Source organism: Caulobacter sp. FV1ye6ST, from assembly GCF_058681225.1.
Window position 1 is genome coordinate 3257294 of the sequence record NZ_CM178733.1, and the last position, 53397, is coordinate 3310690.

A 53397-nucleotide genomic window follows, 5' to 3' on the forward strand; every position below is an offset into this window, starting at 1 on the left:
CCACGACAGGCCGAAGGCGCGGCCGACATCATGCTGCAGGATGTGCTGCTCGGCGCAATAGGTCGCCACGTCCTGGCCGGCGGCGGTGGCCGCCAGTTCGGCCGGCGTGCCGTGCTCGTCGGTGGCGCAGATGTAGAGCGTCTCGTGCCCCTGGGCGCGCTTGAACCGCGCATAGACGTCCGCCGGCAGCATCGACCCCGCCAGATTCCCCAGGTGCTTGATGCCGTTGATGTACGGCAGGGCAGACGTAATCAGGATGCGAGCCATGCGGGCGCGGCCTTTCGGGGAGTCACGGGAAGCTTAGAAGGCTCCGCATATAGAAGGGTCGGGCCGGAAGGGAAAGCCGTGCGTCCTTCGAGGTTGACCTACGGCGCGCACCTGAGGATGAGGAAGTCGGCACCAGCGTCCTCATCCTGAAGCGTCCGAGCAGCGGGCCTCGAAGGGCGCACAGCTTCGCCGCTTCACGCGGCTCCGCCGCTGAAGTCATGGAAAGGGACGCGGAGCGCCGGGCGACGCCCGGAGTTAAGTGAAGAAATACCGTTTCGACGAAGCCCAACGCTCCGCGCGGTCGTTATCCGGAAGCGTGACGCCGCGATGCTATTTGCACCCCAACGCCGTTGAAGCCTCCGACGGGCGGGCCAGGCCGCGAAGCCTGGTCCCGGTCAGGAGCCTTTCGACTCCCCTGTCGCTCTCCTCGGCCCGCATCCACCGTCGTTTCTGTGTTCCAGGGTCGACTACCTCGGGGATGGTGCAGTTGCGGAGCTTTCCCCGCGCCGACGAGCGCGCCCGCTCGATCGCCCCCCGTCGCCGCAACGGTCGCTGGCCATGCGCCCTTTCCTCGCGACGAGGTGGGTAGACTGTACGGCAGGTTTTTGAGCAGGGGACGGAGAGGCGCGAACGCTCGTCCAATCCCCGTCCCGCAGGCCACTACAGCGGAATATTGTCGTGCTTTTTCCACGGGTTGGACAACGACTTCCCCTTCAGGCTCTTCAAGCCCCGCACGATCCGGCGGCGGGTGCCGTGCGGCATGATCACGTCGTCGATATAGCCGCGGGAAGCCGCCACGAACGGGTTGGCGAAGCGGTCCTTGTACTCGGCCTCGCGGGCGGCCAGGGCTTCGGGATCCTTGGCCTCCTGGCGGAAGATGATCTCCACCGCCCCCTTGGCGCCCATCACCGCGATCTCGGCGGTCGGCCAGGCGTAGTTGAGGTCGCCGCGCAGGTGCTTGGAGCTCATCACGTCATAGGCGCCGCCATAGGCCTTGCGGGTAATGACCGTGATCTTGGGCACCGTGGCCTCGGCATAGGCGAACAGCAGCTTGGCGCCGTGCTTGATCAGGCCGCCGTACTCCTGCTTGGTCCCCGGCATGAAGCCCGGGACGTCCACGAGGGTGATGATCGGGATGTTGAAGGCGTCGCAGAAGCGCACGAACCGCGCGGCCTTGCGGCTGGAGTCGATGTCCAGCACCCCGGCCAGCACCTGCGGCTGGTTGGCGACGACGCCGACGGTCTCGCCGTCCATGCGGGCGAAGCCGACGACGATGTTCTTGGCCCACTCGCTGGAGATCTCGAAGAAGTCGGCTTCGTCGACGATCTTCAGGATCAGTTCCTTCATGTCGTAGGGCTTGGTGGCGTCGGCCGGAACCAGGGTGTCGAGGCTCTTTTCCTCGCGATAAGCCTCGTCGAAGCTCTGGCGCTCGGGCGCGGCCTCGCGGTTGGACGAGGGCAGGAAGTCGACCAGGCGGCGCACCTGGGTCAGGGCTTCCAGGTCGTTTTCGAACGCGCCCTCGGCGACACCCGACTTGGCGGCGTGAACACGGGCCCCGCCCAGTTCCTCGGCGGTGACCACCTCGTTGGTGACGGTCCTGACCACGTCGGGCCCCGTCACGAACATGTAGCTCGTGTCCTTGACCATGAAGATGAAGTCGGTGATCGCGGGCGAATAGACGTCGCCGCCGGCGCAGGGGCCCATGATCACGCTGATCTGCGGGATGACGCCGCTGGCCAGGGTGTTTTCGAGGAAGATGTCGGCATAGCCGGCCAAGCTGTCGACGCCTTCCTGGATGCGCGCCCCGCCCGCGTCGAACAGGCCGATGATCGGCGCGCCGACCTTCATGGCCTGGCGCTGGACCTTGATGATCTTCTGGGCGTGGGCGTTCGACAGGCTGCCGCCGAACACCGTGAAGTCCTTGGAGAACAGATAGACGACCTTGCCGTTGATCGTGCCCCAGCCGGTGACGACGCCGTCGCCGGGGATTTTCTGGTCCTGCATGCCGAAGTCGTGGCTGCGGTGTTCGACGAACATGTCGAACTCCTCGAAGGAGCCCTCGTCCAGCAGCAGGTCGATACGCTCGCGGGCGGTCAGCTTGCCCTTGGCGTGCTGGGCGGCGACACGCGCCTCGCCGCCACCCGCCTTGGCCTGCTCGCGACGGCGGTCGAGTTCCTCGAGAATGTGCTGCACGCGCGTACTCCCTGCCCGGATCTTCATGCTGGTGGTTCGTCCACCTTAGGAAGCCAGCCCTAGCGAGGCCAGGGGTCGCAGGCAAGGCGGACCTTGCGGCAGCGCAGCAGACGGAAAGGTCATGCCCTTAGCGCAGCGCGGCGAACCAGCGGTCGATCATGTCGGCCTCGACCGCCAGGAAGGCGGCGCGGGCGGTGGCCTCGGCGTCCTCTCCCCACTGTTCGGCCTGGAACATCTCCTCGAGGCGCGACAGGTCCAGGGCCTTGCGACCGGTCAGCCGGCCGGCGCGCACGGCCAGGGCCAGCACGGTCGAACCGAACAGGCCCGCGGCGAACGCGACGCCGGCGAGGCTGAAATCGTCCAGGGTCAGGGCCAGCGCCTCGACCGCCGCCAGGGTGGCCGGCGGCTGCGGCTGGTGAATGATCCCGCCGACGGAGATGAAGACCAGGCCGAACTCGGCCTTGGCCCAGTCGAGGATCGCGCCCCACTCGCGGTCCTGGCGCTCGACCAGCGGCGTCGGGTGCTCGGCGCGGTAGCACAGGTGGTCGGACCCGGCGTAGGCCGTGATCTCCTTGGCGACCTCGGCGCGGGTCTCGGAGATGCGATCGATGGCCGTGAAGGCCAGGCGCGTGGCCGGCATCAGGCTGTTGTCGATATATTCGACCTGGGCCTCCCACTCGGCGGCGATCGTGTCGGCCAGGGCTTTGTTCGGCGCGACCAGCGGCTTCCTGGCCGGCGACTTGGGCGTGCGGCCGTCCAGCTGGATCGCGAAGCCGCCCTCCACCGGCGCGGCGGCGGCGGTCTTGTAGAAGCGCTTGGGTTTCAGCAGCAGCTCGGACTTGTCGGACACGGCGAGAACTCTTTTTCGGGCCGCCCGCGACGGAACGGCCAATGACCCGCGTTGAATGAGCAAGATCGCGTGACAGCGCAAGGGAGCACCCCGCTTGAGCTTACCGTCCAAGGACATGATGGCCGCCATCGCCGTCACCCGTTTCGGCCTCGGCGCCCGCCCCGGCGAGATCGACGCCGCCAAGGCCGATCCCCAAGGCTTCCTCATCGGCCAGATCCGCCGCGAGGGCGCCGACATCCCGCAGGATGGCGGCGAGACCTCGGCCCAGCGCTTCGAGCAGATGCGCGACTACCAGCAGCAGCGGAAGATCGAACGCGAGAGGAAGGACGGCGAAGGCGACAAGCCCGCGCCCCAGGCCGCGCAGGCCGCCGACCGCGCCCTGCGCGATAAAGTCGGCGCCGACTTCCTGGCCCGCGCCCGTCTCGGCGCCAACACCCCCGCGGGCTTCCGCGAGCGCTGGGCGCTGTTCTGGGCCAACCATTTCACGGTCTCGTCGACCAAGCAGATCACCTCGGTGCTGATTGGTCCGTTCGAGCGCGAGGCGATCCGACCCTACGTGTTCAACAGCTTCGAGAACCTGCTGGTCGCCTCGTCGACCCATCCGGCCATGCTGACCTATCTGGACCAGGCCCAGTCCATCGGCCCCAACAGCCCAATCGCCATGCGGCGTCGTGGCGGCGGCAAGGTCGGGCTGAACGAGAACCTGGCGCGCGAGATCATGGAGCTGCACACGGTCGGCGTCGACGCCGGCTACACGCAAGGCGACGTGACCGAATTCGCCCGCGCCCTGACCGGTTTCTCGGTTGGTCGCGACAACGAGGACCGCCAGGGCCAGTTCGTGTTCCGCGACCCCGCCCATGAACCCGGCGCGCGCACGATCATGGGACGCCACTACGCGCAAGCCGACATCAAGCAAGGCATGGCCGTCCTCAAGGACCTGGCCGCCGACAAGCGCACAGCCCGCCACGTCTGCGGCAAGATCGCCCGCCACTTCGTCTCCGACACGCCCCCCCCCGCCCTCACCACGCGTCTGGAGAAGCGCTGGATGGCCACCGGCGGCGACCTGGCTCAGGTGGCCAAGGCCCTGGTCGAAAGCCCCGAGTCCTGGGATCCCACGCCCGCCAAGTTCAAGACGCCCTACGAGTACACCCTGTCGACCTGGCGGCTGATCGGGGCCGAGCCCTCGGCGATCGAACGCCTGGCGCCGATCCTCACGGGCCTGGGCCAGAAGCCCTTCTCGGCCCCCTCCCCCAAGGGCTGGCCCGAGGACGCCCAGACCTGGGCTTCCCCCGATGGCCTGGTCAAGCGGATGCAGTGGGCCCAGGGCTTCGCCGCCGTGGTCGCCGACCGCACCGATCCCAACGCCCTGGCCGTTCAGGCCTTGGGCGACCGCCTGACGCCCCCCGTCGCCAAGGCCGTGTCGCGGGCCGAGACCCGCAAGGAAGCCTTCGCCCTTCTCGTGATGAGCCCGGAGTTCCAACGCCGATGACCGCTCAACTGAACCGCCGCTCCCTGCTGAGCCTTGGCGCCAGCCTGGGCATCAGCGTCAACTTCCTCGGGACCCAGGCGTTTGCCGCGTCCGAGGGTGATCTCTCCAAGAAGAAGCTGGTCGTCGTCATCTGCCGCGGCGGCATGGACGGCCTGTCCGTCTCGCCGCCGGTCGGCGACGCGAACTACGCCAACCTTCGCGGTTCGATCGCCATGAAGCCCGACCAGGTGCTGAAGCTGGACGACACCTTCGGCCTGCATCCGGAACTGACGACCGTCCACGCCCTGGCGCTGAAGGGCGAAGCCCGCATCGTCCCGGCGATCGCCAGCCCCGACCGCGCCCGCTCTCACTTCGAGGCGCAGGACGTGCTGGAGACCGGCGCGGCCCATGTCTACGGGACCGAGACCGGCTGGCTCAATCGCACGCTGGAAGCCCTCGCCCCCGTCCGCAAGGTCGAAGGGTTGTCGGTCGGGACCACCGCTCCGCTGATCCTGCGCGGCAAGGTCCAGGCGGCCAGTTGGTCGCCGGGCAAGGGTGTCGATGAGACCGCCCGCCTGCCGACCCTGCTGCAGGATCTCTACAAAGACGACCCGATGCTGGGCCCGGCCTTCGCGCGCGGGCTGGAGACCGAGACCATGGCCCAGCAGGCCATGACCGCCATGGCGCCGACCCCGGCCATGAACGTGGCGGCGGCCGCCACCCCCCCCATGCCCGGCATGCCTGCCCCGATGTCGCGAAACGCCGCCAACGACCGCCAGAACCGCGCCGGCAGCGAAGCGGCGCGCAAGCTGGGCTCAACCCTCGGCGGCTTCATGATCCAGGCGGGCGGCCCGCAGATCGCCGCCATCTCGCTGGACGGGTTCGACACCCACGCCGGCCAGCTAGGCCAGATCGCCACGCGCCTGTCCTACATGGACGCGGTGCTGGACGGCCTGCACGACGGCCTGGGCGCGGAGTGGAAAAACACGGTTGTCATCGCGGTGACCGAGTTCGGCCGCACCGCCCGCGTGAACGGCACAGGCGGCACCGACCACGGCACGGCCTCGACGGGCCTCGTCCTTGGCGGCGCGCTCAAGAAGGGCGGCGGCATCGTCGGCGACTGGCCGGGCCTGGCCGACAACGCCCTGTTCGAGAACCGCGACACCGCCCCGACCGTCGACATGCGCGGCCTGTTCAAGGGCGTGCTGGCCGAGCACATCGGCGTCGACCGCGCGATCCTTGAGAGCAAGGTGTTTCCTGACAGCGCCGCGGCCAAGCCGGTGATGGGACTGGTCTAGCCCCTACCGCCGCTTGGTCTGGCGCCGCGCGAAGGGCTCGGCGTCGGCCTCGTCTTCCGAGAAGCCGAACTTGCGGAAGCCTTCCTTCATCTCGGCGCTCAGGGGCGCCTCGATGTGCAGCATGCCGGCCGACGGGTGCGGCAGCAGGATCGAGCGGGCGTGCAGCTGCAGCTTCAGCCCTTCAGACAACGGCGCGGACTTGTCGTCGCCGTACTTGGGGTCGCCCAGGATCGGGTGACCCATGGCCTTCATGTGCGCGCGCAGCTGGTGGGTGCGGCCGGTGTGCGGACGCAGCGCCATCCAGGTGACGCGCGGACCGGCGCGGCTGATGGTGACAAATTCGGTCTCGGCCGGCTGGGCGTCCGGGTCCTTGGGCTGAGCCGGGACGACCAGTTCGCGGTCGCCGACCCCGCGCTTGGCCAGGTGCAGTTCCATCACGCCCTCGGTCGGGTGCGGATTGCCCGCGACGATGGCCCAATAGGTCTTCTGCGCCTTGCGCTTGGCGAAGGCCCCCGACAGGCGCGCGGCGGCCGACGGCGTCTTGCCCAGCAGCAGCACCCCGGAGGTGTCCCGGTCCAGGCGGTGGACCAGCTTGGGCCGATTGACGCCCTCGCCCCAGGCGCTGAGCAGCTTGTCGACGTGGTGCGTGGTCTTGGTGCCGCCCTGGACGGCTAGGCCGGCCGGCTTGTTCAGCGCCAGCACTTCCTCGTCCTCGTACAGCACCAGTGACCGCGCATAGGCGATGTCGCGCGGCGACAGCTTGGCCTTTTCGCTCGGATCGGGTGCGTCGGGCAGCGGCGGCACGCGGATCTGGCTGCCGGCGGCCAGCTTGGTGTCGGCCTTGGCGCGCGAGCCGTCGACCCGAACCTGGCCCGAGCGGAACAGCTTGTTCAGCTGGATATGGTTCAGATGCGGCCAACGGCGCTTGAACCAGCGATCGAGGCGGACCCCGTCCTCGCCGGAGTCGACGTACAGCGTGCGGACTTCCTTGGTGCTCATGCGAAAACCTTGCGGGCGATCAGAAGACCCGCGAACAGGGCCGCCACGGACAAAAGCACGCTGGCGGCGGCATAGGAGAAAGCTGGGACATAGTCGCGCTTCTGGATCATCAGCGCGGTCTCCAGCGAGAACGAAGAGAACGTCGTGAAGCCGCCCATCACCCCCACGCCCAGCAGCAGGCGCCAGGACTCGCCGGGGGTGTTGCCGCGAAACGCCAGCCAGGAGGCCAGGCAGCCCATCAGGAACCCGCCGACGATGTTGACGGTGAAGGTGCCATACGGCCAACCGGGTCCCATGACCCGCATGGCGCCGACGCCGACCAGATAGCGCGCGACCGAGCCGACGGCTCCGCCAGCGGCCACCAGAAGCAGCTTGTTCATGAACGCCTTATGCGCCGAGCGGGCCAAAACGCCAAGCATCCAACGAAGTTCCCTTGATTTTCCCCGGTTTCTTTCACGGTAAACGCCGTTGGAAACCCTCTTTCCGAACCCCCGGTTAAGCGCGCTTCCCGCAATGTTGGGGCAGATCAACAGCGCCAGACCCATGCCCTTCGACACCCCCCTTCCCTCGGACGCGACCGAACGCGTGGCCCTTCCGGGCCCGGTGGCTCAGCGCCTGTCGGGTTCGGAGCTGGTCGCGCGCGGCTCGGTCAACGTGATCAGCATCAAGGCCATCCGCCAGTGGGCTGGTGACTGGTGGAGCGAGAAACGCGGCGATGTCTGGACCTATGTCGAGCTGAAGCTGAACGAGCACCTGGACCGCAACGACATGCGGGCCCGCATCTCCGACAGCGAATTCCTGATCGCCATGAACAATGACCAGGGCCTGGCCGCTCAGGCGACCAGCGTGCGGATCTTGGAAGACGTTCTGACCCACCTGTTGGGCGCCGCCTCGTCAAAGGACCTGGGCATCCGCTCGGTGATCGGGCTGGAAGGCGGCCAGGCCATCTGCCGGCCGATCGACCCCAGCGTGATCCTGGCCGCCCGCGCCCGCCGCGATTCGGCGCGTTCGCCGGTCCGCATCGAAGTCGATCCGGCCGACGAGGCCCGCCGCACGCCCGTCGCCTTCACCACCGCCGGCGGCGCGGCGCTACGCGTGGACTTCACGCTGGAGCATGTGGTCAGCCTGCGCCGCAACATCACCACCGCCGTGCGCGTCGAGCCGATGGTCACCCACCTGGCCAGCGGCCGTCAGGCCTCGGCCCGCGCCCTGACCAAGCTTTCGGACCGGGATGTCGCCTTCATCGACGAGTCGACGCTGAAATACGCCTCGGTGTTCGCGCGCTCCGCCCAGGGCCACAACACGCCCGAACTGATCCTGCCCGCCTCGTTCCGCACTCTGGGCACCCAACGGGGTCGCGACCTGCTGACCGGCACGGCCGGGCTGTCGCTGAGCCTGCTGCGCGGCGGCGTGATGATCGAACTGGTCGACGTCACCCGCGGCACGCCCGCCGGTCGGTTGCTGGAAGTGGTGGGTCTGCTGCGCGCTCTCACCCGCGGCGTCATCGCCCGCGTGCCGCCGGACAAGGAAGCCCTGCGCGTCCTGCGTGACGCCCGCCTGGCCGGCCTGGCCCTTGACGCCTCGGACCTGTCCGGCGAAGCCGCCAAGATCGCCATGGAGATGATGGCCTTCGGACGCGACGCGCGCGGCCTGGCGCCGATGACCATCCTGCAAGGCCTGCCCCAGGACGGCTATTTCACCGCCGCCGAGACAGCCGGCCTCACCCACGCGGCGCTCCGCGCGAACTATCCGCTGGGCAAGAGAGCGGCGGCCTAACTAGACTCGCTGACGGCCGTAGCCGACGGTCTTGACCACGTCCCGGGCGTCATAGGCGTCGCGATCCTTGGGCGTCGGACCCTTGCCAAACACGACCTCGATCGAACGCGACACGGCCGGCCCAGGGCCGAGGTCGAAGCTCGTCCCCAAACCCACGCCGAAACTGGAACGCCGTCCGAAGCTGGCCGAACCGCCGCCGACCGAGACGCGCGGACCGCGATCGTAGCCGCTGACACTGGTCGAGCGATCAGCGATGCGGAACCAGTCATAGCCGTCGCGCAAGGCCAATTCGGCGGCCCTTAAGAGGGCGTAGTCGGCGACCTGCGCCGCCTTGGCGCCCGGCCCGCCCTGGAAGGTGACGCGGTAGCGCCCCGCCTCCAGGCGATATTCCGAATAGCCGACGTCGTTCGGCGCACCCAGTTGAGCGCGATAGACGGTCGGGGTCGTCGCGCAGGCGGCCAGCAGGAAGCCGGCGAGCGCGGCGGCGATAAGGGGTTTAGTGATCTTCATGGCGCGTGTCCTCGGACCTGATCAACGGCCTCGGAACCTGGCTGTTCCGGAACCGCCAGATCCAGGGCGTGGAGCATCGCTTTGAAATCGGACGGAAGCGGGGCCATGACCTTGCGCTCGCCGCCCAGCGGATGCGGGAAGGTCAGACGCGCGGCGTGCAGCATCAGGCGTGGCACGGCGACTCCGCCCAGCATCAGCGCCCCGCCATAGCGGCTGTCACCCGCCAGCGGCCGACCGAGCGAGCCCATATGGACCCGCAGCTGGTGCATACGGCCAGTGTCCGGCGACAGCTCGACCAACGCCGCGACGCCATTGCTGGCCAGGGTGCGGTAGCGGCTGCGGGCGGTCTCGGCGTCCGGATGATCGGGCTCGCAGACCCGCATATAGGCCTCACGGCCGATCGACTCGCGGCGCAACGGGCTGTCGATCATGCCGCCCTTCGGCTCCGGCGCGCCCGGCGCGACGATGGCTAGGTAGGACTTGCGGAAGCGCTTGGCCATCATGGCTTCGCCCAGGAAGGCCGCGCCCGGCTTGGTCTTGGCGGTGAGGATCACCCCAGAAGTGTCGCGGTCCAGGCGGTGGATCAGGCGCGGCCGCGCCTTTCCCGGCTTGGCGAACGCCCACAGCAGGTCGTCCAGCGTGTGGGCCTTGATCCGACCGCCCTGGCTGGAGAGGCCGGCGGGCTTGTCCAGCACGATGATCGTCTCGTCCTCGTACAGCACCCACGACCTGGCCGTCTCGATCTCCTCGGGCGTGAGGGTGATCGGGCACTCGACGGCCTTGGGCTTGGCGACGCCGGGCGGACGGCGGAATTTCGGACTGCTCATTTGCCGTCCTTACGCACCTTGCCCCAGGCTTCCAAGCGCTCACGCACTTTCGCTTCCGCCCCGACCGGCTTGGGCTCATAGAACCGCCGCCGTTCCATGCCGTCCGGAAAGTAGTTCTGGCCCGAGACGCCGCCCTCGACATCATGGTCGTAGGCATAGCCGTCGCCATAGCCGAGGCTCTTCATCAGCTTGGTGGGCGCGTTGAGGATGTGCGACGGCGGCATCAGGCTGCCGGTCTCCTTGGCGGCGCGGCGGGCGGCCTTGTAGGCATTGTAGACGGCGTTCGACTTGGGGGCCGACGCCATGTGGACCACGGCCTGGGCCAGGGCCAATTCCCCTTCCGGAGAGCCCAGGAAGTCGTAGGCGTCCTTGGCCGCCGTGGTCAGCAGCAGAGAGAGCGGATCGGCCGCGCCGATGTCCTCGGACGCCATGCGCACCAGCCGTCGGGCGATGAACAGCGGGTCCTCGCCGCCCTCCAGCATGCGCGCCAGCCAGTAGAGCGCCGCGTCGGGATCAGAGCCGCGCACCGACTTATGCAGGGCCGAGATGAGGTTGTAGTGCTCCTCGCGGTCCTTGTCGTAGGCCGGGCGGCGCTTCTGCAGGAACTGGCCCAGCTGGGTCGGGTTGAGCGGACTGTCGGTGCCGATCGAAAACAGAGTCTCGGCCAGGGTCAGCAGGTAGCGGCCGTCGCCGTCAGCCATCGCGACCAGGGTCGAACGGGCCTCGGCGTCGATCGGCAGCGGCCGGTTCTCGGCGACCTCGGCGCGTTGCAGCAACTGGTCCAGCGAGTCCTCACCCAGGCGTTTCAGCACGAAGACCTGGCAGCGCGAGAGCAGAGCGCCGTTGAGCTCGAAGGACGGGTTCTCGGTCGTGGCGCCGACCAGAGTGACGATCCCCTCCTCCACGAACGGCAGGAAGCCATCCTGTTGGGCGCGGTTGAAGCGGTGGATCTCGTCGACGAACAACAAGGTGCTTTGCCCCGCCTGGCGGCGGACGCGGGCCTGTTCGAAGGCCTTCTTCAGGTCGGCGACACCGGAGAACACCGCCGAGATCTGTTGGAACTCGTAGCCGCCAGCCTTGGCCAGCAGCCGGGCGATGGTGGTCTTGCCGGTGCCCGGCGGTCCCCAGAGGATCATCGAGGCCAGTCGGTGCGCCGCCGCCATGCGGCCGATGGGGCCTTCGGGGCCCAGGAGGTGCTGCTGGCCCACCACCTCGTCGAGGCTTTGGGGCCGCAGGCGGTCGGCCAGCGGCGCCGGGGCATGGGGCGTCAGGCCGGCGGCCTGGAAGAGATCGGACATGCGACTCTTCTAGCAGGCCGTCAGGCGCAAGTCGTCAGCCCGAGAAGCGGGCCGTGATGCGCTGGCCGTTGCGCTCGATCGTCACCACCCAGTTTCGGGTCGGCAGCTTCGCGGCGGTGTTGAGGTCGGCCACGGTGTTGACCGGGCGGCCATTGACCTCGCGGACGAAGTCGCCCGGCTGCAGGCCGATATTGGCCGCGTAGCCACCGCCGATCTTGGTCACCAGCACGCCCTTGCCGACGAACGGGTCGACGTTGAGGTCCTGGGCGACGGCCGGCGACAGGTTGACCACAGTGGCGCCGTTGAATGGGTTGGAGCCCGACAGGGTCCGCTCGTCGCGGGCCGGGGTCTCCGGCGCGGCCTCGGCGCGGACGGTCAGCGTCTGCTCCTTGTCGTTGCGCTGGATCTGCATCGGAACGCGGTCGCCGACCCTGTGCGTGCCGATGGCGAAGGCGGCGCCGCCCTCGTCGTTAACGGCTCGGCCGTCGATCGACAGGATGACATCGCCTTCCTTCAGGCCGGCGCGGTCGGCCGACGCGCCGGGATAGACCTGGGCCACCAGCACGCCGCGCGGAGCGGACATGCCAAGGCTCTTGGCGATGTCGCCAGTGACCGGCTGGCCCTTCACGCCCAGCCAAGGCCGCACGACGCTGTGGCCGCCGCCCAGCGCCGCGCCCACCACCTGGCGGACCACGGCGGCGGGAATGGCGAAGCCGACGCCCGAGGACGAGCCAGACCGCGAGATGATGAAGGTGTTGATGCCGACTAGGTCGCCGTCCATGTCGACCAGCGGGCCGCCCGAATTGCCGGGATTGATGGCGGCGTCGGTCTGGATGTAGCTGCCGAAGTTGGCCGCCCCGACGTCGGTGCGGGCCAGGGCCGAGACGATGCCGTTGGTCACGGTCTGGCCCACTCCGAACGGGTTGCCCAGGGCCAGGACGAGGTCGCCGACCTCCATCTGGTCCTGATCGTCGATGGCCATGACGGGCAGCTTCTCGCCCTTGGTGTCGATCTTCAGCACGGCGAGGTCGGCGCGCGGGTCGTCCAGCAGCACCACGGCCGGGAACTCGCGGCGGTCGGCGAGCTGGACGGTGATGTCGCTCATCCCGTCGATATTGTGGTGGTTGGTGATGATCACCCCGTCGGCGCGGACGATAGCGCCCGAGCCCAGCGAGCCTTGAACCTGACTGCCGCCCTGGCCGTTGCCGCCCATGAAGAAGTCCCAGAACGGATCGACGCGGCGCTGCACCACACGGCGGCTGGCGACGTTCACCACGGCCGGGGCGGCCTTCTTCACGACCGGCGAGAACGACAGCTTCATCGAGGCCGCGTCGGCCGGCGCGCGACGGGTCGGTCGCGGCATGTCGGGGGCGGGACCGCCCCCGACGGACTGGGCGTTGGACTGCCCGGTCGGGTTCGAACAGGCGGCCAGCAGGACGACGACGGGCAGCAGGGCGCGGATGGTCTTCAAGAAAGGCTCCTAACGTTACCCACGAACTCAGCCGAGCTTTCTGGCGAGTCTATGGCGTTTTGCGCGATGGTAAGGCTTCAGGCCGATTGCGGTTCCGGTATGGGCGACGGCCGGGCCTTGGCGTAGGCCAGGATCGTCGAGGCCAGCATCAGCCCAGCCGCGATCAGCACCGGCAGGCCCGGCATGTGCAAGGTCGCATCGTGGCGGACGGCGAAGGCGAACGGGAACAGGAACAGTGGCGGGCCGATGATCGAGGCGATGCCCATCATCGCCGAATTGGCTCCCTGCAGCTGACCCTGCTCGTTAGGCGCGACGCGGCGGGTCATCAGGCCTTGCAGGCCCGGCTGGATCAGGCCCGACAGCGCGAACAGCGGCAGGCCGCACAGATACAGCATCCCCGTCGGCGCCAAGGCGTAGATCATGAAACCGGCGAAACCCGAGAACAGGCCAATCATCAAGGCGCCGCGCTCGCCCATCGCCTTGACCACCCGGCCGACGACCAGGGCCTGGACGATGATGCTCGAGATACCACTGGCCATCAGGGTCAGGCCGATGGTCGCCGGCGACCAGCCGTAGCGGAAGCCCATATAGAGCACGAACACGCTGGGCAGCACGTTGTGGGCCAGCTGGAACAGGAAGCCGACGCCGGCCAGGCCCAGGAGGCCCGGATGGCGGTTCAGCAGTTGCAGCGAACCGACCGGATTGGCCTTCTTCCAGTCGAAGCGCGGCTGGCGGCGCTCGGGCGGCAGGGATTCCGGCAGGACAAAGAAGCCGTACAGCCAGTTGCACAGCGCCAGGGCCGCGCAGACCAGGAACGGCGCGCGATGGTCGAACTGCCAAAGCCAGCCGCCCAGGGCCGGGCCGAAGGTGAATCCGACGCCAAACGCCGCGCCCATCAGGCCGAAACCCTTGGCGCGGTTCTCCGGCGTGGTGACGTCGGCGACATAGGCCGAGGCGGTCGAGAAGCTGGCCGCCGTCATGCCGTTGAAGATCCGGCCGACGAACAGCCACCACAGGCTGGGCGCGAAGGCCATGAACAGGAAGTCGACGCCCAGCCCGAAGATCGAGGTCAGGATCACCGGCCGGCGGCCGAAGCGGTCGGACATCAGGCCCAGGATCGGCGAGCAGAAGAACTGCATCACGCCCCAGACCGTGGCGAACAGGATGTTCCAGTCGGCCGCCACGGCCGTGTCCCCGCCGCCGAACTGCTTCACCAAGTTGGGCAGGACCGGGATCATCACGCCGAGCGACAGCACGTCCATGATCGCGGTGACGAAGATGAAGCCCAGCGCGGCCTGGCGTTTGGCTCCCGTGATCGGTTGGTTCATGGCTCGCCCTCCCCGGCGTCTCCTAGTTGGACGCTGTTCGCCCGGCTCGCAAGACCCGCCAGCAGCGCCCGCCACCATTCCCCGTGGCGTTGCAGGAAGACGCCGTCCGGAAAGCCGTGCCGCGCCACGTGCGGCGCCGGTACGGTGTCCCAGCCGCGATGCTCGACGGTGACGCGCGTGCCCGTCTCCACCGGCTCGAAACGGACCTCGACCTCGGTGTCCATGCCCGGCGCGAAGGTCGCCTGACGCCAGCCGAACGCCAGACGCCGCCCGCGCTCCCAGACCGTGACCTTGCCAACCTCGAACACCTTGCCGCTGGGCAGGCGTTCGATCAGGCGGCCCTCCTCGAAGGCCATGACGCCTGGCGACCGCGGGGTGAACGAGAACAGGGCGTTAGGTCGCCACCACAGCGCGATGTCGTCGACGAAGGCGTCGAACACCACCTCCGGCGGGGCGGCGATGCGCAGGGCGACCAGGATCTTCGAACTCACTTCGATTTGCCCTCGACGTGCGACTTCAGGGCCGACAGCTGGTCGACCCAGTGATCCTCCGCCGCCTCCAGCCACGCCTTCAGTTGATCCATGGGCTCGGACCGCAGGCGATAGACGCGCACGCGGGCGTCGAACTCCGGATGGCTCTCCTCCACGAGGCCCGACTCGCGCAAGGTGCGCAGATGGCGGCTCATCGCCGGAGGCGTCAAGCCGAGGCTCTCGGCGAGCTCACCGGCCCGGCGGGGCCGTTCGCGCAGCAGATCGACCGTGCGCCGGCGGTTTGGATCGGCAAGGGCCGCCAGGGTGCGATCAAGCGCTTCGCTCAAGTCAGCTTTCCGCGCCCACGGCGATCTTCAGGCCGCTGCGCTTTTCCATCTCGTCGGTCGAGACCATCTCGACATCGGCGGAGACGGTCCAGATATGCCCCTCGGGATCGCGGCAGCGATAGGTGCGCGCGCCATAGAACTGGGTCTCGGGCGGCGCGATGATCTCGGCCCCGGCGCCCCTGGCGCGCTCGCAGTGGGCGTCGACGTCGGCGGCGATGTAGATGTGGACCGACTGGGTGTTCTTTCCGTCCACCGAAGAGGGGCTGGCGTGGTTCTCGCTCCACTCGTTGCCGACCATGATCCGCGTGTCGGCATACTCCATCTGCGAATGGGCGAGATTGCCGTCGGCGTCCTCGATCAGCAGAGTCAGCTCCAAGCCGAACGCCTTTTCCAGAAAGACAATGGCGGCTTTCGGATCGCGATACACGAGCGCCGAGACCAGGCCTGGGCGAGAGTCGGACATGACGGTGCTCCTTGCGGTATGAGATAATATTTAACGCATATCGCAACTATATGAGCAAGGCTCTTCAACCAACGCCTTGCGGCTGTGGCTACCGCAGCGCCTGCCCCACCACCTTCAGCGACCCGTCGCCCTTCTCGGGCTTCACACCCGTCACCCGCGCCAGCAGCGGATAGACGTCGACATTGTCGAACGCGGGCAGCACGACACCCGACTTGAACGACGGGCCGTGAGCCACGAACACCGCGCGCATGGCGGGATCATAGGGGTCGAAGCCGTGCGCGCCGCCGTCCTTGCCGTCCCACTTGCCGGGCTTCTTTCGAGCTTCAAGCGTCGTCGTGTACCAGCCCGTGTCCGACAGGCAGACGATCGCCGGCACGCGCTTGTTGCGGCCGTAGTGGAAGCGGGCCGGGATCTGGCCCTTCTTCCAGCAGGTCATGTGTGGCGGCGCGCCCTTCAGAAACGCAGCCTCGACCGCCCTCGCCTGGCCGGGCAGGGGCGAGAAACTGGTCACCGCGCCCTTGGTGACCAGGTGGATCTTCGACACGTCGATCAGGTCGTCAAGCACCACGCGGTTTGCGGCGGGCAGCGGGGCCATGCCGTGGTCGGCGACGATGACCAGGTCGGTGGTCTCGAACCGGCCCCGCGCCTTCAGCCCCTCGACCAGGCGCCCGATGCAGCGATCCAGCCTGACGAGCGCCGCGGTCAGTTCCGGCGACTCCGGGCCATAGTGGTGCCCTTCGGTGTCGGCGGCGTCGAAATAGAGTGTGGCGAAGGCCAGCGGCGGGCCATCGGCGCTGTCCATCCAGGCCAGCACTTGGTCAACCCTCGCATCATAAGGCAGGTCGTGCTGGTACTTCATCCAGTGGCTGGGGCGGACGCCGTCGATCGCCACCTCCGAGCCCGGCCAGAACATGGCGGCGCTCTTCTTGCCCTGCTGCTCGGCCGAGATCCAGAACGGCTTGGCCTGGTTCCACCAGCGCGGGTCGTTGGCGGTTGGGCCGTTCATCGTGAACTTGGGGCCGCCGATCAAGGCGTCCTCCATCTCATTGCCGACCACGCCGTTGCGGTCGGGACGCTTGCCGGTCACCAGGGTGTAGTGGTTCGGATAGGTCAGGCTGGGAAATGAGGGGCGCATGGACCCGCGCGCGCCGTCGTCGGCCAGGGCCTTGAGATTCGGCGTCACGCCCCGGTCCAGATAATCGGCGCGGAAGCCGTCCATCGACACCAGGACGGTCAGATGCGGCGCCGTCTCGCGCGCCAAGGCCGCCCCCGCGGACGTCAGCGCCAGGCCGACGGCGAAAACCAGGGACAGGACGCGGCGGACCAACATGAACCCACTCTCGAAAACCGAAATCTCGGCTCCTGATCGACGCCGCGGATTGCAGCCATATGACAATCGGCGTTCGCCGACATCATAACCGGCTCTTAACTTGGCGAGGGCGAGCGGCCTCGCCATAGTCCCCTCGCCAGCCGACTCGTTTCGGCGCTCGGAATCAGCCTCATGTCGATCGCCCTCGAGGCCGACCGCCTCACCAAGACCTACGGGGCGGTGCGTGCTCTCGACGACTTCTCGATCGCCATTCCGGCTGGCGGCGTGTTCGGGGTGCTGGGCCCCAACGGCGCGGGAAAGAGCACTCTGTTCCGCATCGCGCTGGGCCTTGTGCGGCCGACCACCGGCTCGGCCCGCCTGTTCGGCGCCGCGCCCGGCGACATCACCGCCCTGCGCAAGGTGGGGGCGATGATCGAGACGCCGCGCTACCCCGCCTATCTCACCGGACGCGACACGCTGAAGATGCTAGCGCTCGAGAGCGGCCAGAAGGGCGCCGACATCGATGGCTGGCTGGAGCGGGTCGGCATCGCCCACGCCGCCGACCGCTCGACCGCCGGCTATTCGGTCGGCATGAAACAGCGCCTGGGCTTGGCGGCCGCCTTCTTCACCAAGCCCGAACTCGTGATCCTGGACGAGCCGACCAGCGGCATGGACCCGGCCGGCATCCAAGAGATACGCGCCCTGATCGTCGACCTCGCCAAGCGCGAGGGCGTAACCGTGATCCTGGCCAGCCACCAGCTGGACGAGGTGCGGCGCGTCTGCGAGCGCGTCGCCATCCTGTCCAAGGGCAAGGTCGTGGCCGAGGGCGGCGTGGCCGAACTGACCGCCGGCGAGGCCCGCCTGCGCATCACCGCCACCTCGCCCATCGCCCAGGTCCTGGGCGTTCTGGGCGCCAAGGGCGTCGCCGAAGGCGCGGACTCGGTCCTGGCCGACATCCGTCGCGAGGACACCCCCGCCCTGATCCGCGCCCTGGTCGAGGCCGGGGTCGAGATCACCGAGGCCCGCTGGCGCGACGCCGACCTGGAAGGCGTCTACCTCCGGACTCTCGAAACGGCCCAGCCTTCGAATGAAGGAGCGCTCTGATGCTCGCCGACGCCATCGCCGCCGAACGCTTCCGCCTGCTGCGCGACCGTTCGGCCCTGTTCTGGGGCTTCTGTTTCGCGCCGATCGTGGGCTTCCTGCTCAGCATCGGTGGCGACCTCTTCCTGCACTACGTGGTCAAGAAACCGATGCCCGGTCTGGGGATCGGCCTGCTGGACCAGATGATCAAGGCGCTGGCCAGCGGGGCCTCGACCTTCGGGGCCCTGTTCCTGATGATCGGCGCGGCCGCCATCCTGGCCGGCGACTATCGCTGGGAGACCTGGCGGCTGCTCACCCCGCGCAACACCCGCCAGAACCTGCTGCTGGCCAAGCTGGTGGTGGTCGGCGAGGCGGTGTTCTGGAGCCTGGCGCTGACCGCCGTGCTGTCGGCCGCCGCGGCGGTGATCGGCGCGGGGATCAACGGCAAGGCCCTGGCCGTCACGCTGTTCGACCGCAACCTGTTCGACGTGCTCGGCGTCCTGGCCATCACCTGGCTGGAGGCCATGACCCTGGCGGCCTTGGCCGCCTGCATCGGGGTGCTGTCGCGCTCTAGCATGGGCGTGGTCGTCGCCTGCCTGGGCGTCCGGTTCGTGCAGACAGTGCTGGCCAGCTCGCTGCGCATGATGGAACAGGGCCAGTCCAGTTGGAAGCTGCTGGCCATCCCGGTCTACGACGCCGACCTGCTGCGCGCGACGCTGTTGGAGCCGACCATGGTGGGGCAGACCACCAGCTCGGCCGGCGCGGCCCTGGCCATGCTGGCGGTCTGGACAGCCGTATTGACGACCGGCGCGGTGCTGCTGTTCCGCCGCCAGGACCTGACCAAGGAGTAGGCGTGAAGACCCAGAAGCAACGCATGCTGGCCGGCGAGCTCTACACCGTCGACGCCGAGCTGCAGGCCGACCAGCGCGTGGCCCAGAGCTGGATGGACCGCTACAACGGCTCAGGCCTCGACGAGCGCCCGATGCTGCTGGCCCAGGGCCTGGGCGCGGTCGGCGAGAACGTGGCGATCCGCGCGCCGTTCTATGTCGACTACGGCTACAACATCCGCCTGGGCGACGGCGTGTTCATGAACTTCGGCTGCGTGATCCTGGACGTGGCCGAGGTGACCATCGGCGCGGCCACGGCCATCGGACCGGGCGTGCAGATCCTGACCGCCGACCACCCCCGTGACCCGGCTGTGCGCCGCACCGGTCAGGAGTCCGGCCAGCCGATCCACATCGGCGCCAATGTCTGGATCGGCGGCGGCGCGATCATCCTGCCCGGCGTGACCATCGGCGATGACGCCGTGATCGGGGCCGGCGCGGTGGTGACGCGCGACGTGCCGGCGGGGGCGACGGTGGTCGGGAACCCGGCGCGGCCGGTGAAGTCGAAGGGTTAGGTGGAACTTCAAAATCCACCTGAGAGCGCAGATTCCGATATCGCATCCCTAGCGGAGTTCATGCCATGGTCGTTGCAAGCTTTGCCATGCCTGGGAGACTCTATGAAGCCGCGCACGCCTCTGCTTGCCCTGGTTAGTCTTCTTCTTCTCGTTGAGCCCGCACAGGCGCGGCTGCAAACGGCGCCAACCACCTCCAACGCCGAGATGACCCGTCTCTATAACGAGGACCAAAGCGATCGAGAGCCTGACGAGATAGATTGGGACAAGGTCACCGCTCGCGACGAACAGCGTCGCGCGGCCACCCGCAAGCTGCTCGCGGACGGTGCGTTACAGACGGCCGAGGATTACGAACACGCCGCCTTCATCTTCCAGCACGGCTCGAAGCCGGGCGACTACCTGCTAGCCCACACCCTGGCGATGGTGGCGGTCGGCAAGGGTGACAAGTCGTCTCTCTGGATCGCTAGCGCCACGCTCGACCGCTACCTGATGATGATCGGCAAACCGCAGGTCTACGGCACCCAGTTCAGGGGCTCGATGGGCCAGGAGCCTTATGACCGTAGCCTGATTTCCGACGCCCTGCGCGGCGAACTCGGCGTCCCCAACCTAGCCCGCCAGGCCGAGCAACTCGAAGCTATGCGCGCGGCCAGGGCGGCGGCCGTCAAGCCGTGAGCCCAGAAACGAAAAAGGCCCCGGATCTCTCCGGGGCCTTCGCGTTCAGCTAGCGCTGAAAGATCTTAGTCTTCGGCGTCGTTGACGTAGACCGGACCCGAGTCCTTGCCCTTTTCCGAGACGTCGCGGTCGACGAACTCGATGACGGCCATGGCGGCGTTGTCGCCGTAGCGGAAGCCGGCCTTCAGCACGCGGATGTAGCCGCCCTGACGGTCCTTGTAGCGCGGGCCGAGCACGGCGAAGAGCTTGCCGACTTGTTCGACGTCGCGAACCGAGCTGATGGCCTGACGACGAGCGTGCAGGTCGCCGCGCTTGGCCAGGGTGACCAGCTTTTCGACGATCGGGCGCAGTTCCTTGGCCTTGGGAAGGGTGGTGACGATCTGCTCGTGCTTGATCAAGCTGGCCGACATGTTGGCGAACATGGCGGTGCGGTGAGCCGAGGTGCGGCCGAGTTTACGGTGGGCGTTACCGTGACGCATTTTCTATCTCCTGGGCGATCAGCCCGAGCGGCGCAAAACGTGTTGAGCGCCTGATTGTCACCAATCCTGGTCCGTCCCGACCGGGTCAGAGCGAAGCGCCGGGGCCCTCCACCGCGGACGCGGCTTCAAAAGGCCCAGGCCGCCTTCCCTCACCGAAGGGAGGAAAGGCGGCCCGGATTTAGCGCGGTAGGCTTCGAGGTTCTTAGATTTGGTCTTCGAACTTCTTGGCCAGGTCTTCGATGTTCTCCGGCGGCCAGTTCGGCACGTCCATGCCGAGGTGCAGGCCCATGCCGGCGAGAACTTCCTTGATCTCGTTCAGCGACTTGCGGCCGAAGTTCGGGGTGCGGAGCATCTCGGCTTCGGTCTTCTGGATCAGGTCGCCGATGTAGACGATGTTGTCGTTCTTCAGGCAGTTGGCCGAACGGACCGACAGTTCCAGCTCGTCGACCTTCTTCAGCAGGGCCGGGTTGAACGGCAGTTCCGGCTTGGACTCGTCGGCCGACTTGGCCTTCGGTTCCTCGAAGGTGATGAAGATCTGCAGTTGGTCTTGCAGGATCCGGGCGGCGTAGGCCACGGCGTCCACCGGAGTGACGGCGCCGTTGGTTTCCACTTCCAGGACCAGCTTGTCATAGTCCAGCGACTGGCCTTGACGGGTCGGCTCGACGCGGTAGGCGACGCGCTTGACCGGCGAGTAGAGCGCGTCGACGGCGATGAGGCCGATGGGCGCGTCTTCCGGACGGTTGCGGTCGGCCGGCACGTAGCCCTTGCCGTTGTTGACCGTGAACTCCATGCGCACCGAAGCGCCGTCGTCCAGCGTGCAGAGCACGTGGTCGGGGTTCAGGATTTCGATGTCAGCCGGGGTTTCGATCTGACCGGCGGTCACCGGGCCGGGGCCCGTGGCGCGCAGGGTCATGCGCTTCGGGCCTTCGGCGTGCATCCGAACGGCCAGTTGCTTGATGTTCAGAACGATATCGACGACGTCTTCGCGGACGCCTTCGAGCGAGGAGAATTCGTGCACCACGCCATCGATCTGGATGGCGGTGACGGCGGCGCCTTGCAGCGACGACAGCAGAACGCGACGCAGGGCGTTGCCGAGCGTCACACCGAAACCGCGCTCGAGGGGCTCGGCGACGATACGGGCCTTGCGGGTCGCATCGGCTCCGGTTTCGATCTGCGGCTTCTCAGGACGGATCAGCTCGTTCCAGTTTCTTTCGATCACGTGGTCGGGTCCCTTGAACGCGGCTCGCCGGCCGCGTTTTGCGCAGCCGGCGAAGAAGATTGGTGTCTAAAAAGTACTAGACGCGACGACGCTTGGGCGGACGGCAGCCGTTGTGCGGGATCGGCGTGACGTCGCGGATGGTCGTGATGGTCATGCCCGCGGCTTGCAGCGCGCGCAGAGCCGATTCACGGCCCGAACCCGGACCCGAAACGTTGACTTCCAGGGTCTTGACGCCGTGTTCGGCGGCCTTCTTGCCCGCGTCTTCCGCAGCCATCTGAGCGGCGTACGGGGTCGACTTGCGCGAACCCTTGAAGCCCATCATGCCGGCCGAGGACCACGAGATCGTGTTGCCCTGAGCGTCAGTGATGGTGATCATGGTGTTGTTGAACGAGGCGTTCACGTGCGCCACGCCCGAGGTGATGTTCTTGCGTTCGCGCTTTTTAACGCGACCCGGTTCCTTGGCCATCGTCAGGCTACCTTATTTCTTCTTGCCGGCGATCGGCTTGGCCGGACCCTTGCGGGTGCGAGCATTCGTGTGGGTGCGCTGACCGCGGACCGGCAGGCCCTTACGGTGACGCAGGCCGCGATAGCAGGCCAGGTCCATCAGACGCTTGATGTTCATCGAGTTCTCACGACGCAGATCGCCCTCGACGGTGTAGTCGCGGTCGATCGTTTCGCGGATCGCCAGGACTTCGGCGTCGGTCAGTTGATTGACGCGACGCGCATCCTCGATGCCCACCTTCGTGATGATTTCACGCGCGGACCGTTGGCCGATGCCGTGAATGTACTGAAGCGCGATCAAAACGCGCTTGTTCGTCGGGATGTTGACGCCTGCGATACGGGCCACGTCTAATGTTCTCCTAGTCACGCACTAAAGACGCGAACGGCGCGCCCGGCTTGATCCAGAGGATCCAAACCGGCGCGCACGGATCGCGCCCTTTCGCGGAAGCGCCCCGTTATAGGGATCGTTTCGCTTCCGTCAACAACTGAATCCACCAGACATCCGGTGAATCAGGGCTTCTTTAAGCGACCACGCTCAGAGCATGGTCGATGGAACTGGCGACGGCTTCGACCGAACCCATTCCGTCCAGTTCCGTGAGCTTCCCCTGCCCTTCATAGTAAGGCAGCAGCGGCGCGGTCTGGGCATTGTACTGAGCCAGGCGAGTCACGAAGACTTCGGGATTGTCGTCCGGCCGCCCCTGTTCTTCGAATCGCTTCTTGATCCGCTCGATCAGGGCTGGCTCGTCTACCTTGAGTCGGAGAACAGAGTCGATCTTCTGTCCACGAGCCGCCAACATCTTGTCCAGAGCTTCAGCCTGAGCGACCGTGCGCGGGAAACCGTCGAAGATCGCGCCGCCGGCCGCCTCGGCCTCGGGCAGGCGGTCCTCGATCAGCGCGATGACGATCTCGTCGGTGACCAGCTCGCCACGGTCCAGCACGCCCTTGACCTTCAGGCCGAGCTCCGAACCCGAGGCGATGGCGGCGCGCAGCATGTCGCCGGTCGAGAGCTGGACCATGCCACGCTCCGTGACCAGACGCTTGGCCTGAGTGCCCTTCCCCGCCGCCGGCGGACCGAACAGGATCAAGTTCATATAAGCCCCTTCGCGCGTCTGCCGAGTCTGCGCCCAGCTGATCTCCCGGTGCAGACCTAGAGCCCCGGGAAAGAAAACGGAAGCCGGTTTTGTGACAAACCGGCTTCCAACGCTTCCAATAAATGTGAAGCCCGGCTTAGCGGTTACGACCGCCGCGCAGCTTCGACTTCTTGATGAGGCCCTCGTACTGGTGAGCCAGCAGGTGCGACTGGATCTGCGCCACGGTGTCCATGGTCACCGTCACGACGATCAGGATCGAGGTGCCGCCCAGGGCGAACTGGTTCGACTTGACCGCCATCATCACCAACTCCGGCGCCACGCAGACGGCGGTGATGTAGCCCGCGCCGATCACGGTCAGACGGGTCAGCACGTAGTCCAGGTACTCAGCGGTGCGCTTCCCCGGACGGATGCCCGGCAGGAAGCCGCCGTACTTGCGCAGGTTCTCCGCCGTCTCCTCGGGGTTGAACACGACCGAGGTGTAGAAAAACGAGAAGAAGATGATCAGCAGGGCGTAAAGCACCAGGAACGCCGGGTGGCCGTGCTGCAGCGCGCCGACCACGCCCGGCAGCCACTGGGCCCAGGACGGCAGGTTGGCCGCGTTGATGAACTGCAAGGCCGTCGTCGGCAGCAGCAGCAGCGACGAGGCGAAGATCGGCGGGATGACGCCCGCGGTGTTGATCTTCAGCGGCATGAACGAGCTCTCGCCGCCGACCATGCGGTTGCCCTGCTGGCGCTTGGGATAGTGGACCAGCAGACGGCGCTGCGAGCGCTCCATGAAGACGATGGCCAGGATGGCGGCCACGGCGCCGATCAGGATCAGGAACAGCGGGGTGTAGTTGCCCGAGGTCTGCGACTGGACCAACAGCTGGCCAAGGCTCATCGGAAGGTGAGCCACGATGCCGGCGAAGATGATCAAGGACACGCCGTTGCCGACGCCGCGGCTGGTGATCTGCTCGCCCAGCCACATCAGGAACAGGGTGCCGCCCGTCAGGGCCACGACCGTCGAAACGACGAAGAACGCCGGGCCGACGCCGCCGGCCACCAGGCCGGGCTGGGCCGAGAGGCCGATGGCGATCGAGGCCGACTGCACCACGGCCAGGACCACGGCCAGGTAGCGGGTGTACTGGTTGAGGGTCTTGCGGCCCGCCTCCCCGCCTTCCTTCTTCAGCTTTTCCCACGGCGGATACACCGTGCCCATTAGCTGCACGATGATCGAGGCGCTGATGTAGGGCATGACGTTCAGCGAGAAGATGGCCATGCGCTGCACGGCGCCGCCCGAGAACGTGTTGAACATGCCGAGGATGCCCTCGGCGTTACCGCTGAACAGGCGCGAGAACGCTGCCGGATCGATGCCGGGGATCGGCACGTAGGTGCCCAGGCGGTAAACGACCAGGGCGATGATCGTGAACCAGATGCGCTTGTGAAGATCGGTCGCCTTTTGGAACGACGCGAAATTCATATTGGCTGCGAGTTGTTCGGCGGCCGAGGCCATTCAGATCCCCACGACTCTGGAGCGTGACGGCCGGACACTATCCGGCGACTCCAACGAAATTTGGCGCGGAGCCTGCTTATCCGTTTCAAACGATTTGAAAAGGGCAGGCCCGGGTAGAGGCCACAAATAGGTGAGGCTCGCCGCGATGTCACGGCGAGCCCCCTATTTCTGTCATCCCGGTCGAAACGAAGTCCCTGAGAGCGCCAGGCGCTTACCGGGATGACATATGGTCTTAGGCTTCGGCTTCCGCCTTGGCCTTCTTGGTCACGGTGACCGAACCACCAGCGGCCTCGACGGCCTTGATGGCGGCTTCCGTGGCCGAGTAGACGGTCAGCTTCAGGGCGGTCTTGATCTCGCCCTTGCCCAGCAGCTTCACGCCGTCGAGTTCACGACGGATGACGCCGGCGGCGACCAGGTCGGCGGGCGCCAGTTCGGCGCCGGCCTTGAACTTGCCAGCGGCGACGGCTTGTTCCAGGCGCCACAGGTTCACTTCGGCGAACTCGAGGCGGAAGGGGTTGTTGAAGCCGCGCTTAGGCATACGCATGTGCAGCGGCATCTGGCCGCCTTCGAAGCCGGCGATGGCGACGCCCGAGCGCGCCTTCTGGCCCTTCACACCGCGACCGGCGGTCTTGCCCTTGCCCGAACCCGGGCCACGGCCGACGCGCATGCGGTTCTTGGTCGAGCCTTCCTGCGGGGCCAGTTCATTCAGCTTGGTCATATGTGCCTCTCCTTGGAGATCTGCGCCCAGCCAGCGGCTGGACTCGGCTTGCAAAAATCAGAGCGCGCTTAAAACCCTAAAACGCCCCAAAACTCAATGGTGAAATGAGTTTGGGCCAAACAGGATTTCAAACGAAAACCACCCCGGCTTTCACCGGGGTGGCGTATTCCGTCATCGCGTAGCGGACTACTCGACGATTTCCAGCAGGTGCGCGACCTTGCGGATCATGCCGCGGACCGACGGGGTGTCTTCCAGCGTGGACGTACGGCCCAGCTTGTTGAGACCCAGACCGGCGAGCGTGGCGCGCTGGTCCTTTTCACGACGGATCGGGCTGCCCGTTTGGCGGACCGTGACTTGCTTAGCTTCAGCCATGACTTAGCCCTCGATGGCTTCCGGCGACGAAGCGCCGTCGGCGCGACGGCCGAGGATGTCGCCAACCTTCTTGCCGCGCTTGGCGGCGATCTGGCGGGGCGACGACTGGACCTTCAGGGCCTCGAACGTGGCGCGAACCATGTTGTACGGGTTCGAGGAACCCGTCGACTTGGCCACGACGTCCTGGACACCCAGGGTTTCGAGAACCGCGCGCATCGGACCGCCGGCGATGACGCCGGTGCCGGGAGGCGCCGCGCGCATCATCACCTTGCCAGCGCCCCAACGGCCAGCGCCGTCGTGGTGCAGGGTGCGGGATTCGCGAAGCGGGACGCGGATCATCGTCTTCTTGGCTTCTTCGGTCGCCTTGCGGATGGCTTCCGGCACTTCACGCGCCTTGCCATGACCGAAGCCGACGCGGCCCTTTTGGTCGCCAACGACCATCAGAGCGGCGAAGCTGAAGCGACGGCCACCCTTCACGGTGGCGGCGACGCGGTTGATGTGGACGAGCTTTTCGACGATGTCGCTGTCGACCCGCTCTTCGGGGGCGTTGCGGTCGCGACGGTCACGGCGTTGACCGCCTTCACCGCGCTGTTGTTCACCACGAGCCATTCTGTTTCCCTTAGAAGTTCAGGCCGGCTTCGCGCGCGGCGTCGGCCAGGGCTTTCACCCGGCCGTGGAAGATGTAACCACCACGATCGAAGACGACGTCCTTGACGCCCTTTTCGATGGCGCGCTCGGCGACGAGCTTGCCGACAGCGGCAGCGGCATCCTTGTCCGCGCCCTTGCCTTCAGCTTCCAGAGTGGAAGCCGACGCCAGGGTCACGCCGCGTTCATCATCGATGACCTGGGCGTAGATGTTCTTCGACGAACGGAAGACCGACAGACGCGGGCGACCGTTGGCGAGGCTCTTGAGGCGGGTGCGAACGCGCTGAGCGCGCTTGGCCGCCGATTCACGAGGAGAGAGCGCCATGGCTTACTTCTTCTTGCCTTCCTTGCGGCGAACCTTCTCGCCAGCATAACGCACGCCCTTGCCCTTGTAGGGCTCCGGCGGACGAATGCGGCGGATCTTCGCGGCAATCTCACCAACCGCCTGCTTGTCGATGCCGGCGATCTTGATTTCGGTCTGCTTCGGCACAGCGAAGGTGACGCCGGCCGGAGCCTCAACGTCCACGTCGTGGCTGAAACCGAGCTGGAGGCTCAGGGCGGTGCCCTTCATGGCCGCGCGGTAACCAACGCCGACCAGTTCGAGGCTTTCCTCGAACCCGGCGGTGACACCATGCACCATGTTGGCGACCAGAGTGCGGGACAGGCCCCACATGCCCTTGGCGCGCTTCGTGTCGACGCGCGGAGTCAGAAGGAGCTCAGCGCCCTCTTGCTTGACTTCGACTTCGTCGGCGATCGTCCACGACAGCTGGCCCTTGGGGCCCTTTACCGTGACCGTCTGACCGTCGAGCGTCAGGGTGACGCCCGAGGGGATTGCGACGGCTTTCTTACCGATACGTGACATGCTCTTTCCCTCCCGCGCCTAGTAGACGCGGCAGAGGACTTCGCCGCCGACGTTAGCGTCGCGTGCAGCGGTGTCCGACATGACGCCCTTCGGCGTCGAAAGGATCGAGATGCCCAGGCCGTTCTTGATCGGCTTCAGGTCCTTGATCGACGAGTAGACGCGGCGACCAGGCTTGGACACGCGGCTGATTTCGGCGATCACGGGCTCACCGTCAAAGTACTTGAGCTCGATCTCGAATTCGGGGAACGCGCCGGGCTTCTCGATCAGCGAGTAGCCACGGATGTAGCCTTCATCGGCCAGCACGTCGAGGACGCGAGCGCGCAGCTTGGAAGCCGGCGTCGAGACCTTGTTGCGCTTGCGCGTGGCGGCGTTCTTGATGCGAGCGATCAGGTCGCTCAGGGGATCGTTCATCGACATCTGATCGTCCTTACCAGCTCGACTTGACGAGGCCGGGGATCTGACCCTGCGAACCCAGTTCGCGGAGCGCGATACGGCTCATCTTCAGCTTGCGGTAGTAGGCGCGCGGACGGCCCGTGACTTCGCAGCGGTTGCGGATGCGGATCGCCGAGCTGCTGCGGGGCAGCTTGGCGAGCTTGAGGCGAGCCTCGAAGCGTTCCTCGAGCGGCAGGCTTTCGTCGTTGGCGGTCGCCTTGAGCGCGGCGCGCTTTTCGGCGAACTTCTTGACGAGGGCCTTGACGGCTTCGTTGCGGTTGACGGCGCTTTTCTTTGCCATGGTGCTTTTCCCTGCCCGCTCTTAATTCGTGAACGGGAACTGGAATTCCTTCAGGAGAGCCTTGGCTTCCTGGTCGGACTTCGCAGTGGTGCAGACGATGATGTCCATGCCCCAGATCTGCTCGATCTGGTCATAGTTGATTTCCGGGAACACCAGGTGCTCCTTCAGGCCCATGGCGTAGTTGCCACGGCCGTCGAAGCTCTTGCCGTTCAGACCACGGAAGTCCTTCACGCGCGGAAGCGCGATCGTGACCAGGCGGTCCAGGAACTCGTACATCCGATCCTTGCGCAGGGTGACCTTACCACCGACCACCATGCCTTCGCGCAGCTTGAAGCCGGCGATGGACTTGCGGGCCTTGGTGGCGACGGGCTTTTGGCCGGCGATCGCCTGCAGGTCCTTCAGAGCGACCTGGGCCTTCTTGGAGTCGGCCACGGCCTCGCCGATACCCATGTTCAGGACGATCTTGTCCAGCTTGGGGATCTGCATCTCGTTGGTGTAACCGAACTGCTCCTTCATCGCGGCGCGGATGCGCTCGCGATAAACGGTCTTCAGCCGGGGCTCATAAGCTTGATCAGCCATTGATCACCTCGCCGGTCGTCTTGGCGACACGCACCTTCTTGTCGCCTTCGATCTTGAAGCCGACGCGGGTGGGCTTGCCGTTGGAGTCCACGATGGCGACGTTCGAGACGTGCAGCGCGGCTTCCTTTTGCTTGATGCCGCCTTGCGGGTCGGCTTGGGTCGCCTTGGTGTGACGCGAAACCATGTTCACGCCTTCCACGACCACGCGGTTGTCCTTCGGCAGGACTTGGGTCACAGCGCCTTGCTTGCCCTTGTCCTTGCCAGCCAGAACGACGACGCGGTCGCCCTTCTTGATCTTAGCGGCCATTACAGCACCTCCGGAGCGAGGGAGATGATCTTCATGTGGTTCTTGGCGCGCAGTTCACGAGGAACCGGGCCGAAGATCCGCGTGCCGACCGGCTCGCTCGACTTGTTCACGATGACCGCGGCGTTCTTATCGAAGCGGATGACCGAGCCATCCTTGCGCTTCAGATTTTGATTAACGCGAACGACGACGGCGCGAAGCACGTCACCCTTCTTCACGCGGCCACGCGGGATGGCTTCTTTCACGGAGACGACGATGACGTCGCCCACGCTGGCGTAGCGACGGCCTGCGCCGCCCAACACCTTGATGCACATGACCCGGCGAGCGCCAGAATTGTCAGCGACTTCCAGGTTAGTTTGCATCTGGATCATGGTCTAAACCTTCCAGATTAAGCCGAAGCCTTGGGAAGCACTTCCCAGGTCTTCAGCTTGGACTTCGGAGCGCACTCGACAATGCGAATAGCTTCGCCGGCCTTGTACGCGTTGGATTCGTCGTGCGCGTGGTACTTTTTGGACTGACGCACGATCTTCTTAAGAACCGGGTGAACGATGGTCCGTTCGACCTTCACCACCACGGTCTTGTCGCCCTTATCGGAGACGACCACCCCTTCGAGGATACGCTTGGGCATATCGTTCTCCTTAAGCCGCGGCCTTGGCGCGCAGCACGGTCTTGATCCGCGCGATATCCTTGCGGATCTCGTTGACGCGGTGGGTCTTCTCGACCTGGCCCGTCGCGGCCTGGAAGCGCAGGTTGAACTGCTCTTTCTTCAGGCTGATCAGGGTGTCGGCCAGCTGGTCGGGGGTCAGGCCCCGGATGTCAGCGATCTTCATGAGCCTCAAGCCTCCTGGGCCACGCCCGCATCGATGCGGGTGACAACACGAGTGCGGATCGGCAGCTTGGCGGCGCCCAGGCGGAGCGCTTCACGCGCGATATCGTCCGGCACGCCGTCGATTTCGAACATGATGCGGCCTGGAGCCACGCGAGCGGCCCAATAATCCACGGCGCCCTTACCCTTACCCATCCGGACTTCGGCCGGCTTGCCGGTGACCGGCACGTCGGGGAAGATACGGATCCAGACGCGGCCTTGACGCTTCATCTGGCGGGTGATGGCGCGACGGGCGGCTTCGATTTGACGGGCCGTGATGCGTTCCGGCTCGACGGCCTTGAGGCCGTACGAACCGAAGTTCAGCATGGTGCCGCCCTTCGAAGTGCCGTGGATGCGGCCCTTGAACTGCTTGCGGAATTTGGTCTTTTTCGGAGACAGCATAGCGATCTAATCCTTAACCGCGATCGCGACGGTTGCGGTCGCCCCGGTCGGGACGATCGCCGCGCTCACGCCCACCACCTTCGCCGGCCGGGCCGGACTCAGTGGCGAGACGCTTGTCGAGCGCCATCGGATCGTGCTCCAGCACCTCGCCCTTGAAGATCCAGGTCTTCACGCCGATGATGCCATAGGTCGTCTTGGCTTGAGCGAAACCGAAGTCGATGTCGGCGCGCAGCGTGTGAAGCGGCACGCGACCTTCGCGATACCATTCCATACGAGCGATTTCCGCACCGCCGAGGCGGCCCGAGACGTTGATCCGGATGCCCTTGGCGCCGAGACGCACGGCCGACTGGATCGAACGCTTCATGGCGCGACGGAAAGCGATACGGCGCTCGAGTTGCTGAGCGATCGACTCGGCCACCAGCTGAGCGTCGGTTTCCGGCTTGCGGATCTCGACGATGTTCAGGTGGACTTCGCCCTCGGTCTGGATCGACAGGTCCTTGCGGAGCTTGTCGATGTCAGCGCCCTTCTTGCCGATGATGACGCCCGGACGGGCGGCATAGATCGTGATGCGGCACTTCTTGTGCGGACGCTCGATGATGATGCGCGAGACACCAGCTTGGTACAGGCGCTTCTTCAGGTTGGCGCGGATCGCGAGGTCCTGGTGCAGCATCTTGCCGTACTGGGCGCCGTCGGCGAACCAACGGCTGTCCCAGGTGCGGTTTACGCCGAGCCGCAGCCCGACCGGATTGACTTTCTGACCCATTAGGCGGCCTCACCCAGTTCGCGGACCACGATCGTGATCTCGGAGAACGGCTTCTCGACGCGCGTCGCGCGACCGCGGGCGCGGGGCGAGAAACGCTTCATGATCAGGTTCTTGCCCACATAGGCCTCGGCGACGACCAGGGAGTCGATGTCGAGGTTGTGGTTGTTCTCGGCGTTCGAAATCGCCGAGTACAGCGCCTTGCGGACGTCCTGAGCGATACGCTTGTGGCTGAACTCGAGCTCGTTGAGAGCGCGCTGGACGTTCAGGCCACGAATGGACTGAGCGACCAGGTTCAGCTTGCGAGCGCTGGTGCGCAAGGTGCGAACCTTACACATCGCTTCGTTGGCCGGCAGGCGGCGAGGTTGTTTAGCTTGGCTCATGGCCTACTTCCTCTTCGCCTTCTTGTCGGCGGCGTGGCCGGGGAAGTTACGGGTCGGAGCGAACTCGCCGAACTTCATGCCGACCATGTCTTCCGACACGGAGACGGGGACGTGCTTCTGGCCGTTGTGCACGCCGAACACCAGGCCGACGAATTGCGGCATGATGGTCGAACGACGCGACCAGGTCTTGATGACGTCCTTGCGGCCCGACGACAGAGCGGCGTCGGCCTTCTTCAGGAGGTACCCGTCGACAAACGGGCCTTTCCAGACGGAGCGGGTCATGGCTTAGCGGCCCTTCTTCGCTTTGTGGCGCGAACGGATGATGAACTTGTCCGTCGCCTTGTTGACGCGGGTCTTGGCGCCCTTGGTCGGCTTACCAGCCGGGGTCACCGGGTGGCGGCCGCCCGAGGTACGACCTTCACCACCACCGTGGGGGTGGTCGACCGGGTTCATGGCGACACCGCGGACGTGCGGGCGACGGCCCATGTGACGAGAACGACCGGCTTTGCCGAGGTTCTGGTTCATGTGGTCGGGGTTCGAAACGGCGCCGACGGTGGCCATGCACGTATCGAGCACCATGCGCAGCTCGCCCGAGTTCAGGCGGATCTGGGCGTAGCCGGCGTCACGGCCGACCAGCTGGGCGTAGGCGCCAGCCGAACGGGCGATCTGGCCACCCTTGGCGGGCTTCAGCTCGATGTTGTGGATGATCGTACCGATCGGCAGCGTGCGCAGCGGCGAGGCGTTGCCCGGCTTCACGTCGACCTTCTCGCCGGTGACGACTTCGTCACCAACCTTCAGGCGTTGCGGGGCCAGGATGTACGACAGCTCGCCATCGGCCTGATACTTGATCAGGGCGATGAAGGCGGTGCGGTTCGGATCGTACTCGAGACGAACGACCGAGGCCGTGCCTTGCTTACGACGCTTGAAGTCGACCAGACGGTACAGGCGCTTTGCGCCGCCGCCGCGGAAACGGACCGCGATACGGCCATTGCCGCCGCGACCGCCCGACTTGGTCAGGCCTTCAACGAGCTTCTTCTCGGGCTTGCCCTTGTGAAGTTCGCTGCGGTCGATCAGCACCAGGCCGCGCTGGCCGGGGCTGGTCGGGTTGAAATGCTTCAAGGCCATCTGATTAGAGCCCCGTCGTGATGTCGATCGACTGGCCGTCGGCCAGGGTCACGATCGCTTTTTTGACGTCGTTGCGACGCCCGACGATGCCGCGGAAGCGCTTGGTCTTGCCCTTGGTGACGATGGTGTTCACCTTCGTGACCTTGACCTTGAACAGCTCTTCGACGGCGGCGGCGATTTCGTCCTTGGTCGCGTCGTTGGCCACCTTGAAGACAACCTTGTTCTGCTCCGAGAGCAGAGTCGTCTTTTCAGTGATCACCGGCGACAGGATCGTGTCGTAGTGGCGAGCGGTGGCGGCCATTAGGCGGCTTCCTTCTCAGCGAAACGCGCCGAGATCGCTTCGACCGCGTCCTTGGTCAGGACGAGGGTCCGGCGACGCAGCACGTCGTAGACGTTCAGGCCGGCGTTCGGCAGGACATCCACGTTCGGGATGTTGCGGGCGGCGAGCTTGAAGTTCGCGTCCACTTCCGGCCCGGCGATGACCAGGGCGTTCTTCAGGCCGATCTTGTCGAAGGTGGCGCGCAGGGCGGCCGTCTTCGCTTCGGTCAGAACAACGCTGTCCAGCACGACCAGCGAACCGGCCTTGGCCTTCGAGGACAGGGCGTGGCGCAGAGCCAGGGCCCGGATCTTCTTCGGCAGGTCGAACGCGTGGCTGCGGACGACAGGGCCGTGGGCCTTGGCGCCGCCGACGAACTGAGCCGCACGACGCGAGCCGTGACGAGCGCCGCCGGTGCCCTTTTGCTTGTACATCTTCTTGCTCGTACGAGAGACCTCGTTACGAACCTGAATCTTGTGGTTACCCGAGCGGCGCTTGGCCAGCTGCCAGGTCACGACGCGCTGAAGGATGTCGCCACGGATTTCGTCGATGCCAAAGATGGCGTCGTCGAGATCCACGGAACCGGCCTTCGCGCCGTCAAGCTTGATGACGTCGAGTTTCATTAGCCTTCGCCCTCTTCGGTCGTTGCCGCGGGGGCCTCTTCAGCGGGGGTTTCAGCGGCCACGGGAGCAGCTTCGCCAGCCTTGCGGAAGGCGCCCGGACGCGGAGCGTCGGCGGGCAGAGCCTTCTTAACGGCGTCGCGAACCTTCACGTAGCTGCCCTCGTGACCCGGGACGGCGCCCTTGATCAGGATCAGGCCGCGCTCGACGTCCACCTTCCAAACGGTGACGTTCAGCGTGGTGACGGTTTCTTGACCGAGGTGACCAGCCATCTTCTTGCCCGGGAACGTACGACCCGGGTCCTGGCGGTTACCGGTCGAACCGTGCGAGCGGTGCGAGACCGAAACACCGTGGGTGGCGCGGAGACCACCGAAGTTCCAGCGCTTCATGGCGCCGGCGAAGCCCTTACCGACGGTCACGCCTTGGATGTCGACCTTCTGGCCGGCGACGAAGTGGTCGGCCGTCAGTTCGGCGCCAACTTCGATCAGGGCGTTCTCTTCGACGCGGAATTCGGCGACGACGCGCTTCGGCTCGACGGCCGCCTTCGCGAAGTGACCGCGCATGGCGTTCGGGGTGTTCTTGGCCTTCTTGGCGCCAGCGCCGAGCTGGAGGGCGGTGTAGCCATCCTTCTCAACGGTGCGCTGAGCGGTGACCTGGCAACCGTCGAGCGACAGGACGGTGACCGGCACATGCTGACCGGCTTCATCGAAGAAGCGAGTCATGCCGAGCTTCTTGGCGAGGATGCCAGTGCGTTGGGTGGGGAGAGTCATGGATCGGCCCTCCTTACAGCTTGATTTCGACGTCAACGCCGGCCGACAGGTCGAGCTTCATCAGCGCGTCCACGGTCTGCGGAGTCGGGTCAACGATGTCGAGAACGCGCTTGTGCGTACGGATCTCGAACTGTTCGCGCGACTTCTTGTCGACGTGCGGCGAACGGTTGACGGTGAATTTCTCGATAAGCGTGGGCAGGGGGATCGGTCCCCGTACCGTCGCACCCGTGCGCTTGGCCGTATTGACGATCTCGCGCGTGGAATGATCCAACACGCGGTGATCGAAGGCCTTGAGCCGGATGCGGATGTTCTGACGATCCATATCGCTCGGTTTCCTAGTGGGCTGCGCCCGCGTCTCGAACCATTTCAAAGACCAACTCGAACTCCCGAGAGAGCTCGTACGCAGCGTCCGCAAAACAAAATACCCCTGCGGTTGCCCGCTGGGGTGGTTGTCCAGATATTGCGCCCCCTCTCGAGAGAAGGATTGCGGCGCTATGTCCGGGCGTCTCGCGAACCGCGTTTGAGCCCTAGAGCTCACAGCCGGTCCAACAGAGGCGCGCTTGTACGTTCCAGAATCGGTTTCGTCAAGCGCTGTGCCCGGCTCATCGCGACTTTGTGGAACGCGACTCGTCGGGCCGGTTCTGAATAGGCGCCCTGCCCCCGCTACGCAAGTCCCTCGAAAACATAACGCCGGTCGGCTTTTAACCTATTCCGCTCAATGACTAGCAAGAACGTGCGCCCGCTTGCGCGTAGACGAAATTCTCTCCCGCGCAAGTGTCACAAATTTGTATAAATCGGCCCCGAAGCGGCGCCGTCGGTCTTGAGGCCCAGGTCGAACCTCCATAGATGCCGCCCCTCACCGACGGACTGGGCGGCCCCTCCCCCCAACAACGACCGTCCAGCCAGTCGGTGAGCCACTCTTGTGTAAGGGGATACCCCACTATGAATACGAAGCTCTTCGCCACCGCCGCCTTGATCGCCGCCGCCGTCTCGGCCCCGGCCTTCGCTCAAAACATCGGTTCGGTCGGCGCCGCCGTGAACTACGCCGACGTCAACACCCGCGCTGGCGGCAACCACGGGACCTCGGCCGTCATCGACGGTTCGGTCGCCATCCCGCTGGCCAGCGCCTGGACCGTGACCGCCAACGGCGACGTTTCGATCTCGGACAACGACCTGTCGGACGAAACCGTCGCCTCGGGCGCCGTCCACCTGACGACCAAGCTGGGCGACACCGTGCGCGTCGGCGGCTTCACCGCCCTGTCGCGTCCGTCGAACGACACCCTGTGGGCCGTCGGCGCCGAAGCCCAGAAGTACCTGGACAACGTCACCCTGACGGGCCTGGTCGCTTACGGACAGTCGAACGACCTGGACGCCGACCTCTACACCGTGCGCGGCGAAGCCCGTTACTTCGTGTCGGACAACTTCCGCCTGAACGCGGGCGCCGGCTGGTCGCGCATCGACACCAACGTCAATGCCGACCTGTGGGACGTGAATGCTGGCGGCGAATACAAGTTCGCCAACACCGGCTGGTCGACCTTCGCCAAGTACACCCACGCCGAGTCGAAGGACCTGGCCAAGCTGAACTCGGACGCCGTCAAGGTCGGCTTCCGCTACACGTTCGGCGGCAGCCTGAAGGACCGCGATCGCGCCGGCGCCGACCTGGCGACCGCCAGCGACCTGTTTGGTTTCGGCGTCCGCTAAACGGCCCCGTCCATCTGGACATGAAGAAGGCCCCGGGAGCGATCCCGGGGCCTTTGCTCTATTATATAGAGTGGGTGACGCGCTTAGCGGCCGCCGATGATCACGTCGCCCGAACCGGCCACGTGCTTCCTGACAGCGCCGTTGACCTTGGCGATGCGGATGTCGCCCGAGCCGGCGACCGAGACGTCGACCTCATCGGCTTCGCCGTTGAAGGCCACGTCGCCCGAACCCATCACATTGACCTCGACCATTCGGCTACGGCCGCCCAGGACGGTGATGTTGCCCGAACCGGCGATGTTGCCTTCCAACTTGCCGGCGATGCTGGCGACCTTGATGTCGCCCGAGCCAGCGATGTTGGCTTCCATGTCGCCGGAGACCGCCTGGGTCGTCACGTCGCCCGAGCCGGCGATGCTGATCTCGACCGAGGAGGCGGTCCCGGCCTTGGTGTCGCCCGAGCCGGCTTGGCTGACATGCAGTTCGCCCCGGGTGTTGGCCACCGTCCAGTCGCCGCAGCCGGCATTGGCCAGGTTGACGCTGTCCGAGCGACCGATATCGCCGAACACCGCGCCGCCGGCCTGGACCTTGACGTTCAACGGCACGCGCACGGCGATCTGCGGGAAGTTGTCATAGGACACCTCGCCGACGCCGCGGACCTTCACCCAGGTCTTGCCGTTACGGCTGTTGCAGCTGTTGATCCGGTTCATGCGCAGGTCGCCGTCGACGATCACCTCGTCGCCGTTCTGGCGCACGCTCAGCGGCAGGCTGGCGTTTGTGGTGATGAACTCGACCTTCACGTCCGAGCGGTTCTCGGGGATGACCACAACGCGGGCGACGGCATCCTTGATCTTCACGGACGGGGCGGCCTGGGCGGCGCCCGCGGCGGTGACGGCGGCGGCCAGAACGGCCAGGGTGGTCAGAGCGCGCATCGATGTTCTCCCCTCGATTGCGTGTAGTTCGATGAGGGGAAGCTAGCGGGGGCTCGACAAGGTTTCGACTTAATTCGAGGTCATGACCGCTATGTCATATAACGCGGGTCGCCTAGTCGACCATCAGGACCGCCAGACCGAGTCCCAAACCCAGCCCCAGACCGACGCCGGCGCCCAACCTGGGGTGGCGGCGCGCCATGGCGGCCATGAAGCCGGTCCCGCCCCGGATCTGTCCAACGAGACCTGGCTCGCAGGCCACGATGCGGTCGAACCGCCGCGCCAGACGCGAGACGCCGAAGCCGCGCATCGACAGGCCGCGTGACGAGACCCGCCGCTCGATCAGACCCTCGAAAACCGCCTCGGCCGGATCGGCGAAGTCGCGCTTGTAGGCGTCGGCGTCGACGCCGAAGTCAACGCGCGTGACGCCGCGCACGGCGGCGGCCTGCAGTGTGTCGAGCGTCATCAGGCTGCCGGGCGAGTACTTGGCGAAGGCCGGTTCGTAGATCGGGAACCACAGATGATGCCGCGCGCCCGAGGTCAGGCCCAGCTCGGCGGCGACGAGCGTCCCCCCGGCCTTCAAGACCGCCAGCCGCAGCCCGAAGTCCGGCGCGTCGATCTCGGCCAGCCGATGCAGCAGCGCCACCGTCCAGCCGCAGGCGAAGATGTCGTACTGGTGCGTGCGCGCCAGCTGAGCGCGCTTGCGGGCGACGAGGTGCTCGACCTCAGCGCGCGTCGGCCGCTCGAAGCTGAACGACAGCGCGCCATGGTCGCGCTCCAGGGCGCGGCGGCGGCGGCGCTTGTCCTTCAGGAAGCGCGCATCGCGGCCGGCCAGATAGGCGTCGAAGCCTCGCGAGAGATCGGCGGCCATGGCGCGGCGAGCCGACAGTCCCGGCCGGTCCGCCTCTCGCGCCCCGATCAGGCCACTGACCCGCGCCCGGCGGACGCCTTCAACGTGCGGCAGCAACGCGCCAATGGAGTGGCCCGGCTCGGCGATCAGGCCGTGGAAGTCGCTGAGCGGCGCGCCCAGCGGCTGCAGCAGACCGCCCCGCTGCTGGAACGGCAAGAAGCCGCGCACCGCCCCGCCCTCGCGAACGACGGCGATGCCGGCGCCCGGCGCGACCTGGCTGGCGGCCTCCACGAAACGCAGGTCGAAATAGGGACTGGCCAGGGCGAGGTCTTGCTCGCGGAAGCGGTTCCAGAGCGCGCGCTCGGCCGCTCCCAGCTCTGAAACCGCCACGGTCTCGACGTCCACGCCCACGCGCCCTCTCCCTTGGGTTGGGCGCATTAAACGGAGCCGCCCCTAACAACCGCTTTAGTTGCGCGCCCCCGCGCCTTGCCATGCGGTCTGGTGAGGACGCAGACGCACGGGGGCGGACTTGTAGGCCGGCGTGCCCGAGCGCTGGTCATGATCATCCAGCGACACCACCACATTGGTCTCGGGATAGTAGGCGGCCAGGCAGCCCGGCGGGATGTCGCGCGCCACCACGGTGAAGGCCCGGACGATCCGCTCCCCGGTCTCGTCGAAAGCCGCGCCAAGATCGACGAGGTCGCCTTGCGCCAAGCCAAGCCGCGCCATGTCGTCGGGATTGGCGAAGATCACGTCGCGGCGGCCAAATACCCCGCGATAGCGGTCGTTCAGTCCATAGATCGTGGTGTTGTACTGATCGTGGCTGCGTAGGGTGGTCAGGATCATCACATCCGGATCGCCCTGGCGCGGGTCGCCGCCCTTGGGATCGAACGGCAGGAAGTTGGCCTTGCCGCTGGCCGTCTTCCAGATCCGCTCCGTCGGCCCGACCGGCAGGCGGAAGCCGCCCGGAACGCGGACCCTGTCATTATAGTCTTCGAAGCCCGGGAAAACCCGCGCGATCAGGTCGCGGACGCCGTCGTAGTCATCCGCCAGACCCAGCCAGTCGACATGCGGATCGTCGCCGAAGGTCGCGTGGGCAATCCCCGACACGATCGCCGGCTCGGACATCAGGTGCTCGGACGCCGGCGGATTGAGGCCGCGCGAGGCGTGGACCATCGACATCGAGTCCTCGACCGTCACCGACTGGCGCACGCCGGCGCGGACGTCCATCTCGGTGCGGCCCAGGCACGGCAGCAGGATCGCGTCCTTGCCGACCAGCAGGTGGGTGCGGTTGGGCTTGGTGGCGATATGGATGGCCATGTCCAGCTTGCGCATGGCCGCGAAGGTCCGCACCGGGTCGGGCGCGGCCACGGCGAAATTGCCGCCCAGGCCCAGAAATACCTTGGACCGGCCAGCTTCCATAGCCTCGATCGTCTCGACCACCGTGTGGCCGTGCTCGCGCGGCGGGTCGAAGCCGAAGACAGTCTGGATCGCATCCGACAGCGCCGTGGACGGCTTTTCCCAGATGCCGACCGTGCGGTTGCCCTGGACGTTGGAGTGCCCCCGCAGCGGGCAGATCCCCGCCCCTGCCCGACCGATATTGCCCTTCAGCAGCAGCAGGTTGACCAGCTGCTGCACCGTGCCGGAGCTGTCTCGGTGCTGGGTCAGGCCCATGCCGTAGCAGAGGATGGTCGCCTTGGCCTTGGCGTAGACAGCCGCCGCCTCTTCGATCCGTTCGCGCGACATGCCGCTGCCGGCCTCGATATCGGCCCAGTCCATGGCCTCGAGCTGGGCGGCCAGGATCTCGAAGCCGGCGGTGTGCTCCTCGATGAAGGCGCGATCCAGGACGCCACCGTCGCGGGCCTCCATGGCCAGAACAGCCTTCATCATGCCCTGCACGAAGGCCGCGTCGCCGCCGATCTTCAGCTGGAAATAGGCCGAGGCGATCGGGGTCGAGCTCAGGGTCGCCATCTCGACCGGATCCTGCGGCGCGGCGAACTTCTCCAGCGCCCGCTCCTTCAGCGGATTGAAGGCCAGGATCGTCGCGCCGCGCCGGCTGGCGTCGCGCAGCGAGGTCATCATCCGCGGGTGGTTGGTGCCCGGATTGTGCCCGAAGCACAGGATCAGGTCGGCGTGGTCGAAGTCCTCCAGGGTCACCGAGCCCTTGCCCAGGCCGATCGAGTCCGGCAGGCCGACGCTGGTCGGCTCGTGGCACATGTTCGAGCAGTCCGGGAAATTGTTGGTCCCGAACCGTCGCCCCAGCAGTTGGTAGAGAAAGGCGGCCTCGTTACTGGCCCGTCCCGACGCGTAGAACTCCGCTTCATCCGGATGAGCCAGCGCCTTCAACGCTCCGCCGGCGCGGGCGAAGGCCTCGTCCCACGGGATTGCTTTATAGTGGTCGTCAGCCGGGTCGTAGGCCATGGGCTGGGTCAGTCGCCCTAGGTCCTCGATGGCGTGATCGGTCCAGGTCAGCAGCTCGCTGACCGTGTGCTGGGCGAAGACCTCCGGCGTGGCGCGCTTGGTCGTCGCCTCCCAGGCCACCGCCTTGGCGCCGTTCTCGCAGAACTCGAACGAGCTGGTGTGCTTGGGGTCGGGCCAGGCGCAGCCGGGGCAGTCGAAGCCCTCCGGCTGGTTGGCCCGCATCAGGGTCTTGCCGCCCTCGACCACCGTCTCCTGGTCGACCAGGGCGCCGGCCACGGCCTTCAGCGCGTCCCAGCCGCCGGCGGGATGGGTGTAGGGGCGAACGCCCTCGACCTTGCTAGGGGCGACTTTATCGTCCGCCATCAGACCGGCTCCAATTCAGACTCTATAAGACGCTCGCCGCCGGCGAACACCGCGTGGCCGTCGGCGCGGGCCAAGGCCACCAGCGTCAGGTTGGCCTCCTGCGCCTTGATCACCGCCAGTTCGGTCGGGGCCGAGACCGCGACCAGGATCGGACAGCCCATCCGCGCGGTCTTCTCGACCATTTCGAACGAGGCCCGGCTGGTGGCGACGACGAAACCGCTCGACATATCGATGCTCTCACGCGCCATGGCTCCGGCCAGCTTGTCGAGAGCGTTATGCCGGCCGACGTCCTCGCGGACCGCGACGAGGCCGCCCTCTCTATTGAAGAAAGCCGCCGCGTGGGTGGCGCGGGTCAGACGACCCAGGGCCTGCTCGGCCTCCAGCGCCGCCAGGGCGCGAGGGATGGCGACGTGTTCGATCCTAACGCCCTCGCCCAGAACCGGCAGCGGCCGAACGGCGTCCGCCAGGCGCTGCACCCCGCAGAGACCGCAGCTGGAGCGGCCTTCCAGGTTGCGCGGCCGGGCTTTCCTGGCCAGAGCGCCGGGCGCGAGGCGGATATCGACCAGTATGCCCAGCGCTTCGTCCTTGCGAACGATGTCCAGCACGTCGGCGGCGCTGGCGATGCCTTCGGTGATCACGAAGCCCAGGGCCAGATCCTCGACGTCCCGCGGCGTCGCCATCAGCACGGTATGCGGACGGCCATCGAACGAGAGGCCCACGGCGGTCTCGCGCGGCAAGGGCCGCTCGAGGGCCTGGACGGGAGTCCCGGCGCGCCATTGCAGGACGGGACGTGGGGTGGCGGACGAACGCGACATGCCTCGACCCTAGGCCCGACGCCAGGGGAAGAAAACCATCCGATGGGATGAGGTGACGGCACGAATGTTCAAATTCGTCATCGTTCGGCGGATGACCGCGGGCCATTCCTGACGCAATCTCTCCCCCATGGCTGGCACGACCTTCGACACCCGACGCGCGCAGATGTTTCCCCGGCTGGAGGCGGCCGAGATCGATCGGCTGCGCCGCTTTGGCCAGGTGATCCACGCGGAGGCCGGGTCGGCCCTGGCCACGGCCGGCGTCGCCTCGCCCGGCCTGATCGTGATCCTGGCCGGCCGGGTGGCGATCAGCCGCCGCGACGCCCACGACGAGCACCAGACGATCGTCGAGCATGACGCCGGCCAGTTCGTCGGCGAGATCGCCCAGCTTTCTGGCCGCCCGTCCCTGGTCGACGTCAAGGCCCTCACCCAGGTCGAGGCCCTGCTGATCGCCCCCGAACGGCTGCGCGCCGTGCTGGTCGCCGAGGCCGAATTGGGCGAACAGATCATGCGCGCCCTGATCCTGCGCCGCGTCAGCCTGATCGAGACCGGGGCCGGCGGCCCGATCATCATCGGCCGCGAAGCCGACGCGGAGGTCATCCGCCTGTCGGGCTTCCTGGCGCGCAACGGCCATCCCTACCAGCACCTCGACCCCGACCAGATGGACTGCGCCAGGGTGCTGATCGAGCGCTTCCAGGTCGACGACAGCGAGCTGCCGATCGTGCTGTGTCCGAACGGCGAGATCCTGCGAAAGCCCACCAATCACCAGTTGGGCCGCTGCATCGGCCTGGTCGGACCGATCGACGCCAACCGCCTCTATGATGTCGCCATCGTCGGAGCGGGCCCGGCCGGCCTGGCCACCGCCGTCTACGCCGCCTCGGAGGGGCTGTCGGTGCTGGTGCTGGACACCCGCGCCTTTGGCGGCCAGGCCGGCGCCTCGGCGCGGATCGAGAACTATCTGGGCTTCCCCACCGGCATCACCGGCATGGCCCTGATGGGCCGCGCCTATGGCCAGGCCCAGAAGTTCGGGGCCGAGCTGGCCATTCCCGACGAGGTCGCCTCGCTGGTCTGCGACGACGACGGCCAGCACCGCTATCGCCTGGCCCTCGCCAGCGGCGAGACCGCGCAAGCCAAGACCGTGGTCATCGCCAGCGGCGCCCGTTATCGCCGGCTGGAGGTCGAGAACCTGGATCGCTTCGAAGGCGCCTGCGTCCACTACTGGGCCTCGCCGCTGGAGGCCAAGCTGTGCGCCGGCCAGGAGGTCGCCCTGGTCGGAGCCGGCAATTCGGCGGGCCAGGCGGCGGTCTACCTGGCCAGCCAGGTCAAGAAGGTCTGGATGATCGTGCGCGGCGAGAGCCTGGCGGCGACCATGTCCCGCTACCTGATCGACCGCATCGAGAGCACGCCCAATATCGAGGTCATCGTCAAAAGCGCAATCGTCGACCTGGAAGGCGAGGACGGCAAGCCCAACCAGCTGTCGGCCGTGCGCTGGCGCGGTCCGGACGGCGTCGAGACCGTCCAGGCGATCAGCCACCTCTTCCTGTTCATCGGCGCCGCGCCCAACACCGCCTGGCTGACCCACTGCCATGTCGAGCTGGACAATCACGGCTTCGTCCGCACCGGGGCCGACCTGGCGCCCGGCCACCCGCTGCTGCAGACCAGCCGCAAGGGCGTGTTCGCGATCGGCGACGTGCGGGCCGGCTCGGTCAAGCGCGTCGGGGCCGCCATCGGCGAAGGCGCCCAGGCCGTCGCCGCCATCCACGCCTATCTCGCCGAAGCCTGAGGAGCCCTTTGATGTCTTGCACGCACGGCGACGCCATCCATCACGTCACGCCCAGCGCCAAGGGCTGCGAGGAGTGCCTGAAGACCGGCGGCTGGTGGGTTCACCTGCGCCTGTGCCGGACCTGCGGCCATGTCGGCTGCTGCGACGACAGCCCCAGCAAGCACGCCACCGCCCACTTCCGCGCGACCAAGCATCCGATCATCGAGGGCTACGACCCGCCCGAGGGCTGGGGCTGGTGCTTCATGGACGAAGAGTTCGTCGAATTGCCGGACCAGACGCCTCAGGTCGGACCGATCCCGCGCTTCGTCGAGGGCTGAGCGCGCGCCGGCGCCCTCCCGCCGGTGGAGCCGGCAGGCTTGGGGAGGCGGCGGAGCGTCCGGGCAGGGCCCGGAGGATGGGGTAGAGAAATACCGTTTCGGCCGAGGCCGGAGCGCTCCGCGTGACCGTTGGTCGTGAGCCTTCGGCGCGCGGGGTCTTAACCCGCTTCCGACAGTGGCCCCCGGCGGGCGGAGGAAGATGCGTTCCCTCCGGACCGCGCGGGCGATTTCAGCCCGCGCCTGCCGCGCCGATCGACCCTCGCCGCTGGATTTTCGTCCCGATGTTTCAGGGAACCCGTCCAGATCCGTCACGAGGGCGGCCCGAAGGCCACGACCAGCGCTTCCCGCTCGATCACCCCCGCCGCGCCTTCGGTCGCCAGCTGAACGCCCTCCCCCGCGACGGGGCAAGGAGAAGTATGGGCGAGGTTTTGAGGGCGATGCGTCGAATTTGAGCGGGCTCGTGGGATGTGGGGGTAAGGTGTTGATCTTGCTTGGATCGTGCGCGTCAGTTCCCGTGCATCGATGGGAATTGCTGCTCACTGTCAATCGACAGCAGACCCAACGAAACTCCGCTTTCGACCCATTGCGGAAGTTGCGCAGAGCCGTTTGTCCACCACGAGTCTGGGCTGTAGGTTGGCGTCGACAAAGGATTTCAGATGCCCGCTGTGAAGACGCGCGTACCCTTCACGATCAAGATCGCGATTTCGATTTGGCTGATATTTATGGTGCTTCAAGCGCTGGCGATCGCGTCCACGCTGGTGAGCGCGCAGATCAACCCGCTTGAGTTGTCCTGGCGGGTCACGGTCTTCTGTGGCCTTGGATACCAAGTCTACGCCGCCAGCCGCCTCAGTCGCTGGAGCGTACTGGTCCACACCCTCGTCTATGGCAGCGTGACTGTCAGGCGCTATCTGCGTGATCCTGATTGGACGCAGCACTATCCTATGCTGGGCGTATTCGTGGATATTATCCCTTGGGCCGCCGTTGCTCTGCTCGTTGCAGTTCATTGGCGGAAATTGAATTGGTCTCCCCTAGGTCTCCCAATCGAAAAAGCTCAAAACGAACCACTTAGCGATGTCGCCGACCCGAGCCGCAGGACGGGGCGCCGCGGGCAAACGCGCTTGAAGCCATAAAGCAGCTCCTCCGGGAGGATTGGGATCCGATTGGTATGATGCCTCATCTGCCGGCTGACGAGTACGACTCCTATGCGACGCAGGTGTTCTCCAAACTCAAAGCAGGCGCGTCGATTGAAGAGGTCGCTAACTATCTAAGCAGCGTCGATATGGGCGGAGAGCCAGATCACGACCGTGATCGCCTAGTCGCTGAGAAGGCCGCCGCGATCATGGCCAACGTAAAGGCGGCTTAGCGCCCGCAACCCACCCATTGCGGAACCGGCCGACTTCGGGTCCATCATCGCCCGATGGAACCTCTTACGCTTGATCTCTCCGACACGCGTTGGAGCGAACTCCAAGGCGCCTTCCGGCGATCGTATGACGCCAGGCCTGCGCTTCGTCGGCTTTCCTCGGGGGATGCGGCCGCTTGGGAGGAATTCTGGGAGGAGTTGCACCATCAGGGCGACGTAGGCGAAGCGTCATACGCCGCGATCCCAGCGATCGTGCGCATCTATGCCAAGCAGCTGCGGCCCGATTGGAACGTGTACGCCCTCGCGGCAACAATTGAAGAAGCCCGGCACGGCGGCGATAACCCCGCGATGCCGGCGTGGTTGGCCGTCGACTACAAGCGGGGATGGGCGGAGCTGGAGGCTCGGGCGCTGGCGGAGCTGCCATCGGCGCGCGACGACGACTTAGTGAGCAGCATCCTGGCCGTGCTCGCCCTCGCGAAGGGGAAGCGGACACTCGCGAGAATGGCCCTGCTCAGCGAAGACGAGCGCCAGGAGATGTTCGACGCCGTTGGATGGGGCTGATGTCGACGTCGGTTTTCCACCCAAGTCAGACATTGGCCCACAGCAAAAGGCCCCGGAGATTGCTCTCCGGGGCCTTCGCTTAGATCAGTTCAGCTGTCGCTGAGATCGGTCGATTACTCGACGATCTTGGCGACGACGCCGGCGCCGACCGTGCGGCCGCCTTCGCGGATGGCGAAGCGCAGGCCTTGGTCCATGGCGATCGGGGTGATCAGCTCGACGTCCAGCTCGGCGTTGTCGCCCGGCATGATCATTTCCACGCCTTCCTTCAGCTTGATGATGCCGGTGACATCGGTCGTGCGGAAGTAGAACTGCGGACGGTAGTTGGTGAAGAACGGGGTGTGACGGCCGCCTTCTTCCTTGTTCAGGATGTAGGCCTCGGCCACGAACTTCGTGTGCGGGGTGATCGAACCCGGCTTGCACAGCACTTGGCCGCGCTCGACGTCTTCACGCTTGGTGCCGCGCAGCAGCACGCCCACGTTGTCGCCGGCTTGACCTTGGTCCAGCAGCTTGCGGAACATTTCGACGCCCGTGCAGGTTGTCTTCTGAACCGGACGGATGCCGACGATTTCGACTTCCTCGCCGACCTTCACGATGCCCTTTTCGATACGGCCCGTGACCACGGTGCCGCGGCCCGAGATCGAGAACACGTCTTCGACCGGCATCAGGAACGGCAGGTCAACGGGGCGTTCCGGCTGCGGGATGTAGGCGTCGACCGAAGCCATCAGCGCCAGGATCGCCTCTTCGCCGATCTTGGCGTCGCGGCCTTCGACCGCGGCCAGGGCCGAACCCTTGGTGATCGGAATGTCGTCGCCCGGGAACTGGTAGCTGCTCAGCAGCTCGCGCACTTCCATTTCGACGAGCTCCAGCAGCTCTTCGTCGTCGACCATGTCGACCTTGTTCATGAACACCACCAGAGCCGGCACGCCGACCTGACGGGCCAGCAGGATGTGCTCGCGGGTCTGCGGCATCGGGCCGTCGGCGGCCGACACGACCAGGATCGCGCCGTCCATCTGGGCCGCGCCCGTGATCATGTTCTTCACGTAGTCGGCGTGGCCGGGGCAGTCGACGTGCGCGTAGTGACGGTTGGCCGTCTCATACTCGACGTGCGCGGTGTTGATCGTGATGCCGCGGGCCTTTTCTTCCGGCGCGGCGTCGATGTCGGCGTAGTTCTTGGCGGTCGCGCCGCCCGACTTCGCCAGCGTGATCGTGATCGCCGCCGTCAGCGTCGTCTTGCCATGGTCAACGTGACCGATGGTGCCGATGTTGCAGTGCGGCTTAGTGCGTTCGAACTTTTCCTTGGCCATCGTCTCTACCTTCGCGCCGGCGGGTGTTGTTGGGGTAACTCATATGGGGAGCTGGAGCGGGTAGCGGGAATCGAACCCGCATCCTCAGCTTGGAAGGCTGCTGCACTACCATTGTGCTATACCCGCCCAGTACCAGATCGGGGTGTCACCCAATCGTGGGCTAGCGGGGTCGCGATCGGCTCCCGGTCTTACGGCTCTGGGACCCATCTTGCCTTCAGGACGCGCCCGTCTCGGAACTCGTCGCGTGCATGGTGGGGGAAGCAGGACTCGAACCTGCGAAGGCGTACGCCAGGGGATTTACAGTCCCCCCCCTTTGCCACTCGGGACATTCCCCCAAGCACGCGACGGAGTTCCGAAGCCGGCGGCCTTTAGCCGGTTCGATGCGCAACAGCAAGCCGTTGAACTTCGAACCAGAACAAAAGCTTCTTTGGACGGTGACGGACGATGCTAAGAGCAGCGCCGGCCGGCTAAGAAACCCTTGGGGCCCCAAATCGGAGCGCGTCTTATAGTGTCCTCTCATTCCGAACGCAACGACCGGAAACGTCCTTCTGCACCCGGACGCGATTTTCGTTCCAAGCCCCGGAATAAAAACGAGTTTTCTCGCGGGCAAGGCGACGCCAAGGACTGGATCTGGGGGACTCACGCCGTCGAGGCGGCGCTTTCCAACCCCCTGCGGCCGGCGCCGAAGCGCCTTCTGGCGACCCCTGACCGCGCCAAGCGACTCGGCCCCGATCTGCAGAAGCTGGCCTGCCTGCAGGTGATGGAAGGCCAGGAGATCGCCAAGCACCTGCCCCAAGGCGCCGTGCACCAGGGCCTGGCGCTGAAGATCGACGAGGCCGAGTCGCTGTCGATCGCCGAGATGGGCTCGCCGGCCAAGGGCCTGCTGGTCATGCTGGACCAGATCACCGACCCGCAGAACATCGGCGCCATCTTCCGGTCGGCCGCCGCCTTCGGCGCCAAGGGCGTGATCCTGCAGGACCGCCACGCCCCGGTGCTGTCCGGCGTGCTGGCCAAGACCGCTGTCGGGGCGGTGGACAAGGTCGCGCACGCGCGCGTTGTCAATCTTTCACGCGCCCTGGAGGAACTGGCCGACATGGGCTGGCGCGCCGTGGCCCTGGCCGGCGAGGCCGAGGAAAGCCTGGAGGCCGTCCTCGACCACCAGCCCACCGTGCTCGTTCTGGGTTCGGAGGGCGAAGGCGTTCGTCGTCTTGTCGCGGAACACTGCGACGCCTTGGGAAAGATACCCATGCCGGGCGGTTTCGAGAGCCTGAACGTGTCCGCCGCGGCGGCCATCGCGCTCTACGAGGCCTCGAAAGTTCGCGCGGCGGACGAAACTGTTTCGTGAATCCTTCTTAACCGTTTTGATTTCGTCGCAGGCACGTGCTCTTCTCGCGAACAATGGTCCGCGAGCGCTTGCTCGTGGAGGAGTTAGACATGGGATCGGGGGACCCGATGTTTGGACGTAAGGTACGCTTGGCCGCCTTGGCCACCACGGCGGTCGGCGTTCTCGCGCTCGCCGGCTGCAGCGCGGGGGATCCGGTAAACGCGCCGCCGCCGTCCAGCGACCGCCAGGATGCGTCCATGACGCCGGAGCTGATGGGGGCTCCGCCGCCGCCCAGCGCCGAACAGGCCCAGGACGGCCTGCTGGGCGGTCCGAGCCAGGCCCAGGCCCAGGCCCAGGCCCGCGCCGACGCCGGCGTGACCTCCAGCCCGCTGCCGCCGCCGTCGCGCAACTCGCATCTGAAGACCTGGCGCCGTCCGGACGGCACGCTGGTCACGGCCATGCGCCCGATCGCCAATCCGAGGGGCGCCAGCCGCTACGAGCCGAAGCCGCATCGCGTCCACGCGACGATCCCGGCCGCTCACGCCGCGCCGAAGCCGGTCATCCAGTCCGCGCCGAAGCCGGCGCCCAAGCCCATGGTCGTCGCCAAGCCGGTGACGCCCAAGACCGTGGCGCCGGCCCCCGCGCCCGTACAAGCCGTCAAGCCGGCCGTGCCCGCCGCGCCGCTGGCCAAGCCGCCCGTCGTGGCCGCCAAGCCGGTGGCTCCGCCCGTTCCCGCGAAGCCCGCGACCAAGCTCGAGCAACTGCAGGCCGTCGTCGCGCCCGCCGCCACCAATGGAGCGGTCCTGGCCGCCGGCGAGAGCCTGGGCAAGAACCAGCCCGGGCAGGTGACCCTGTCGCTGCCGGCCACGCTGGGCGACCTGATCAAGCAGGAAGCCGCCAAGCTGGGCCTGACCAAGGCCGCCAAGAAGACCAGCGCCTATGCAGAGCTGTCGGGCGACGGCTATGAAGTCACGCCGAACGGTCGCCAGACGGCGGTCCTCAAGCCGGGCGAGCCGACAACCTTCGCCTGGCAGGTCAAGCCGGGTCCGGAGGCCAAGGGCCAGCTGAAGTCTCGGTTCGGCCTCGAGCTGAACGGCGCCAAGACCCCGCAAGGCTTCTCGCTGGGCGAGATCAGCAAGCGCGTCGCAGCCCTGCCTGAACAGGCCAAGAAGGGCGTCGGCAAGCTCGACCTGGGCGCCCTGAACGGCAATATCTCGCTGCCGGGCCTCGGCGCCGTGCCGATCAAGACCGCGCTGGGCGTGGCCCTGGTGCTGCTGGCGCTGATCATCCTGGTCGGCGTCTCGCGCAGCGCCTCATCGGCGCGTCGGCGCGCCGAACGCCAGCGCAAGTACCGCACCCTGACCGACTACGGCCGCAATGAGATGGAATACGAGCAGGAGCAGCACGCCCCGGCCTCGACCCACGTCTCGCACGTCAACCCGTTCCTGGCCGCGGCCGGTGGCGCGGTGGCGGGCGCCGCGGTCGCTTCGGCGGTCTCGCATCATGACGACCACGGTCATGGCCATGACGATCACGGCCAGGGCCATGACAGCCATGGCCACGACGCTCTTGCTCATGACGACCATGGCCATGCGGCGCACGACGGCCACGGCCACGACCTGCACGCCGAGGCTCATCCCGAGCCGCACGCGCCGGCCGAACATGTTTCGTACGTGAACCCGATGGTCGCCGCCGCCTCGCCCCCCCCGGCCAACCATGACGACCATCATGGCGAACAGCCCGCGGCTCATGACGAACCCGTCCACGCCGCGCCAGGTCATGAGGCTCACGCCGAAGGGCATCACGACGCCCACCACAAGGAACCCGAGCCCGCCCACTAGGGCCCGCGCCGGACGAAAAAGCGACGCCCCGGATCGATGGTCCGGGGCGTCGTCGTATTTGCGGTGGACCGGCTCTTTTTGCGCCTTGCATCCCCGCGCGCCTCACCGCATTGAGGATACATGTTCGAAACGCTGACGGCCCATCTGGGCGGCCTGCAAGGCCCTCTGACCGCTCTGCTGCAAGTGCTGATGATCGACCTGGTCCTGGCCGGCGACAACGCCGTGGCCGTTGGCCTGGCGGCGGGCGGCCTGCCGCCCAAGGACCGCAAGAAGGTCATTCTCTACGGCCTGGGCGCGGCGGTCGTGCTGCGGATCAGCTTCGCCCTGATCACCACCTGGCTGCTGGGCGTCATCGGCCTGCTGCTGGCCGGCGGCTTCCTGCTGCTGTGGGTGTGTTGGAAGATGTGGCGCGAGCTGCGCGAGCAGGCCGCCAACGCCGACGCCATGGCCTCGATCGACGGCGATGACAGCACCGAACCGCGGACCCGGCCCGCCAAGTCGTTCAAGCAGGCCTTCATCCAGGTGCTGATCGCCGACGTCTCGATGTCGCTGGACAATGTGCTGGCCGTGGCCGGCGCGGCGCGCGAGCACCCGGGCATCCTGATCTTCGGCCTGCTGCTGTCGATCGCCCTGATGGGCCTGGCCGCCAGCGCCATCGCCAACCTGCTGCACAAGCACCGCTGGATCGGCTTCATCGGCCTGGCGATCGTGCTCTACGTCGCCGTCCACATGATCTGGGAAGGCCACCGCAGCGTGGTCATGGACCTGAACCAGACGGCCGCCTACAACGCCGCCGCCCCGGCTCCCCTCGACATCAAGCCGGAAGAGCTGGCCCAGCACAACAAGCACAAGTAGGGCCGAGGATCTCGCCCGAGGATTACGCTCAGCGCGCCGGCAACGGCGGCAGGTCCAACCGCCGCAGGTCGGCCATCTTCACGTAGAGCCGCAGGATCGCGTGGTGGCGCGCGGTGTCGTCCCGCGCCTCGACCGCCTCGTGCAGCCCGATCAGCGCCGTCCGCAGCGCCGCGTTGACGCGGTCGAGCGACGAGAGGGTGACCTCGTCCGTGGACGGAAGGCGCGCGACGTCCAGCCCGTATTCGGCAGCCGCCTCGGTCAAAGCCGCGCGGATCAGAGCGTTCTCGTCGACCCGCGCAGCCGCGCCGCGCTCGGCCTCCTGGGCGGCCAGCAGCGACAGCAGGGCCACCAGCCCGACCTTGCCGGCCATGAACTCGCCCTGCTGTTCGGGCGGTCCGGGATCGGCCATGCACATGAAGTTGCCGACCAGGATGTCGGGCAGGCTTGGGGTCATGACAGATCCTCCAGACGCAGCATCGCGGCGGCCAGGATCTGGTCGTGCCGCCGGGCCGTGTACCAGCCCGACACCGCCAGGATCGGCTCCTTGAAGCCGCCATCGCGATATTCCTTGGCCGCCGAGGTCCAGATCGCCTGACCCTTCACGGCCGCGAACAGCGACCACCAGGCCAGGGCCTCCTCATCGACCGTGAGACCGCTGGCCTTCGACCAGATGGTGAGGGCTTCGTCGCGCGGGATCATGGCGGCGACGGTCGTCGTGTCGAAAGGGTTCCACAGCGGATCGATGGCCCAGGCCAGGTCCTCCAGCGGATCGCCCAGATGGACCATTTCCCAGTCCAGCACCGCCAGGATGCGGCCGTCCGGCGCGTGCAGGAAATTGCCGCCGCGATAATCGCCGTGCACCACCCGCACCGCGCTGGGCGGCGGCGGCGGCCGGCGGCGCAACAGCCGGATGGCGGCGCGGACAATCGGTTGGGGATGCTGCTCGTCGGCCTCGATCACGGCGGCCCAGTGGTCGACGGCGATCCGCCAACAGTCGTCGGGCGCGGGCGCCTCGGCGACCTTCGCCAACGGCAGGCCGGCGGGATCGGCGCCCGCTATGCGGCCCAGGATGTCGAAGAACGCCTCGCCGACCGTCCGGGCGTGGGCGCCATAAGGCATCGCCGTGAACGGCGAGACCACCGTCCCGCCCTCAACCCGCTCCATGATGAAGAACGGCCGCTCCAGCTCCGCGCCCTCGGCGTCCATGGCGATGGGGCGTGGCGCGGGCACGCGATCGTGGAAACTCTCCAGGGCCAGGTATTCCAGGCCGCGGTCGGTCTCGATCAGGCTGCCGGGCGGGTCGCGGCGCAGGATCAGGGGCTTGGTCTCGCCACCCACATTCGCGACGAAACGATAGGTCTCCCGACTGGCGCCGCCAGGGATGCGCGAGAGGTCGGAGCCCGCGACCGGCTGGCCCCAGGTCCGGGCGAGATACGCCTCCAAGCGTTCAGCCAAGCTCATCGAGAGGGGGCCGCTCAAGGGGCCATGTCCAGGATCGAGGCGAAGCCCGAGGTCGCGTGCGGACCGATGGCCAGTTGCTCGAAGACGCCCCTGCCCTTTCGCGAGCGGCCCGCGCCGTCGACATAGGTCACATCGCTCAGCGCCTGGACGTGCAGCAGATGGGGCATCTTGCGGTCCAAGTCGGCGGTGACGAAGTCCTCCCGCTCGACCTTCAGCTCGCCTTGGTTGAGGCCATGCCCCCAGACGGGGTGGTTGTAGCCCAGGCCCAGCATGAAGAACTCGGTCTTGGGCTCGATCATCATCGTCCCGTCGGCGCCCAGGTCCAGTGTCGCGGCGGACGCGTGGCGCGTGCCGCTCTTCCACTCGATGACGCAGGACGACCGCGCGAAGCCGCCGAAATCGTTCTCGCGTCCGCCGTCTTCCAGCCAGAGCGCGCGACGGTTCCAGGCCCGGCCCAGTTCGTCGTCATTGGTGTGGAAGAACAGGCTGCCGTCGTCGAAATTGCACGGCGCCCATAGCCAGAAGAACTGCGGCGGCATCGGCGGCGCCAGCTCTTGCGGGTCGCGCGCGCCAACGGGCCGCACGCCCCACGAGCGGTCGCGGGTGCCGACAAAGCCGTCCACACTGGTCCGCGCGCCGTCGACCTCGATCCAGCCGCTATAGCGGCCATTCTGGGTGAGGCGGGTGTAGTCGAGCAGCGTGCGCGGGCCGTTGCGGCGGACGAAGCGCGGCTCCTCGATCGGGAAGGATCGGCCCTCGAAGACGATCTCGGCGGTTAGGCCCTGCTCCGGCGCAGAGACGGTCAGCTTCAGGCGTTTCAGAGGCTCAAGAACGTCGATGGCGATCGGTCCGACCGTCAGGTCCATCCGCTCCATCTTCAGCCAGCGGCTGGCGTGCAGATTGACCTGCTTGCCGTCCTTCATCACGCAAAAGGCCGCGTCCGCGATGTTGAGATGCGGATAGACCCCGAACGCGGCGGCGAAGAACAGGTCGTTCCCGTCGCCCCGCGCCGCATAGCCGTTGAAGAAGTATCGGTCGTAGAAGTTCCGATCCGTCCCGGCATAGGCCACGGGCTCGGGCGTCTGATGGATCGGGTAGTCGTCGCCCCAGGTGAGCGCCATGCCGTCCTCCCTTCTGGACGCGCGAACGCTCTGGCTGCTTACGGAGCCGGCTTCGCTTTACGTCCAGATGAACGACGTTAAGGTCGCGCTCGACGATTGCAACGGTGACGGAGCGTAAGCCGATGGAGGGATGGACTCCCCG

Annotated in this window: 66 protein-coding genes, 2 tRNA genes and 1 pseudogene (2 of these 69 only partly in view); 18 read left to right on the forward strand and 51 right to left on the reverse strand. The window is 66.7% G+C overall.

Going from position 1 to position 53397, the window contains the following annotated elements; all coding sequences use genetic code 11:
* On the reverse strand, positions 1 to 267 hold the beginning of the coding sequence (metG, locus tag ACW175_RS15640; RefSeq protein ID WP_492100968.1) for a methionine--tRNA ligase. 1443 nt of this gene lie to the left of the window's left edge; only the first 267 of its 1710 coding nucleotides appear in the window; its start codon is at positions 265 to 267; its stop codon lies beyond the left edge, outside the window.
* Between the two features lie 515 nt (positions 268 to 782).
* Between metG and ACW175_RS15645 the strand changes: the two are divergent.
* A pseudogene (locus ACW175_RS15645) lies at positions 783 to 856 on the forward strand (hypothetical protein); the annotation flags it as partial.
* A 71-nt stretch (positions 857 to 927) separates the two neighbouring features.
* On the opposite strand, the gene ACW175_RS15650 reads toward ACW175_RS15645, so the two are convergent.
* Positions 928 to 2460, reverse strand: a complete 1533-nt coding sequence (locus ACW175_RS15650; protein WP_492100969.1) for an acyl-CoA carboxylase subunit beta — start codon at positions 2458 to 2460, stop codon at positions 928 to 930.
* A gap of 127 nt (positions 2461 to 2587) precedes the next feature.
* Positions 2588 to 3310, reverse strand: a complete 723-nt coding sequence (locus ACW175_RS15655; protein WP_492100970.1) for an ATP12 family chaperone protein — start codon at positions 3308 to 3310, stop codon at positions 2588 to 2590.
* Between the two features lie 115 nt (positions 3311 to 3425).
* Between ACW175_RS15655 and ACW175_RS15660 the strand changes: the two genes are divergently transcribed.
* Both ACW175_RS15660 and ACW175_RS15665 read left to right on the forward strand, forming a co-directional pair.
* On the forward strand, positions 3426 to 4799 hold the full coding sequence (locus tag ACW175_RS15660; protein WP_492104977.1) for a DUF1800 domain-containing protein: 1374 nt from the start codon (positions 3426 to 3428) through the stop codon (positions 4797 to 4799).
* The gene (locus tag ACW175_RS15665) at positions 4796 to 6076 is read left to right on the forward strand and encodes a DUF1501 domain-containing protein (RefSeq protein WP_492100971.1); all 1281 of its coding nucleotides are present in this window, start codon (positions 4796 to 4798) and stop codon (positions 6074 to 6076) included. Before ACW175_RS15660 ends, ACW175_RS15665 begins: the two co-directional genes overlap by 4 nt.
* A gap of 3 nt (positions 6077 to 6079) precedes the next feature.
* Here the strand turns inward: ACW175_RS15665 and ACW175_RS15670 are convergent, their stop codons facing one another.
* Both ACW175_RS15670 and crcB read right to left on the reverse strand, forming a co-directional pair.
* A complete protein-coding gene (locus tag ACW175_RS15670) occupies positions 6080 to 7075 on the reverse strand; it encodes an RluA family pseudouridine synthase (RefSeq protein WP_492100972.1) in 996 nt (331 codons plus the stop codon).
* On the reverse strand, positions 7072 to 7455 hold the full coding sequence (gene crcB / locus ACW175_RS15675; RefSeq protein ID WP_492100973.1) for a fluoride efflux transporter CrcB: 384 nt from the start codon (positions 7453 to 7455) through the stop codon (positions 7072 to 7074). The genes ACW175_RS15670 and crcB overlap by 4 nt, the downstream gene beginning before the upstream one ends.
* A gap of 163 nt (positions 7456 to 7618) precedes the next feature.
* On the opposite strand from crcB, the gene ACW175_RS15680 reads away from it, so the two are divergent.
* A complete protein-coding gene (locus ACW175_RS15680; protein WP_492100974.1) occupies positions 7619 to 8851 on the forward strand; it encodes a hypothetical protein in 1233 nt (410 codons plus the stop codon).
* Here ACW175_RS15680 and ACW175_RS15685 read toward each other — a convergent pair whose 3' ends face one another.
* From ACW175_RS15685 to ACW175_RS15725, 9 genes are all read right to left on the reverse strand, one after another.
* Positions 8852 to 9361 carry a CC0125/CC1285 family lipoprotein gene (locus ACW175_RS15685; RefSeq protein WP_492100975.1) on the reverse strand — a complete coding sequence of 170 codons (510 nt, stop codon included), beginning with the start codon at positions 9359 to 9361 and terminating at the stop codon, positions 8852 to 8854.
* Positions 9358 to 10188, reverse strand: coding sequence for an RluA family pseudouridine synthase (locus tag ACW175_RS15690; protein ID WP_492100976.1), 831 nt, complete (start codon positions 10186 to 10188; stop codon positions 9358 to 9360). Before ACW175_RS15690 ends, ACW175_RS15685 begins: the two co-directional genes overlap by 4 nt.
* Complete coding sequence (locus tag ACW175_RS15695; RefSeq protein WP_492100977.1) at positions 10185 to 11486, reverse strand: replication-associated recombination protein A; 1302 nt, start codon at positions 11484 to 11486, stop codon at positions 10185 to 10187. Before ACW175_RS15695 ends, ACW175_RS15690 begins: the two co-directional genes overlap by 4 nt.
* Before the next feature lie 34 nt (positions 11487 to 11520).
* Positions 11521 to 12957, reverse strand: coding sequence for a DegQ family serine endoprotease (locus tag ACW175_RS15700; protein ID WP_492100978.1), 1437 nt, complete (start codon positions 12955 to 12957; stop codon positions 11521 to 11523).
* 77 nt (positions 12958 to 13034) lie between these two features.
* Positions 13035 to 14285 (reverse strand): TCR/Tet family MFS transporter, encoded by a 1251-nt coding sequence (locus ACW175_RS15705; protein WP_492100979.1) that lies wholly within the window; start codon positions 14283 to 14285, stop codon positions 13035 to 13037.
* Positions 14282 to 14776 (reverse strand): SRPBCC domain-containing protein, encoded by a 495-nt coding sequence (locus ACW175_RS15710; RefSeq protein WP_492100980.1) that lies wholly within the window; start codon positions 14774 to 14776, stop codon positions 14282 to 14284. The genes ACW175_RS15705 and ACW175_RS15710 overlap by 4 nt, the downstream gene beginning before the upstream one ends.
* A complete protein-coding gene (locus ACW175_RS15715; RefSeq protein WP_492100981.1) occupies positions 14773 to 15102 on the reverse strand; it encodes an ArsR/SmtB family transcription factor in 330 nt (109 codons plus the stop codon). The genes ACW175_RS15710 and ACW175_RS15715 overlap by 4 nt, the downstream gene beginning before the upstream one ends.
* A 1-nt stretch (position 15103) precedes the next feature.
* On the reverse strand, positions 15104 to 15565 hold the full coding sequence (locus tag ACW175_RS15720) for a VOC family protein (RefSeq protein ID WP_492100982.1): 462 nt from the start codon (positions 15563 to 15565) through the stop codon (positions 15104 to 15106).
* Between the two features lie 88 nt (positions 15566 to 15653).
* The gene (locus ACW175_RS15725; RefSeq protein WP_492100983.1) at positions 15654 to 16895 is read right to left on the reverse strand and encodes an alkaline phosphatase family protein; all 1242 of its coding nucleotides are present in this window, start codon (positions 16893 to 16895) and stop codon (positions 15654 to 15656) included.
* A 171-nt stretch (positions 16896 to 17066) separates the two neighbouring features.
* On the opposite strand from ACW175_RS15725, the gene ACW175_RS15730 reads away from it, so the two are divergent.
* The 4 genes from ACW175_RS15730 to ACW175_RS15745 all read left to right on the forward strand — a co-directional run bounded on the left by ACW175_RS15730 (position 17067) and on the right by ACW175_RS15745 (position 20022).
* Positions 17067 to 17978, forward strand: coding sequence for an ABC transporter ATP-binding protein (locus ACW175_RS15730; protein ID WP_492100984.1), 912 nt, complete (start codon positions 17067 to 17069; stop codon positions 17976 to 17978).
* Positions 17978 to 18805: an ABC transporter permease gene (locus ACW175_RS15735; RefSeq protein ID WP_492100985.1), complete on the forward strand. Its 828-nt coding sequence runs from the start codon at positions 17978 to 17980 to the stop codon at positions 18803 to 18805. Before ACW175_RS15730 ends, ACW175_RS15735 begins: the two co-directional genes overlap by 1 nt.
* Before the next feature lie 2 nt (positions 18806 to 18807).
* Positions 18808 to 19353, forward strand: a complete 546-nt coding sequence (locus ACW175_RS15740; protein WP_492100986.1) for a sugar O-acetyltransferase — start codon at positions 18808 to 18810, stop codon at positions 19351 to 19353.
* A gap of 102 nt (positions 19354 to 19455) precedes the next feature.
* Entirely contained in the window at positions 19456 to 20022 is a 567-nt protein-coding gene (locus ACW175_RS15745) for a hypothetical protein (protein WP_492100987.1), read from the forward strand.
* Between the two features lie 65 nt (positions 20023 to 20087).
* Here the strand turns inward: ACW175_RS15745 and rplQ are convergent, their stop codons facing one another.
* The 27 genes from rplQ to rpsJ form a co-directional block, all read right to left on the reverse strand.
* Positions 20088 to 20501 carry a 50S ribosomal protein L17 gene (rplQ, locus tag ACW175_RS15750; protein WP_492100988.1) on the reverse strand — a complete coding sequence of 138 codons (414 nt, stop codon included), beginning with the start codon at positions 20499 to 20501 and terminating at the stop codon, positions 20088 to 20090.
* 202 nt (positions 20502 to 20703) lie between these two features.
* On the reverse strand, positions 20704 to 21720 hold the full coding sequence (locus ACW175_RS15755) for a DNA-directed RNA polymerase subunit alpha (protein WP_047413138.1): 1017 nt from the start codon (positions 21718 to 21720) through the stop codon (positions 20704 to 20706).
* A 76-nt stretch (positions 21721 to 21796) separates the two neighbouring features.
* Complete coding sequence (rpsK, locus tag ACW175_RS15760) at positions 21797 to 22186, reverse strand: 30S ribosomal protein S11 (protein ID WP_004616890.1); 390 nt, start codon at positions 22184 to 22186, stop codon at positions 21797 to 21799.
* 12 nt (positions 22187 to 22198) lie between these two features.
* Positions 22199 to 22567 (reverse strand): 30S ribosomal protein S13, encoded by a 369-nt coding sequence (gene rpsM / locus ACW175_RS15765; protein WP_047413133.1) that lies wholly within the window; start codon positions 22565 to 22567, stop codon positions 22199 to 22201.
* Between the two features lie 175 nt (positions 22568 to 22742).
* Positions 22743 to 23312: an adenylate kinase gene (locus ACW175_RS15770; RefSeq protein WP_099579515.1), complete on the reverse strand. Its 570-nt coding sequence runs from the start codon at positions 23310 to 23312 to the stop codon at positions 22743 to 22745.
* 136 nt (positions 23313 to 23448) lie between these two features.
* On the reverse strand, positions 23449 to 24804 hold the full coding sequence (gene secY, locus ACW175_RS15775; RefSeq protein ID WP_492100989.1) for a preprotein translocase subunit SecY: 1356 nt from the start codon (positions 24802 to 24804) through the stop codon (positions 23449 to 23451).
* Between the two features lie 232 nt (positions 24805 to 25036).
* Positions 25037 to 25522 (reverse strand): 50S ribosomal protein L15, encoded by a 486-nt coding sequence (gene rplO, locus ACW175_RS15780; protein WP_099579519.1) that lies wholly within the window; start codon positions 25520 to 25522, stop codon positions 25037 to 25039.
* Positions 25523 to 25708: 186 nt separating this feature from the next.
* Positions 25709 to 25894 (reverse strand): 50S ribosomal protein L30, encoded by a 186-nt coding sequence (gene rpmD, locus ACW175_RS15785; protein ID WP_099579521.1) that lies wholly within the window; start codon positions 25892 to 25894, stop codon positions 25709 to 25711.
* A gap of 3 nt (positions 25895 to 25897) precedes the next feature.
* Positions 25898 to 26503: a 30S ribosomal protein S5 gene (gene rpsE, locus ACW175_RS15790; protein ID WP_096051657.1), complete on the reverse strand. Its 606-nt coding sequence runs from the start codon at positions 26501 to 26503 to the stop codon at positions 25898 to 25900.
* Between the two features lie 10 nt (positions 26504 to 26513).
* The gene (rplR, locus tag ACW175_RS15795) at positions 26514 to 26864 is read right to left on the reverse strand and encodes a 50S ribosomal protein L18 (RefSeq protein WP_013078658.1); all 351 of its coding nucleotides are present in this window, start codon (positions 26862 to 26864) and stop codon (positions 26514 to 26516) included.
* A gap of 3 nt (positions 26865 to 26867) precedes the next feature.
* Entirely contained in the window at positions 26868 to 27401 is a 534-nt protein-coding gene (gene rplF, locus ACW175_RS15800; protein WP_492100990.1) for a 50S ribosomal protein L6, read from the reverse strand.
* Positions 27402 to 27419: 18 nt separating this feature from the next.
* Complete coding sequence (gene rpsH / locus ACW175_RS15805) at positions 27420 to 27818, reverse strand: 30S ribosomal protein S8 (RefSeq protein WP_099579526.1); 399 nt, start codon at positions 27816 to 27818, stop codon at positions 27420 to 27422.
* Positions 27819 to 27828: 10 nt separating this feature from the next.
* On the reverse strand, positions 27829 to 28134 hold the full coding sequence (gene rpsN / locus ACW175_RS15810) for a 30S ribosomal protein S14 (RefSeq protein ID WP_047413112.1): 306 nt from the start codon (positions 28132 to 28134) through the stop codon (positions 27829 to 27831).
* Between the two features lie 21 nt (positions 28135 to 28155).
* Positions 28156 to 28713 carry a 50S ribosomal protein L5 gene (gene rplE, locus ACW175_RS15815; protein WP_125159661.1) on the reverse strand — a complete coding sequence of 186 codons (558 nt, stop codon included), beginning with the start codon at positions 28711 to 28713 and terminating at the stop codon, positions 28156 to 28158.
* Positions 28706 to 29020, reverse strand: a complete 315-nt coding sequence (gene rplX, locus ACW175_RS15820; RefSeq protein WP_099579533.1) for a 50S ribosomal protein L24 — start codon at positions 29018 to 29020, stop codon at positions 28706 to 28708. The genes rplE and rplX overlap by 8 nt, the downstream gene beginning before the upstream one ends.
* The gene (gene rplN / locus ACW175_RS15825; protein ID WP_099579535.1) at positions 29020 to 29388 is read right to left on the reverse strand and encodes a 50S ribosomal protein L14; all 369 of its coding nucleotides are present in this window, start codon (positions 29386 to 29388) and stop codon (positions 29020 to 29022) included. The genes rplX and rplN overlap by 1 nt, the downstream gene beginning before the upstream one ends.
* A 17-nt stretch (positions 29389 to 29405) precedes the next feature.
* The gene (gene rpsQ / locus ACW175_RS15830) at positions 29406 to 29645 is read right to left on the reverse strand and encodes a 30S ribosomal protein S17 (RefSeq protein WP_099579538.1); all 240 of its coding nucleotides are present in this window, start codon (positions 29643 to 29645) and stop codon (positions 29406 to 29408) included.
* A 10-nt stretch (positions 29646 to 29655) separates the two neighbouring features.
* Positions 29656 to 29847, reverse strand: coding sequence for a 50S ribosomal protein L29 (rpmC, locus tag ACW175_RS15835; protein ID WP_047413099.1), 192 nt, complete (start codon positions 29845 to 29847; stop codon positions 29656 to 29658).
* A 5-nt stretch (positions 29848 to 29852) separates the two neighbouring features.
* The gene (gene rplP / locus ACW175_RS15840; RefSeq protein ID WP_099579540.1) at positions 29853 to 30284 is read right to left on the reverse strand and encodes a 50S ribosomal protein L16; all 432 of its coding nucleotides are present in this window, start codon (positions 30282 to 30284) and stop codon (positions 29853 to 29855) included.
* Between the two features lie 13 nt (positions 30285 to 30297).
* Positions 30298 to 31047 (reverse strand): 30S ribosomal protein S3, encoded by a 750-nt coding sequence (rpsC, locus tag ACW175_RS15845; RefSeq protein ID WP_099579542.1) that lies wholly within the window; start codon positions 31045 to 31047, stop codon positions 30298 to 30300.
* Positions 31047 to 31427 carry a 50S ribosomal protein L22 gene (gene rplV / locus ACW175_RS15850; RefSeq protein WP_047413092.1) on the reverse strand — a complete coding sequence of 127 codons (381 nt, stop codon included), beginning with the start codon at positions 31425 to 31427 and terminating at the stop codon, positions 31047 to 31049. The genes rpsC and rplV overlap by 1 nt, the downstream gene beginning before the upstream one ends.
* A 3-nt stretch (positions 31428 to 31430) precedes the next feature.
* Positions 31431 to 31709, reverse strand: a complete 279-nt coding sequence (gene rpsS / locus ACW175_RS15855) for a 30S ribosomal protein S19 (RefSeq protein WP_035049354.1) — start codon at positions 31707 to 31709, stop codon at positions 31431 to 31433.
* Positions 31710 to 31712: 3 nt separating this feature from the next.
* Complete coding sequence (gene rplB / locus ACW175_RS15860) at positions 31713 to 32552, reverse strand: 50S ribosomal protein L2 (RefSeq protein WP_099579544.1); 840 nt, start codon at positions 32550 to 32552, stop codon at positions 31713 to 31715.
* A gap of 4 nt (positions 32553 to 32556) precedes the next feature.
* Positions 32557 to 32853 carry a 50S ribosomal protein L23 gene (locus ACW175_RS15865; RefSeq protein WP_004616934.1) on the reverse strand — a complete coding sequence of 99 codons (297 nt, stop codon included), beginning with the start codon at positions 32851 to 32853 and terminating at the stop codon, positions 32557 to 32559.
* Positions 32853 to 33491, reverse strand: coding sequence for a 50S ribosomal protein L4 (gene rplD, locus ACW175_RS15870; protein ID WP_492100991.1), 639 nt, complete (start codon positions 33489 to 33491; stop codon positions 32853 to 32855). The genes ACW175_RS15865 and rplD overlap by 1 nt, the downstream gene beginning before the upstream one ends.
* Positions 33491 to 34258: a 50S ribosomal protein L3 gene (gene rplC / locus ACW175_RS15875; RefSeq protein ID WP_099579549.1), complete on the reverse strand. Its 768-nt coding sequence runs from the start codon at positions 34256 to 34258 to the stop codon at positions 33491 to 33493. The genes rplD and rplC overlap by 1 nt, the downstream gene beginning before the upstream one ends.
* Before the next feature lie 13 nt (positions 34259 to 34271).
* Positions 34272 to 34580 (reverse strand): 30S ribosomal protein S10, encoded by a 309-nt coding sequence (rpsJ, locus tag ACW175_RS15880; protein WP_004616952.1) that lies wholly within the window; start codon positions 34578 to 34580, stop codon positions 34272 to 34274.
* 620 nt (positions 34581 to 35200) lie between these two features.
* Here rpsJ and ACW175_RS15885 point away from each other — a divergent pair.
* A complete protein-coding gene (locus ACW175_RS15885; protein WP_492100992.1) occupies positions 35201 to 35959 on the forward strand; it encodes an outer membrane protein in 759 nt (252 codons plus the stop codon).
* Between the two features lie 83 nt (positions 35960 to 36042).
* Here ACW175_RS15885 and ACW175_RS15890 read toward each other — a convergent pair whose 3' ends face one another.
* The 4 genes from ACW175_RS15890 to fdhD all read right to left on the reverse strand — a co-directional run bounded on the left by ACW175_RS15890 (position 36043) and on the right by fdhD (position 41331).
* Positions 36043 to 36885 (reverse strand): GIN domain-containing protein, encoded by an 843-nt coding sequence (locus tag ACW175_RS15890; RefSeq protein ID WP_492100993.1) that lies wholly within the window; start codon positions 36883 to 36885, stop codon positions 36043 to 36045.
* A 112-nt stretch (positions 36886 to 36997) separates the two neighbouring features.
* On the reverse strand, positions 36998 to 38143 hold the full coding sequence (locus tag ACW175_RS15895; RefSeq protein WP_492100994.1) for a GNAT family N-acetyltransferase: 1146 nt from the start codon (positions 38141 to 38143) through the stop codon (positions 36998 to 37000).
* A gap of 54 nt (positions 38144 to 38197) precedes the next feature.
* Positions 38198 to 40516, reverse strand: a complete 2319-nt coding sequence (locus ACW175_RS15900; RefSeq protein ID WP_492100995.1) for an FdhF/YdeP family oxidoreductase — start codon at positions 40514 to 40516, stop codon at positions 38198 to 38200.
* Positions 40516 to 41331, reverse strand: coding sequence for a formate dehydrogenase accessory sulfurtransferase FdhD (fdhD, locus tag ACW175_RS15905; RefSeq protein ID WP_492100996.1), 816 nt, complete (start codon positions 41329 to 41331; stop codon positions 40516 to 40518). Before fdhD ends, ACW175_RS15900 begins: the two co-directional genes overlap by 1 nt.
* 127 nt (positions 41332 to 41458) lie before the next feature.
* On the opposite strand from fdhD, the gene ACW175_RS15910 reads away from it, so the two are divergent.
* The 5 genes from ACW175_RS15910 to ACW175_RS15930 all read left to right on the forward strand — a co-directional run bounded on the left by ACW175_RS15910 (position 41459) and on the right by ACW175_RS15930 (position 45349).
* Entirely contained in the window at positions 41459 to 43111 is a 1653-nt protein-coding gene (locus tag ACW175_RS15910; protein ID WP_492100997.1) for an FAD-dependent oxidoreductase, read from the forward strand.
* Between the two features lie 11 nt (positions 43112 to 43122).
* Positions 43123 to 43428: a UBP-type zinc finger domain-containing protein gene (locus tag ACW175_RS15915; protein ID WP_492100998.1), complete on the forward strand. Its 306-nt coding sequence runs from the start codon at positions 43123 to 43125 to the stop codon at positions 43426 to 43428.
* Between the two features lie 656 nt (positions 43429 to 44084).
* Positions 44085 to 44558 carry a hypothetical protein gene (locus tag ACW175_RS15920; protein WP_492100999.1) on the forward strand — a complete coding sequence of 158 codons (474 nt, stop codon included), beginning with the start codon at positions 44085 to 44087 and terminating at the stop codon, positions 44556 to 44558.
* A gap of 35 nt (positions 44559 to 44593) precedes the next feature.
* Positions 44594 to 44791 (forward strand): hypothetical protein, encoded by a 198-nt coding sequence (locus ACW175_RS15925; protein ID WP_492101000.1) that lies wholly within the window; start codon positions 44594 to 44596, stop codon positions 44789 to 44791.
* A 249-nt stretch (positions 44792 to 45040) separates the two neighbouring features.
* Positions 45041 to 45349 (forward strand): hypothetical protein, encoded by a 309-nt coding sequence (locus ACW175_RS15930; RefSeq protein WP_492101001.1) that lies wholly within the window; start codon positions 45041 to 45043, stop codon positions 45347 to 45349.
* 113 nt (positions 45350 to 45462) lie between these two features.
* Here the strand turns inward: ACW175_RS15930 and tuf are convergent, their stop codons facing one another.
* The 3 genes from tuf to ACW175_RS15945 all read right to left on the reverse strand — a co-directional run bounded on the left by tuf (position 45463) and on the right by ACW175_RS15945 (position 46988).
* Positions 45463 to 46653, reverse strand: a complete 1191-nt coding sequence (gene tuf / locus ACW175_RS15935; protein WP_096051670.1) for an elongation factor Tu — start codon at positions 46651 to 46653, stop codon at positions 45463 to 45465.
* Between the two features lie 52 nt (positions 46654 to 46705).
* Positions 46706 to 46779, reverse strand: a tRNA-Gly gene (locus ACW175_RS15940).
* Positions 46780 to 46902: 123 nt separating this feature from the next.
* A tRNA-Tyr gene (locus tag ACW175_RS15945) sits at positions 46903 to 46988 on the reverse strand.
* A 173-nt stretch (positions 46989 to 47161) separates the two neighbouring features.
* Between ACW175_RS15945 and rlmB the strand changes: the two genes are divergently transcribed.
* From rlmB to ACW175_RS15960, 3 genes are all read left to right on the forward strand, one after another.
* On the forward strand, positions 47162 to 47998 hold the full coding sequence (gene rlmB, locus ACW175_RS15950; RefSeq protein WP_492101002.1) for a 23S rRNA (guanosine(2251)-2'-O)-methyltransferase RlmB: 837 nt from the start codon (positions 47162 to 47164) through the stop codon (positions 47996 to 47998).
* 107 nt (positions 47999 to 48105) lie between these two features.
* Complete coding sequence (gene stpX / locus ACW175_RS15955) at positions 48106 to 49818, forward strand: stalk-specific protein StpX (RefSeq protein ID WP_492101003.1); 1713 nt, start codon at positions 48106 to 48108, stop codon at positions 49816 to 49818.
* Between the two features lie 120 nt (positions 49819 to 49938).
* Positions 49939 to 50673: a TerC family protein gene (locus tag ACW175_RS15960; RefSeq protein WP_492101004.1), complete on the forward strand. Its 735-nt coding sequence runs from the start codon at positions 49939 to 49941 to the stop codon at positions 50671 to 50673.
* Between the two features lie 28 nt (positions 50674 to 50701).
* On the opposite strand, the gene ACW175_RS15965 is transcribed toward ACW175_RS15960, so the two are convergent.
* The 3 genes from ACW175_RS15965 to ACW175_RS15975 are packed head-to-tail and all read right to left on the reverse strand — an operon-like array spanning position 50702 to position 53255.
* Positions 50702 to 51127: a hypothetical protein gene (locus ACW175_RS15965; protein ID WP_492101005.1), complete on the reverse strand. Its 426-nt coding sequence runs from the start codon at positions 51125 to 51127 to the stop codon at positions 50702 to 50704.
* A complete protein-coding gene (locus ACW175_RS15970) occupies positions 51124 to 52134 on the reverse strand; it encodes a phosphotransferase family protein (RefSeq protein ID WP_492104978.1) in 1011 nt (336 codons plus the stop codon). The genes ACW175_RS15965 and ACW175_RS15970 overlap by 4 nt, the downstream gene beginning before the upstream one ends.
* A gap of 14 nt (positions 52135 to 52148) precedes the next feature.
* The gene (locus ACW175_RS15975) at positions 52149 to 53255 is read right to left on the reverse strand and encodes an Rv3169 family protein (RefSeq protein WP_492101006.1); all 1107 of its coding nucleotides are present in this window, start codon (positions 53253 to 53255) and stop codon (positions 52149 to 52151) included.
* A gap of 122 nt (positions 53256 to 53377) precedes the next feature.
* On the opposite strand from ACW175_RS15975, the gene ACW175_RS15980 reads away from it, so the two are divergent.
* On the forward strand, positions 53378 to 53397 hold the 5' end (the start) of the coding sequence (locus ACW175_RS15980; RefSeq protein WP_492104979.1) for a DUF423 domain-containing protein. It continues 361 nt past the right edge of the window; the window shows 20 of its 381 coding nt (coding positions 1-20); the start codon lies at positions 53378 to 53380; the stop codon falls past the right edge of the window.

Coding starts and splice junctions, on each gene's coding strand:
- ACW175_RS15660 (WP_492104977.1), top strand. CDS start 3,426: ATGATGGCCGCCATCGCCGTCACCCGTTTCGGCCTCGGCGCCCGCCCC.
- ACW175_RS15665 (WP_492100971.1), top strand. CDS start 4,796: ATGACCGCTCAACTGAACCGCCGCTCCCTGCTGAGCCTTGGCGCCAGC.
- ACW175_RS15670 (WP_492100972.1), bottom strand. CDS start 7,075: ATGAGCACCAAGGAAGTCCGCACGCTGTACGTCGACTCCGGCGAGGAC.
- crcB (WP_492100973.1), bottom strand. CDS start 7,455: ATGAACAAGCTGCTTCTGGTGGCCGCTGGCGGAGCCGTCGGCTCGGTC.
- ACW175_RS15680 (WP_492100974.1), top strand. CDS start 7,619: ATGCCCTTCGACACCCCCCTTCCCTCGGACGCGACCGAACGCGTGGCC.
- ACW175_RS15685 (WP_492100975.1), bottom strand. CDS start 9,361: ATGAAGATCACTAAACCCCTTATCGCCGCCGCGCTCGCCGGCTTCCTG.
- ACW175_RS15690 (WP_492100976.1), bottom strand. CDS start 10,188: ATGAGCAGTCCGAAATTCCGCCGTCCGCCCGGCGTCGCCAAGCCCAAG.
- ACW175_RS15695 (WP_492100977.1), bottom strand. CDS start 11,486: ATGTCCGATCTCTTCCAGGCCGCCGGCCTGACGCCCCATGCCCCGGCG.
- ACW175_RS15705 (WP_492100979.1), bottom strand. CDS start 14,285: ATGAACCAACCGATCACGGGAGCCAAACGCCAGGCCGCGCTGGGCTTC.
- ACW175_RS15720 (WP_492100982.1), bottom strand. CDS start 15,565: ATGTCCGACTCTCGCCCAGGCCTGGTCTCGGCGCTCGTGTATCGCGAT.
- ACW175_RS15725 (WP_492100983.1), bottom strand. CDS start 16,895: ATGTTGGTCCGCCGCGTCCTGTCCCTGGTTTTCGCCGTCGGCCTGGCG.
- ACW175_RS15730 (WP_492100984.1), top strand. CDS start 17,067: ATGTCGATCGCCCTCGAGGCCGACCGCCTCACCAAGACCTACGGGGCG.
- ACW175_RS15735 (WP_492100985.1), top strand. CDS start 17,978: ATGCTCGCCGACGCCATCGCCGCCGAACGCTTCCGCCTGCTGCGCGAC.
- ACW175_RS15745 (WP_492100987.1), top strand. CDS start 19,456: ATGAAGCCGCGCACGCCTCTGCTTGCCCTGGTTAGTCTTCTTCTTCTC.
- rplQ (WP_492100988.1), bottom strand. CDS start 20,501: ATGCGTCACGGTAACGCCCACCGTAAACTCGGCCGCACCTCGGCTCAC.
- rpsK (WP_004616890.1), bottom strand. CDS start 22,186: ATGGCCAAGGAACCGGGTCGCGTTAAAAAGCGCGAACGCAAGAACATC.
- ACW175_RS15770 (WP_099579515.1), bottom strand. CDS start 23,312: ATGAACTTGATCCTGTTCGGTCCGCCGGCGGCGGGGAAGGGCACTCAG.
- secY (WP_492100989.1), bottom strand. CDS start 24,804: ATGGCCTCGGCCGCCGAACAACTCGCAGCCAATATGAATTTCGCGTCG.
- rplO (WP_099579519.1), bottom strand. CDS start 25,522: ATGACCAAGCTGAATGAACTGGCCCCGCAGGAAGGCTCGACCAAGAAC.
- rpmD (WP_099579521.1), bottom strand. CDS start 25,894: ATGGCTGAAGCTAAGCAAGTCACGGTCCGCCAAACGGGCAGCCCGATC.
- rpsE (WP_096051657.1), bottom strand. CDS start 26,503: ATGGCTCGTGGTGAACAACAGCGCGGTGAAGGCGGTCAACGCCGTGAC.
- rplR (WP_013078658.1), bottom strand. CDS start 26,864: ATGGCGCTCTCTCCTCGTGAATCGGCGGCCAAGCGCGCTCAGCGCGTT.
- rplF (WP_492100990.1), bottom strand. CDS start 27,401: ATGTCACGTATCGGTAAGAAAGCCGTCGCAATCCCCTCGGGCGTCACC.
- rpsH (WP_099579526.1), bottom strand. CDS start 27,818: ATGTCGATGAACGATCCCCTGAGCGACCTGATCGCTCGCATCAAGAAC.
- rpsN (WP_047413112.1), bottom strand. CDS start 28,134: ATGGCAAAGAAAAGCGCCGTCAACCGCAACGAAGCCGTCAAGGCCCTC.
- rplE (WP_125159661.1), bottom strand. CDS start 28,713: ATGGCTGATCAAGCTTATGAGCCCCGGCTGAAGACCGTTTATCGCGAG.
- rplX (WP_099579533.1), bottom strand. CDS start 29,020: ATGGCCGCTAAGATCAAGAAGGGCGACCGCGTCGTCGTTCTGGCTGGC.
- rplN (WP_099579535.1), bottom strand. CDS start 29,388: ATGATCCAGATGCAAACTAACCTGGAAGTCGCTGACAATTCTGGCGCT.
- rpsQ (WP_099579538.1), bottom strand. CDS start 29,645: ATGCCCAAGCGTATCCTCGAAGGGGTGGTCGTCTCCGATAAGGGCGAC.
- rpmC (WP_047413099.1), bottom strand. CDS start 29,847: ATGAAGATCGCTGACATCCGGGGCCTGACCCCCGACCAGCTGGCCGAC.
- rplP (WP_099579540.1), bottom strand. CDS start 30,284: ATGCTGTCTCCGAAAAAGACCAAATTCCGCAAGCAGTTCAAGGGCCGC.
- rpsC (WP_099579542.1), bottom strand. CDS start 31,047: ATGGGTCAGAAAGTCAATCCGGTCGGGCTGCGGCTCGGCGTAAACCGC.
- rplV (WP_047413092.1), bottom strand. CDS start 31,427: ATGAGCCAAGCTAAACAACCTCGCCGCCTGCCGGCCAACGAAGCGATG.
- rpsS (WP_035049354.1), bottom strand. CDS start 31,709: ATGACCCGCTCCGTCTGGAAAGGCCCGTTTGTCGACGGGTACCTCCTG.
- rplB (WP_099579544.1), bottom strand. CDS start 32,552: ATGGCCTTGAAGCATTTCAACCCGACCAGCCCCGGCCAGCGCGGCCTG.
- ACW175_RS15865 (WP_004616934.1), bottom strand. CDS start 32,853: ATGGCCGCCACCGCTCGCCACTACGACACGATCCTGTCGCCGGTGATC.
- rplD (WP_492100991.1), bottom strand. CDS start 33,491: ATGAAACTCGACGTCATCAAGCTTGACGGCGCGAAGGCCGGTTCCGTG.
- rplC (WP_099579549.1), bottom strand. CDS start 34,258: ATGACTCTCCCCACCCAACGCACTGGCATCCTCGCCAAGAAGCTCGGC.
- rpsJ (WP_004616952.1), bottom strand. CDS start 34,580: ATGGATCGTCAGAACATCCGCATCCGGCTCAAGGCCTTCGATCACCGC.
- ACW175_RS15885 (WP_492100992.1), top strand. CDS start 35,201: ATGAATACGAAGCTCTTCGCCACCGCCGCCTTGATCGCCGCCGCCGTC.
- ACW175_RS15890 (WP_492100993.1), bottom strand. CDS start 36,885: ATGCGCGCTCTGACCACCCTGGCCGTTCTGGCCGCCGCCGTCACCGCC.
- ACW175_RS15900 (WP_492100995.1), bottom strand. CDS start 40,516: ATGGCGGACGATAAAGTCGCCCCTAGCAAGGTCGAGGGCGTTCGCCCC.
- fdhD (WP_492100996.1), bottom strand. CDS start 41,331: ATGTCGCGTTCGTCCGCCACCCCACGTCCCGTCCTGCAATGGCGCGCC.
- ACW175_RS15910 (WP_492100997.1), top strand. CDS start 41,459: ATGGCTGGCACGACCTTCGACACCCGACGCGCGCAGATGTTTCCCCGG.
- ACW175_RS15915 (WP_492100998.1), top strand. CDS start 43,123: ATGTCTTGCACGCACGGCGACGCCATCCATCACGTCACGCCCAGCGCC.
- ACW175_RS15920 (WP_492100999.1), top strand. CDS start 44,085: ATGCCCGCTGTGAAGACGCGCGTACCCTTCACGATCAAGATCGCGATT.
- ACW175_RS15925 (WP_492101000.1), top strand. CDS start 44,594: ATGATGCCTCATCTGCCGGCTGACGAGTACGACTCCTATGCGACGCAG.
- tuf (WP_096051670.1), bottom strand. CDS start 46,653: ATGGCCAAGGAAAAGTTCGAACGCACTAAGCCGCACTGCAACATCGGC.
- stpX (WP_492101003.1), top strand. CDS start 48,106: ATGTTTGGACGTAAGGTACGCTTGGCCGCCTTGGCCACCACGGCGGTC.
- ACW175_RS15960 (WP_492101004.1), top strand. CDS start 49,939: ATGTTCGAAACGCTGACGGCCCATCTGGGCGGCCTGCAAGGCCCTCTG.
- ACW175_RS15965 (WP_492101005.1), bottom strand. CDS start 51,127: ATGACCCCAAGCCTGCCCGACATCCTGGTCGGCAACTTCATGTGCATG.
- ACW175_RS15970 (WP_492104978.1), bottom strand. CDS start 52,134: ATGAGCTTGGCTGAACGCTTGGAGGCGTATCTCGCCCGGACCTGGGGC.
- ACW175_RS15975 (WP_492101006.1), bottom strand. CDS start 53,255: ATGGCGCTCACCTGGGGCGACGACTACCCGATCCATCAGACGCCCGAG.